Here is a 57,671-nt window from a genome sequence, read left to right as displayed (position 1 = left end):
GCAGATTACAGCGAAACTAATAGCAATCGCGACTAAACTCGTGTTAGATAGTGATAAATATGACATGCAGGTCCCTGCTAAATAATTCTTTGATAATCATTCTAGTACGGTTATTGGCAAGTTAAAAGAGAGTATTTAATGAGTAATTTACACGCGCTTCCAGAGTCACTTCATCAGTTAGGCCAAACCCGCTTCGCGAGCTTGTATGAGGGGCAAACTGAACAACAGAAAATTATTAACTTGTTGTCCTTAAGCGACTTTGCGTGGAACTGTTTACAATCTCAGCCAAACTTAAAAGACTGGTTACTTGATGATAAGGAGCTTGCTAATCGTGCAGTTGAAGCTCCGTTAAGTAGTACAGAAATCAATGAGCTTGACGACAATGCTGCAATGGCAAAACTGCGTTTGTATCGAGAAAAGTACTGGTTGAAAGTGGCTTTTCTTGACTTGTGCTGTGCAAACCAAATCGCTGATAGCATCGCTTATATCTCTGCGCTTGCAAATCAGCTTATCGATAGTGCCAATCAGTGGGCGTTTGCGCAAGTAGCTAAAGTGAGTGGTATGCCGCTTGATGATGACGGTAATGCAATGCACATGTTAGTTTTAGGCATGGGTAAACTAGGCGGAGGAGAGCTTAATTACTCCTCTGACATTGATTTAATTTTTTCTTACCCTCGTGATGTTGCAACGCAAGGTGGGCGTCGCTCTATTGAAGCGCAGGTGTTTTATACCAAAGTGGCGCAAAAGCTGATTATGGCGCTTAATCAAACTACGGTAAATGGCCAAGTCTTTCGGGTTGATATGCGCCTGCGCCCATTTGGTGAGAGTGGGCCTTTGGTGATGAGCTTTCATGCTATGGAAGATTATTATCAAGAGCAAGGACGTGAATGGGAACGCTACGCCATGCTAAAAGGGCGATTAATCGGCACAGAAAACCGTTATTGGAATGAGTTTTATGAATTGCTACGGCCATTTGTTTATCGCCGCTATATTGATTTCTCGGTGATTGAATCGCTGCGTAAAATGAAGCAAATGATAGCTCAAGAAGTACGCCGAAAACGCCTTACAAACAATATTAAATTAGGCGCAGGGGGCATTCGAGAAGTGGAATTTGTGGTACAAGCGCTGCAGATGGTGCGAGGTGGTCGCGAAGCTAACCTGCAAACTCAGTCATTATTAGTTGCTTTAAAAGAACTGGTTAACAATCAGGTTATGTCCAACAAAGAGGCTGATTTACTTACACAAAACTATTTAGACTTACGTCAAATTGAGCAGTACTTACAGATATTTGCTGATAAGCAAACGCAAACTCTACCTGATGACGAATTAAACCAACAACGTTTATGTTATTTGCTCAATAAAGACGATTTTAATCAGTGTTTGTCAAGTATCGAGCAGATCATGTCTCAAGTCCATGGTGAATTCGAACAGGTGATTGGTTTTGAAAGTGAAACCAGCGACCCGTGTGAAAATGAGTACATCAGCGCATGGGAAATGACGGATGTTAGCCTGATGTGTGAGCCGAACCTTGATTGGCAAGCAGCATTGGAAGATTTTAAGGCGCGTTTAACTAAGGCGAAGGTTGGTAGTCGAGGTCGTGACATTTTAGATAAATTAATGCCGCTTTTACTTAAACAATTAACGATAGCAAAAGCGAGCAGTGACGCCTTTATGATGATCTGCCAAGTATTGAATAAGATCATTTCACGAACCGCTTATCTAGAGCTGTTGTATGAAAACCCTGGAGCCTTAAATCAACTGGTTGCACTATGCTGTCATAGTAAATGGATTGGCGAACATATCTCTCGTTACCCAATTTTACTTGATGAGCTGATCGATCCTCAGGTGCTTTATAAACCGACACCTTTATCTGCTTACAAAGATGAAATTAGACAATACTTCTTGCGCATTGAGCATGGTGATCTAGAGCTGCAAATGGAAGCTCTTCGTCAGTTTAAGCAAACGCATCAGCTACGCATTGCAGCGGCTGATGCAACAGGTGTACTCAGCGTGATGAAGGTAAGCGACCACCTTACAGCGCTTGCTGAGGCAATTGTAGAGCAAGCGGTCAATATTGCATGGCATGCGTGTGTTGAACGCTTTGGTCAGCCCGTTAATACGTCAGAGCAAGAAAAAGGCTTTGCGGTAATCGCCTACGGTAAAACAGGTGGTTTCGAAGTTGGCTACGATTCAGACTTAGACCTTGTGTTTGTGCATAACCACGATGGCAGCAGTTATACCGATGGTGATAAGTCGATTGATTCGCGTCAGTTTTATTTAAAACTTGCACAGCGCTTAATGCATTTATTCAATACTCGCACGGCGTCTGGTATTTTGTACGAGCTTGATACTCGTTTACGTCCTGAAGGGGCGTCAGGCTTACTGGCTATTAATTTAGAAAGTTACTACCACTATCAGCAAACTCAAGCATGGACTTGGGAACATCAAGCTCTCGTTCGCTCACGCATGATTTACGGTCAAGCATCATTAAAAGATCGTTTCGCGCGAATTCGTATAGATGTGTTATGCCAAACCCGTGATAACGAAAAATTAAAAACGGATGTTGTTGAGATGCGCGAAAAAATGCGCGCTCACCTTGCTAAGGGTAACGATGAGCTGTTTGATTTGAAGCAAGATAGGGGCGGTATTACAGATATTGAATTTATTACTCAGTATCTGGTGCTAAATAATGCTAAGCAACATCCAGAGCTAACGAGCTGGTCTGATAATGTGCGTATACTAGCCGATGCGGCGCGTTTAGGCTGTATTAGTGAGCAAATGCAGCAAGAGTTAGTGGCTGCGTATATAGCCTATCGTTCACGTTATCATGTAATGAGTTTGAATCAGCAGGGGCGTTGTGCGCCACGTGCTGAGTTAACTCAGCATATCGACTTAGTTAGTCAGGCGTGGCTACAGGTGTTTTAGCTTTTTAAACGGCGGCAATTTTCACGTACATAAGCAGAGGGCAGCTCAGTGATCACAGCCGCTCTTTGCTTAAAACAAAAATAAGTGTAAACCTCATTTTCGAAATCATCGTTGATTGCTCGACCTACTTGATACAATGCAGAAACGAAGTTGCTATCAACTCGAAAGTGATCTTTTACTACGTAGTCTTTACTAAGATACCAATACAACACAATATCTTCATTTTTAGCATAATCAGATAATACATCTTTTAAAGTCGTGCCATTTTCAAAGCGACGAGGTTGTATATCTCCGGTCCAGTTTGGCGATGAAGGCTCAACAACTTTTTCACGCTCAAATAGTGCGACATCTAGACTAGTTTCAGGTGTCGGTAATTTAAGAACATATTTATCTCGCTCGTTATCTTTGTCATTGACCTGATTTCGAAGGGCTGAATAAAAGCGTGATAGACCTTGGGCCGCTGCATTTTGAGTATTTTTGATATCTAATACGGGACCGCTGCCAAATAAAAAATAAATAGCAGCAGCAATCAAAATGACAGCTAATGATAAATGCTTAACCCAAAACCACATTTCTAATACTCTTGTTGTTAATTAGCTTAATAAAACCATACATACAGCAAAATGTCACTCTACTTGTAATAAGAAGGTGCATTCTTATCTGGACGAGTTTTAAAGCGGCGATGTAGCCACATGTACTGCTCAGGAGCCACGTTTATTGCTTGTTCCATACGCTGGTTAACGCGTGTTACATCAGCAAGGTTATTGCCACTAGGGAAATTTTCTAAAATAGGAAGCACTTCTAGATGATAGCATCCATTCTCATCACGACGACTCGTTAAACTTACGGTTTCGCAGTTCTTACTATTGGCAAACAGCAGTGCACCTGTAGTTGTTGCTGTATCTTTTACCGCATAAAACGGTGCAAACTCGCAACGATTACGGCCATAGTCTTGATCTGGCAGGTAGTAACAAACCTTCTTGTTTTTGAGGGCTTGCAGTAGGCCTTTGACATCTTTTTTACCGATTAGATATTCATTAGAGCGTAAGCGACCATTGGTAGTAAAATACTCCATTAGAGGATTATTATGTGGGCGATAAAAACCAATACCTTGGTGCTTTAAGCCCATTACCCTACTTGCCATTTCAAGGTGTAAAATGTGTGGAACAAGAAGTAAAACGCCTTTGCCTGATTGCTGAATTTGCTGAAAATATTCTAACCCTTTTATCGAGCCATACACTTTTTTAACTCGCCACTCGGGCCACCACCAAGCCATGCCGGTTTCCATCATCGCAATACCGGTATTTTCCATATTTTTACGAACTAGTTCACGTTGTTCATGCTCTGGCATTTCAGGAAAGCACAAACGAATATTCACCTCAGCAATATGGCGACGACGTTTCATAAAACGGTGTACTAGGCGGCCGAGCAGTTTTCCAAGCGCTAGTTGCAATTTATGTGGCAACCAAGAGATAAGATATAAAAAGAAAATGCCAACCCAAGTTAACCAGTAGCGAGGGCCCAAAAAAGACGCTTTAAACGGTGATGAACTAACCACAAAAAAATCTCTAAAAATAAAAAAGCTAGTTTAACTGTAAGTGTTTAAAAATACAAAAAGCCAGCGCTAGGCTGGCTTTGTTGGTATAAGTTTGGAAGAAATACTTAGATTTCTTTTAAACCTTGGTTAATAGCAATAAGGTCTTCACTAGTTAGTGTACCAGCAGCTTGTTTCAAGCGAAGTGTTGAAACAACATAGCGGTAACGAACATTTGCTAAGTTACTTTTTGCGTTATATAAGTTTTGCGTGCTGATCAATACGTCAACGATAGTACGTGTACCAACTTCAAAGCCTGCTTCAGTTGCTTTAAGTGCACTTTCTGCAGAAACAACAGCTTGTTGTAAGGCTTTATACGTGGCAATGTCAGACACTACTTGGTTATATGATGTAATAACCGAGCGAGTTACTGCACGTAAACTTGCTTCTAAATCTTCACTTGCGGCAACATAAAAAGCGCGAGCTTGATCTGTTGCTGCAGTTGTAGCACCACCTGAGTAAATCGGTAGGCTAAAGTTAACGCCAATTTTAGCGCTATCTTCACGAGGTTGATGTGAGTTGCTATTTAGATCGGTTAGGCTGTCACCGTAAGAAGCACTTAATGTTAGCTTCGGATAGTGCCCCGCTTTTGCTAAATCAATTTGATCTTTTGCAATATCAACCGTTACTTTAGAAACTTGCAGATTTAAGTTGTTGTCTTCAGCAATTTTGATGTACTCAGACGATTGTTTATTTGGCGCAACAGTTGAAAATGTATCTGTATTCAACATGTCTAGTTTTGCGTGGTATTTACCAGTAATTTCGCGAAGTTGCTCACGCGCTGTTTCAACACTGTTCTTAGCAACAATTTCTTGTGCAACAGAGTTATCATATTGAGCTTGTGCTTCGTGTACGTCAGTGATTGCTGTTAAACCTACCGCATAACGCTCTTTAGTTTGTTGCAATTGGCGCTCGATGGCACGCTTTTCTGCTTGAACAAACTCAAGGTTATCGATTGCACTTAGTACGTTGAAGTAACCCTCAGCTACACGAACGATTAGATCTTGGCGTGCAAAATCATACTGAGCGTCTGCTTGTAATGCTTGCTTATCAGCAATACCTAGCGAGTTCCAAGCGCCTAAATCAAATAGTGTTTGGTTTAGGCTAATACCACGGCTGAAAACATCAGGATCGTAATCATAACCAGCATAACCTGTAGTATCATTACCCTCATAAAGATCAGACTTGGTTGTTTCATAACCAAGGCTTAAGCCAATTTGTGGTAATAGTGCACTTAACGCGCGATCACTTTCATAAGCTTGCGCATCTGCTTGGGCTTTTGCTTTAAGTACGGTAGGATCGTTTGCTGTAGCAATCTCGTAAACTTGTAGTAAGTCTTCAGCATAACTAGCTGTTGCAGTCAGTGCGCTTGAAAACCCGATCAGCGCAGCGAGTAGAGTTTTTTTCATTGTTCGTTCAGTCCTTAGACAATTTTGTACTATCACCATGGTACTCTTTTTTAATGAATAACCAAAAAAAAATTACGTAAATCTGCATGTCCAAGTGTAACAGAATATAATTGGTCGTAATTTTTGCTTGCAGTGTAAAGGAAATAAAGGATGAAAATATCAGCAATCTCACAATTTAACCATGATGACATAGAGTTAAAGCCAATTGAGCGTGTTTATAATGGTTTCTTTAAAATTAATATCTATCGCTTTCATCATGCCTTGTTTGCGGGTGGTAAATCAGTAGAAGTTAAACGTGAAATTTTAGAGCGCGGCCATGCTGTTGCTGTACTTCCTTATGATCCTGCGACTGATCAAGTTTTATTAATTGAACAAATTAGAATCGGGGCACTCGCATCAAAGCAGTCACCTTGGTTACTTGAGTGTATTGCAGGCATGGCCGATGGCAGTACTGATTACGAAGATGTAGCGAAGCGCGAAGCTTTTGAAGAAGCGGGAATTGAGCTTAACGAGCTGGAATTTATGATGTCGTATCTTTCAAGCCCCGGCGGCACCACTGAACGTTTGTATTTATATTTAGCGCGCACTGACTTAGCAGGGTATCAAGGCGGTATTTTTGGCCTTGATAATGAAGATGAAGATATCAAAACTCATGTAATGTCATATGATGAAGCTATGCTGCGCCTAGAACAGGGTGAAATAGATAATGCAGCGACAGTTATCTCATTACAGTGGTTAGCACTGAATAAGCAACGTATACTGTCTGATTGGAAAAACTCATAGGGGATTATTTTGTCGTACGTCAGTGCCCAGCAGCGTTATATTCAAAGCTTACCTAAGTACTTAACTTTGTGTGAGCATAATTACGTGCGTGCGCTAAAACTATTACCTAATGAGCGACGTATAGGTCAGGAGCGTAAAGTGCAATTAGGGCACAGCACTTTTGCGGTTAAAGTTGACGATACAGCAAAATACACCACAGATATTTCTATCAGACAAGAAGCCGGTCATTTGCCTTCGGTTAAACCTTTGTATTTAACTGTGCGCATGTATCATGATGCGAAAGTAGCCGAAATCGTGCATCATGATTTTCATCAGCGCATCAAGCCTTCCTATGCTTACCCTAATCCGAATATGCACCAAAAAGATGAAAAATATCAGCTTAACGCCTTTTTGTATGACTGGCTGGTGGCCTGTGTTGAAAACGGCCGAGCAGTTTTAAATTGGGATGTAAATAATGGCTTGGTTTAGTGACGCCTTCCATTTTGATAAAACAGCACTGAAAGTTGCCCACATCACTGATTGCCACTTATCAAAAGACATCCATGGTGAATACTTTAGCGTGAATACGGCAGCGTATTTTTCACGCTGTTTAGAAGCGATTGCTGAATTAGATGTGGATTGTGTGGTATTTGGTGGAGATTTAACACAAGATCACAGCAACGATTCTTATCAGCTTTTTGCTAAATTAATAGCAGACTCAGCGCTGAGTTGTCCGGTGTTTTGGCTGCCGGGTAATCATGATGAACTTGCTGAATATGAAAAGCTTATAAGCCCGCAAATTTTAAACAATAAACGCATTACCTTTTTAGGTGGGCAGTTGCTGTTAGCTAACTCAAAAGGCCCCACGCCGGCCGGCTGGGTAACACAAACGCATTTAGATGAGTTGAGCCAAGTGGTAGGGCAGGTTCAAAGTGTGGTGTTTTGTCATCATAACCCGTTGCCTATTCAAGCCTACCTAGATAAACATATGTTAGAAAATGGCCCGCAATTTTTAAATACCTGCGTTAATACTGAGCAGTGTGTAGGGGTATTTCATGGTCATGTGCATCATGAGTACACACAAACCTACCGTAATCTTAGTGTGTATGCGACACCTGCCAGTTCAATACAATTTAGCAAACACACGATGGCGTGGCAGCAAGAGGATTTAGGCCCCGCATTTCGAATCATCGACTTAATAATTGATGAGCAACAAAACTTACTGTTAAGCACGGATGTAGTATGGCTAAACGAGTAATTTATATTCATGGCTTTAATAGCTCTGAGCAATCTTACAAAGCTGTTCGTTTTGGTGAGCACATGGCGCAATTTGATGTCGATTATCAGGTGCCGCGATTAACTCATGAGCCATTACATGCAATTTTACAATTAGAACTACTGCTAAATGATGATACTGTATTACTAGGTAGTTCATTAGGTGGTTTTTATGCGACCTATTTGTCGCAACGTTATTCAATACCCGCGGTAGTCATTAACCCTGCGGTTCGCCCATTTGAGTTACTCAGTAACTATTTAGGGGAAAATTATAACCCGTATCAAGATAGTCATTATGAACTTGGTACTCGTCACATGGATGCATTGCGCAGTTTATATTTGCCGCAATTAGACACCCCTTCATTGATTTATTTGCTACAGCAAACGGGCGATGAAGTACTGCCGTTTCAGCAGGCGGTTAAATATTATTCTCAGTGTAAGCAACACGTTGAATTTGGAGGCGATCATAGTTTTATCGGCTTCGAACAAACCTTTGCAAGTATTGTAGATTTTCTTAAAATCACGTAAAACATAGCTAAGCGCATAAAAGATATAAAAACTATGAGTCAGCAAAATTATAACGCCGAAGCAATTGAAGTCTTAAACGGGTTAGAGCCCGTAAAACGCCGCCCAGGTATGTATACCGACACGGTTCGACCTAATCATTTAGGTCAAGAAGTTATCGATAACAGTGTCGATGAAGCAATGGCAGGCCATGCCACTAAAATAGATGTCATCCTTCATGAAGATAACTCTCTTGAGGTTATCGATGATGGCCGTGGTATGCCGATTGATATTCACCCTGAAGAAGGTATCCCGGGTGTGGAACTTATTTTTACCAAGCTGCACGCCGGTGGTAAGTTCTCTAATAAAAACTATCAGTTCTCAGGTGGTTTACACGGGGTAGGTATTTCGGTTGTAAATGCGCTATCGACTCGTGTTGAAGTGACTGTGCGCCGTGATGCGCAGCAATTTCGTATGGCTTTTGAAAACGGTGACAAGGTTGAAGATCTAAACGTCATTGGTACTGTGGGTAAACGTAACACAGGGACAACTGTACGTTTTTGGCCTGATGCGAGCTATTTTGACTCAGCTAACTTTTCAATTACTAAGCTTAATCACTTATTAAAAGCCAAAGCGGTATTGTGCCCAGGCTTGCGCATTAAGTTTACTAACAAGCAAACTAAAGAAAGCCAAGAGTGGTATTACGAAACAGGCTTAAAAGATTACCTAGTTGAAGCAGTTAAAGGTTTTGAAGTATTACCAAAAGAGCCGTTTATTGGTGATTTTTCAAGTTCAACCGAAGGCGCTGACTGGGCGGTTGTTTGGCTACCTGAAGGCGGTGAATCAATCGCTGAAAGTTATGTAAACTTAATTCCTACTGCACAAGGCGGTACACACGTTAATGGTTTACGCCAAGGCTTGCTTGAAGCAATGCGTGAATTTTGTGAATTTAGAAACCTATTACCACGTGGTGTAAAGCTAACACCAGATGATATTTGGGAGCGTTGTAGCTACGTATTGTCGGTTAAAATGCAAGACCCACAGTTTGCTGGCCAAACAAAAGAAAAGCTGTCTTCTCGCTCATGCGCTGCGTTTGTATCAGGTGTGGTAAAAGACTCATTTAGTTTATGGTTAAACGAGCATACAGAAACGGCAGAATTATTAGCTGAGTTATGTATCTCAAATGCGCAGCGCCGTTTACGTGCTGCAAAAAAAGTCGTGCGTAAGCGTGTTACCTCAGGCCCTGCGTTACCGGGTAAATTAACGGATTGCAGTGCCCAAGATAATGACCGTACTGAACTGTTTTTAGTAGAGGGTGACTCAGCGGGTGGCTCAGCAAAACAAGCGCGCGACCGTGAATTCCAAGCAATCATGCCGCTGCGCGGTAAAATCTTAAATACCTGGGAAGTTGAATCTGGACAGATTTTAGCATCGCAAGAGGTGCATGATATTTCTGTCGCTTTGGGTATTGACCCTGATTCAAGTGATTTATCTGGTCTGCGTTATAACAAGATTTGTATCTTGGCCGATGCTGACTCGGATGGATTACACATTGCTACCTTGCTTTGTGCGCTGTTTGTTCGTCACTTTCCATCGCTTATCAAACAAGGCCATGTGTATGTAGCTATGCCGCCGCTATTTCGTATCGACATTGGTAAAGAGGTTTACTACGCCCTTGATGAAGACGAAAAGAACGGTATTTTAGCGCGCATTGAAGCTGAGAAAAAACGCGGTAAGGTTAATGTTCAACGCTTCAAAGGGTTAGGTGAAATGAACCCGTTACAATTACGCGAAACCACGATGGATCCTAATACGCGTCGTTTAGTGCAATTAACCTTAGATGAAGAAGAGCAAACCATGGAAATGATGGATATGCTTCTTGCAAAGAAACGTTCGTCAGACCGTCGTCAGTGGTTAGAAGATCACGGTAACCGCGCAGAAGTTTAGTTAAAGGTGTAGCAACCTAGTTGCTAGCAACGAATTAAAGGGCAAGAAAAAATGAAAAAACTACTGACCTCATTATTGTCGCTGAGCTTGTTATCAGCGCCTGCAATGGCAAAAGATATTCTTGATAAGTTAACAGTTGCTGATGGGTTTTCTATTAGCCTGTTTGCTGATGATGTAGAAAATGCACGTCAAATTGCGGTATCAAAAAGAGGTATTGTTTACGCAGGCTCACGTAAAGCAGGCAATGTTTATGCGTTGATTGACCATAACAGTGATGGTGTGGCTGACAGAAAAATGGTTATTGCCACAGGTCTTGAAATGCCATCAGGTTTAGCGATTAAAGATGGTGATTTATATGTGGCTGAAGTGTCACGTATCATCCGTTTTAAAGACGTTGATAAAAATTTAAAAGATCCTAAATACGACGTGGTATACGATAAGTTTCCAACTGATCGTCACCATGGCTGGAAATTCATTAGTTTTGCGCCAACTGGTGAGTTAATTGTGCCAGTGTGTGTACCATGTAACATTTGTGCTGAAGACGAAAAATATGGTCGTATCTTCTCGTTAGATGTTGACACAAAAGAAATTAAAACAATTGCCAAAGGCGTTCGTAATTCAGTTGGTTTTGATTATCACCCTACAACGAATGCATTTTGGTTTAGTGATAACGGCCGTGACATGATGGGCGATGACATGCCACCTTGTGAAATTAACCGTGTTGGTGAAGGTGAAGAGGGTGCGCATTATGGTTTCCCTTATGTTCACGCTGGGGCGATTTTAGATCCTGAGTTTGGTAAAGGTAAAAGTATTGCTGACTACAAATCGCCAGCCCTTGCACTTGGTGCTCATGTTGCTCCTCTAGGTATCCATTTTTATAACGGTAAGCAGTTTCCTGCTAAATATAAAGAGCAGCTTTTTGTTGCTGAGCATGGTTCGTGGAACCGCAGTAAAAAGTCAGGCTACAAAGTGATGCTAGCGAATGTTGAACAAGGTCGTATTACTAAGTACACCCCGTTCATCACTGGCTTTATGCAAAACGAAGAAACATTTGGTCGCCCAGTTGCATTTGCAGAGCTTGCAGATGGCAGCTTATTAATCTCAGACGACTTTGCTAATGTGATCTATCGCGTTAGTGCTAAGAAAAAATAGGTAAGCGTTAATGAGTGATACAGATACCTTGCTGATGCAAGGCATAGAACAACAAACAATGGGGCGCTTTACTGAAGACGCCTACTTAAACTACTCAATGTACGTCATTATGGACCGTGCCTTACCTCATGTAGGTGACGGTCTAAAGCCTGTACAGCGTCGTATCATCTATGCAATGAGCGAACTGGGGTTATCGGCGCAAGCAAAATATAAAAAATCAGCCCGTACCGTGGGTGATGTACTGGGTAAATATCACCCTCATGGTGATAGTGCTTGTTACGAAGCCATGGTGTTAATGGCGCAGCCGTTTTCTTACCGCTACCCGCTGGTGGACGGTCAAGGTAACTGGGGTGCTGCCGATGATCCTAAGTCATTTGCTGCAATGCGTTACACCGAAGCGCGTTTATCTAAGTTCTCAGAAGTTTTACTAAAAGAGCTGGGTCAAGGCACTGTCGATTGGACCGCAAACTTTGACGGCACACTTGATGAGCCAATGGTGTTACCTGCGCGTTTACCGCACATCTTACTCAATGGTGTAACGGGTATTGCTGTAGGTATGGCAACCGATATTCCACCACATAATGTGCGTGAAGTTGCCAGTGCCTGTTGTTTATTACTTGATAAGCCAAAAACTGAAATCGAAGAGTTGCTTGAGTTAGTGCATGCGCCTGACTACCCAACAGAAGCTGAGATTATCACACCGAAAGACGATATTCGTAAGATTTATCAAACTGGACGTGGTTCTATCAAGATGCGTGCAATTTACACTGAAGAGCAAGGTGACATCGTGATCACCGCGCTGCCTCATCAGTGTTCAGGTGCAAAAGTACTTGAGCAAATTGCAGCGCAGATGAATGCTAAAAAGTTGCCGATGGTTGCTGATTTACGTGACGAATCTGATCACGAAAACCCAACCCGCATCGTGATTGTACCGCGTTCAAACCGCATCAAGGCTGAGCCATTAATGGCGCACCTATTTGCAACCACAGATTTAGAAAAGAACTACCGCGTAAACTTAAACATGCTTGGTCTTGATGGTCGTCCGCAAGTGAAAGATTTACGTAGTATCTTAACTGAGTGGTTAACGTTCCGCCGTGAAACGGTTCGCCGTCGCTTACAGCACCGTTTAGATAAGGTATTAGCACGCTTACATATTTTAGAAGGTTTATTAACGGCCTTTTTAAACATTGATGAAGTTATCGAAATTATCCGTACTGAAGATAAACCAAAGCCTGTTTTAATGGAGCGTTTTGGTTTAACAGATATTCAAGCGGAAGCGATTTTAGAGTTAAAACTACGTCATTTAGCAAAACTTGAAGAGTTCAAGATTAAAGGTGAGCAAGATGAGCTTGCCCTTGAGCGTGACAAGTTAGAGCAAACGCTTGGTTCAGAGCGTCGTATGTCGACCTTGATGAAAAAAGAAATTCAAGAAGCGGCTGAAATGTATGGTGATGATCGTCGCTCACCAGTTGTTGAACGTTTAGAAGCAAAAGCACTAAGCGAAAAAGACCTTATCCCTTCAGAATCAGTAACTGTTGTGTTATCTGAAAAAGGCTGGGCACGAGTTGGTAAAGGCCATGATTTAGATGTTGAAGGGCTGAGTTATAAGTCAGGCGACAGCTATAAAGCCTCAGCAAGAGGTAAGAGTAACCAGCCTGCAGTGTTCTTAGACTCAAGTGGTCGTGCTTTTGCTACTGATGCACATAGTTTACCTTCAGCTCGAAGCCAAGGCGAACCAATGACAGGGCGCTTTAACTTAAGCTCTGGCGCCAACTTTGAGCATGTGGTGATGGCAGAAGACAACCAAGTGTTGTTAATGGCCTCAGATGCAGGCTATGGCTTTATAAGTGACTTTAAAGATCTGGTGAGTAAGAACAAAAACGGTAAAGCGCTGGTCAGTGTTCCTAAAGGCGGTGAATTACTCGCGCCAATTAGAGTAACTGACGTAGCAACAGATTACTGTATGGCAATTTCTAACGAAGGCCGCATGTTGTTATTCCCACTGCGCGATTTACCTAAGCTTAGTAAAGGTAAAGGAAATAAGATTATTTCTATCCCAAGTGCGAAAGTGCAAGCCCGTGAAGAGTTTGTAAAAGTGCTGGCTGTGGTGCCTGCGGGCAGTAGCGTAACCCTGCATGCAGGTAAACGAAAACTGACACTCAAACCGGCTGATCTTGAGCATTATCATGGTGAACGTGGTAGACGAGGTAATAAGTTACCCCGAGGCTTACAGCGTGTTGATGAAGCTGTAGTCGAAGTGACTCAAACTGATGACAGTGATGAGTCGCCAAGTGAAGTAACAGAGTAAACCAGAGGCCTGCAATTGCAGGCCTTTTTATTGTTAAAACGTTATGAAATTTTAAGCGTACACATGTGCGCTTAAAGCTATGGAAATGCTATTTTTCACGTTATAATGCGCGCTGATTAGTACGAGGAGAATTCGTTTGTTAGCTATTTTTCGCATAATTTTCATGGCGTTATTTATTGTTTTAAGCTGTGTTTTTGGGCTGCTTTTATGCATTGTGAAGCCATTTCATACCAATAACGTGCATATTATTGCGGGTTGGTTTTGCAAGGTAGCTAAAATTTTAGGTGTCAAACTAGAGCTTAAATATCACGAGACTCCAAAAAATATTGGTCCTGCTGTCTATGTAGCAAATCATCAAAATAACTATGACCTATTCACTTTACCTGCCATGGTGCCAGAGAACTGCGTAAGCCTTGGTAAAAAAAGCCTCAAATGGATCCCGTTTTTTGGTCAGCTATATTGGTTATCGGGCAATATCTTAATTGACCGTGCTAACCGCTCAAAAGCGGCGGGCACAATTTCTAAATCAGCTGAGAAAATAAAACAAAAAGGCTTGTCGGTGTGGATGTTTCCTGAGGGCACGCGAAGCTATGGTCGCGGTTTATTACCCTTTAAAACCGGGGCATTTCACACAGCAATGAGTGCTGATGTGCCAGTTGTACCAGTTTGTATGAGTACAACGCACAAAACTATTAAGCTAAATCGCTGGGATAATGGTACAATTTACCTTGAAATGTTAGCGCCGATTTATCTTGATAAAGACGTATCTGCTCGTGACCATGCTTCACATGTTCATCAGATTATGGCCGCTAAAATAACTGAATTAGATGCTCAAGTGAGAAACAAATAATGGAAAATTGGCGCGAAATTACTGAAGACATCGTTACTTCATTGCTTGAAGATGGCTCAGATCCTGAAGTACTTTATGAAGTGGAACATCACTTTGTTAGCGAAAATTTTGAAAAATTAGAGCAAGCAGCTTTAGCCGCTTTTAAACTAGGTTACGATGTTGAAGAACCAGCTGAACTTGAGCTAGAAGACGGCGAGAAAGTATGGAGCTTTGACGTGGTTGTTGAGTGTGAACTTGATGTAGAAGCCATTATGGAAGACGTAGACAAGTTAGAAGCGCTTGCTCAGCAAACAGACGTTGAATACGACGGCTGGGGCACTTACTTTCAGGAATAAACAGCTAGAGAGCTGTCAGCTATCTGCCGTCAGCTCTTAGACTGAACTACCACAATCTAGCGAGTTGCTTGACTCGTTAGTTTACCCTTCTGACTAATACCTATTTCGTATTCGTTATTCAATCTATAGACATTTGTAATCAATTAGCGATAATAAAAAACTCGATGTTTATATGCGCTAAGCTTACCTATGCTTATTACTTTACCCATTGCCGAACTTGTTCCAGGGATGTTTGTTGACAGTGTCAGTAAGCAACAAGAGCATGTAAATAGTATTAAGATCAAAACACGTGGTTTAGTGCGTGATAAAACAATTATTCAGCGCCTGATCTCTGAGGGGGTTGAAGAGCTACTCATCGACTTTACACAAAGCGATGTTGCACTCCCTAAAAAATACCAACCAAAGCCTGAACCGGCTAAACCGAAGGTTGAACAAAAACCTTCTGCTAATGAAGAGCCGCAAGGGATCACGGTTCAACAAGAGTTTCTAAAAGCTAGTGTTCACTATGAGCAGCATAGTCGTAAGCTACAAAGTTTATATTCCGATATTACAGCTGGACTAAAAATGAATATGGCAGTGCTTGACGACATTGCTGTTGATATAGTCGGCTCCGTTTTTCGAAATCACAATGCATTAACTATTTTAACTCGTCTCAAAGATAAACATATTTATAACTGGCGTCACATGATCAACACTGCGATTTTGGTGAGTGTGTTTGCTAAGTATTTAGGCTATAAAGAAAAGACGATCAAAGAACTGGCGATGGGAGCTTTGCTGCATGATATTGGCCAAGCTAAAATGCCGCAAGGTGTTTTATCTAAGCCAAGCGCATTGAATGATAACGAAATGCAAGTCGTTAAAAAACATGTGGCGCAGAGTTTAGGTTTAGTGAAAGGCGAGAAGGGCATTACTCCACTAATGCTTGATATGATAGTAAATCATCATGAACGTTTAGATGGTACAGGTTATCCACGCGGTATTACTGCTGAAAAGCTTAGCCGCCCCGCAAGAATGATGGCAATTGTTGATGTTTATGATGCTATGACGGCAGATAGGCCTCATCAAATGGGAGAAGAACCTATTTCGGCTTTGCGTTATTTACTTGCGAACAAACAAATGTTTGATTCTGAATTAGTGCAGCGCTTTATTAAATGTCTAGGTGTACACCCTGTCGGTACTATTGTTAAGTTAAATAATGATCGTTTAGCGTTAGTAATGGAAGGGAATCACGAGAATCCAATCAAACCAAAAGTGAAAGTATTTTATAATGCTAAACATAAGCACCACGTGACGGCGAAAGATGTCGATTTGAACGTGGAAAAAGAACTAAAAATTATTGCCAGTATTAAACCCTTAGATTATCAGCTTAATTTGGCTCGTTTGTTAAAAGAGCATCTGCTTGTTTAGACTTAACACAGCGTTTTTTGGCGCTGCGTTTAGCTGAAATAAATGCCCCACTAAAACAACTTATCATTAAAACTAACCACAATAGCGTCCCTTTTTCGACATGTAAGGCTACGCAACACAATAAAAGAGACAAAACTGAGCTAAACATAGCGCCTAACCAATAGTGATTGACTGGGTTGTCGCAATCACCTGCTTTAGTACATGCACAATAATTTGCTTTACAAAAATAATGAACGCTCACACCGCATAACATTAGTGCCACAATAATAAAGGCGATTTCCATACTCAAACTCAACTGAGAAACTTTTATTTTTAGTCTAAAGCTACAAAGGCGATAAGTCAATGCAAATGATAATTAATATCGTTTGTTTGGTTTGTAATCAGAGATCTGATGAGTTTTAATGAGTTGTTATCTTGTTGTTAAAATGCGGGTTTTTTACCTATTTCTAACGAAAAATTACAGTTTTTTGATCTTAATTAAGGTAATGTTCGAAAGTTTATAATCATTAGAATAAAACATCTAATGCCAACATACAGCGCTAATCTTTTATGCTTAACTAATAGGTTGCCCTCATTGTTGGATTAGTTTTCGCACAAGTTTGCAAGAGGACACTGATTTATGAAGTTCACAAAAACACTAATTGCAGCATCACTTGCTGTTGTTTCTGCTGACAGCTTTGCTGCAGCTTTCCAATTAGCAGAGCAAAACGTTTCAGGTTTAGGCCGTGCATACGCTGGTGAAGCAGCCGTTGCTGACGATGCCTCAGTTGTTGCTCGTAACCCTGCACTTATGTCTTTATTTAAAGATAAGCAAATCTCAGTGGCAGGTATTGCTGTAATTCCAGATGTTAGCTTAGAAGGTGAAAGTGCTGCATACGGCTTAGATGAAAGCTCTATCGATGACGATAGCATCGCGCCATCAGCATTTATTCCTGCTGGTTACTTCACTATGCCATTAAACGACAAAGTATCTTTAGGCTTTGGTGCTTTTTCAAACTTTGGTCTTTCAACTGAATTTAAAGACGATTACGCAGCAGGCTCTATCGCAGGCGAAACTGAAATCGTGACTGTTAACATGAATGCAAGTGCTTCATACAAAATCAACGAACAGTTCAGCCTAGGCCTTGGTTTAAACTATGTTTATGCTGATGCGAAAGTGGTGCGTAATGCAGGTGCAAACCCATTAGGTTTACCAGCGAGCACGCAAATCGCTCACCTTGAAGGTGACGACTACGGCTTTGGTTGGAACATTGGTGCTATGTATCAGTTAGACGAAAACAACCGTTTTGGTTTTAACTACCGTAGTGAAACTGATATTGATTTTGAAGGTGAGTACTCAAACCAACTACCAGCTGCTGTTGGCGGTTTAGCGGGTACTAAAGTTCCGGGTGAGTTAAAATTAACCTTACCAGCCATTGCTGAGTTCTCTGGTTCACACCAAATCGATAAGAAGCTTGGCGTGCACTACAGCATTTTATGGACTGGCTGGGATAGCTTCCAAAAATTAGAAGCTTATACGCCTAGTCAAGAAGCACCTGTATTCTCTAAAGAAGAGAACTTCTCTGATTCAATGCGTTACTCTATCGGTACTGACTACCAGTACAGCGACGCTCTTTTACTTCGTGCAGGTATTGCATACGATGAGTCGCCAGCAGACCAATCTCACCTTTCAATCTCTATCCCTGATACAGATCGTTTCTGGTTCTCATTTGGTGGTAACTACGCATTCAGCGAAAACTCAAATATTGACCTAGGTGTAAGTATTCTTCGTGGTAAAACACAAAACTTCTCTGAAAAAGACAGCCTAGCTGCATCAGTTGGCCAAGATGTTTCATGGGACTATGAATCAAAAGGTCACGCAGTTCTAGTAGGTGCTCAGTACAACTACAAATTTTAATTGTAACGCGACGTAAAGTCGCTGCTACAGAGCATTAAAAAGCCGCGCTATAACATTGTTATAGCGCGGCTTTTTTGTAAGCGCGAATAAATCGCGCTTGATATATGCTGTTATAGACTTTCGATTTTCGCTTTTTGCGCTAATAGTTTGTCTTTCGCATCGGTAAACTCAGCCAGCTTAGCATGCTCTTTAGCAAGTACAGCCTCTGGCGCATTATTTACGAACTTCTCGTTAGCTAACTTGTTTTGAACCTGTGCTAAGCCTTTTTCTGCTTTTTCAAGCTGCTTCGCAATACGAGCTAATTCAGCTTCAACATCGATTAGGCCAGCCATTGGGATCATGATCTCAAGGTTACCAACATACGATGTTGCACACGCTGGTGCATCGTCTTTGTTATCAAGAAGCGTGAACTCTTCAAGCTTAGCAAGCGACGCTAAGAATGCTTCGTTATCCGTTAAGCGGCGCTTGTCTTCGTCAGACGCATTCGCAAGCAATACCGATAATGGTTTGCTTGGGCTGATATCCATTTCACCACGGATGTTACGAATAGCAAGAATGAATTGTTTAACCCACTCAAGGTCGTCCATCGCTTGGCTATCAACATTTGCTTCATTATATACAGGGAACCCTTGAACCATGATGCTAGTGCCCGCAGTTTCGATACCTGCAAGTGGTGCAACACGTTGCCAAATCGTTTCTGTGATGTATGGCATTAACGGGTGCATTAAGCGAAGTAGGCTTTCTAATACCGTGATTAGGGTATGACGAGTACCACGTTGTTGTGCTTCGTTACCTTTAAACAGTACAGGTTTAGTCAGTTCTAGGTACCAGTCACAGAATTGGTTCCAAGTGAACTCATAAATGGTGTTTGCTGCTAGGTCAAAACGATAGTTTTCTAGATGCTCAGTATAGGTTTTAACCGTTGCTTCAAATTGACCTAAAATCCAACGATCAGCAAGTGAGTACTGTTTCTCAGCATCTGTAGCGAAACCACAGTCTTGCTCTTCAGTGTTCATTAATACGTAACGGCTCGCGTTCCATAGCTTGTTACAGAAGTTACGGTAACCTTCAAGGCGGTTCATATCCCAGTTGATGTCACGGCCCGTTGAAGCCATTGCCGCAAGGGTAAAACGCAGTGCGTCTGTACCGTGTGCTTCGATACCGTTTTCGAATGTTTTACGAGTGTTTTTCTCAATCTTCTTCGCTAGTTGTGGCTGCATCATGTTACCAGTGCGCTTTTCAACTAGGCTTTCAAGGTCGATACCGTCAATCATGTCGATAGGATCAAGTACGTTACCTTTCGACTTAGACATCTTATCGCCGTTTTCATCACGGATAAGGCCTGTTACGTAAACGGTTTTAAATGGTACTTGTGGCTTGCCGTCTTCATCTTTGATGAAGTGCATGGTCATCATGATCATACGCGCAACCCAGAAGAAGATGATGTCGAAACCTGTTACCAATACGTCAGACGGGTGGAACGTTTTTAAATCATCAGTGTTTGCCGGCCAGCCTTGCGTTGAGAAAGTCCAAAGCGCAGATGAGAACCAGGTATCTAAAACGTCTTCGTCTTGCTTAAGTGCAACATCATCAGCAAGGTTGTTGTCGCGGCGTACTTCAGCTTCGTCACGACCAACGTATACGTTGCCTTCGTTGTCGTACCAAGCTGGGATGCGGTGACCCCACCAAAGCTGACGTGAAATACACCAATCTTGTACGTCGTTCATCCACGAGAAGTACATGTTCTCGTATTGTTGAGGTACGAACTTAATATCGCCATTTTTAACTGCTTCTTTTGCAGGCTCTGCTAGAGGTGCTACGCGCACGTACCACTGATCAGTAAGAAGAGGCTCAATCACTACGCCAGAACGGTCACCGTAAGGTACAGTTAAGCTGTGATCTTCGATTTTTTCTAATAGACCAAGTTCTTCAAATTCGCTCACAATCGCTTTACGTGCATCAAAGCGGTCAAGGCCATGTAGGCGCTCAGGAATTGGCGCATCTAATTCAAGCTCTTTACCGTCGAATGTGTAGCTTTCGCCTTCGCTTAATACCGCTGCATCTTTATTGAAGATGTTGATCATTGGTAGTTGGTGACGTTTACCTACTTCGTTATCGTTAAAGTCGTGGGCAGGCGTGATTTTCACACAACCTGTGCCTTTTTCCATGTCTGCATGTTCATCGGCAACAATTGGAATACGGCGGTTTACGATAGGCAGTAAAATGTCTTTACCGATCAGATCTTGGTAGCGCTCATCATCAGGGTTAACAGCAACACCTGTATCACCTAGCATTGTTTCAGGACGTGTTGTCGCAACAATGATGTAGTCTTTACCATCTTTGGTTTTTACGCCATCAGCAAGAGGGTAACGTAGGTTCCACATGTGACCTTGTTTGTCTTTGTTTTCAACTTCAAGATCAGAAATAGCCGTGTGTAGTTTTGGATCCCAGTTAACTAGGCGCTTACCACGGTAAATTAAGTCTTCTTTGTGAAGACGTACAAATACTTCTTTAACCGCTTCAGAAAGGCCTTCGTCCATAGTGAAACGCTCACGGTCCCAATCTACAGACGCGCCTAAACGACGTAATTGTTTAGTGATCGTGCCGCCAGAGTGGTTTTTCCACTCCCAGATTTTATCGATAAATGCTTCACGGCCTAGGTCGTGACGTGTTTTACCTTCTTCAGCAGCAAGCTTACGCTCAACAAGCATTTGTGTTGCGATACCCGCGTGGTCAGTACCTACTTGCCATAATGTGTTGTTGCCTTGCATACGCTTTAAACGCGTTAGCGTATCCATGATGGTATCTTGGAACGCGTGGCCCATGTGTAAGCTACCCGTGACGTTTGGTGGCGGGATCATAATTGAGTATGCGTCACCTTGGCCAGACGGTTTAAAGTAGCCATTTTCTTCCCAGTCTTGGTATAAAGACTGTTCAATATCTTGCGGATTATAGGTTTTATCCATTACACAGAACCTTAAATAAATGCTTAAATGTCAATTTCTTGCGTTGCAATATGGGCGCCCAGTTGGCGAAGCTTTTTAAACCGCTCACGGGCGGCTTGCTTAGCATTTGGCTCAACGGGTACGAAATCATAAACCTGCTGAAAACGGCGAATAAAATCCGGTAGGTGCTCAGCTAGGTTGATTAATATTTTTCTGTTGCCGACAGGTGGAGTCATACCAATTTCAACCGGAGCGCCACCTTTAGGGCCTTCACCTTGTAAGTTGTGTGGTACAAAACTATCTGGTTCAAATGACCAAATGATGTCGTCGATTGTGTGGGCCGTGTCGGTGTTATCAGCGTAAATAAATACGCGATGACCTAGACGATACTGATCCGCAGCAATTTTAGCTGCCAGATCGAAAACAGCGCCAGCCGTTTGGTGGGCACTATCATCTTGTTTTAGAACGTAAAATTGTGCGTTCATATTCATAGTGACTTTCGTCCCCACAGATACACAGATCAAAGCAGGGATTTTGACATAGAACGCGAATTGCTTCAATTAATAAGGCGCCATTTGGCGCCTTATTTAGGGTTAGTTTTAAGCTTGCGGTAAGGCTTAATCGTGACTTGCTTCGCTCACGCCTGCGCGGTTTAGCAAATACTGAGTCAACATAGGCACCGGACGACCAGTTGCGCCTTTGTTTTTACCGCCGCTGCGCCATGCTGTACCTGCGATATCTAAATGCGCCCAGTTATATTTTTTGGTGAATTTAGATAAGAAGCATGCCGCTGTAATCGTACCTGCGGCACGGCCACCTAAGTTGGTGAAATCAGCGAATGGGCTTTCAAGTTGCTCTTGATAGTCATCCCATAAAGGTAACTGCCATGCGCGGTCGCCACTTTGCTCAGATGCTTTTAGTAAGTCATGGGCCAGTGGGTTGTGGTTTGATAGTAAACCTGTGGCATGCGAACCTAGCGCGATAATACACGCACCTGTCAGTGTTGCTACATCGACAACGGTATCAGGTTCAAAACGCTCAACATAAGTGAGTGCATCACACAGTACTAAACGGCCTTCAGCATCTGTGTTTAACACTTCAACTGTTTGACCCGACATGGTTGTTAAGATATCACCTGGGCGATAAGCGTTTGAGCCAGGCATGTTTTCACAACCCGCTAAAACACCGACAACGTTAATTGGTAATTGCATTTGCACAAGTGCGCGCATAGTACCAATAACACCCGCTGCACCACCCATGTCGTATTTCATTTCATCCATGGCTTCGCCTGGCTTGATTGAAATACCGCCAGAGTCGAAAGTTAAGCCTTTACCGACTAACACGATTGGCGCTTGGTCTTTGTCGCCACCTTGATAGTTGATCACTGACATAACCGATTCATTAGCACTACCACGGCCAACCGCTAGGTATGAATTCATGCCCAGCTCTGCCATTTTTTGTTCGCCAATAATATCAACAGTCACATTATCGAAGTTATCAGCGATTTCTTGCGCTTGCTCACCTAAATACGCAGGATTACAGATATTTGGCGGCATATTGGCAACGTCTTTACATAACTTGCTACCTGCAGCGATGGCTAAGCCATGCTCAATTGCACTTTCGCCAATGGTTAACTCACGACGCGTTGGTACGTTGAAAACAATTTTACGTAAAGGACGACGAGGGTCGCTTTTTTTGCTCTTCAGTTGATTGAAGGTGTATAAGCAGTCCTGAGTTGTTTCAACTGCTTGGCGTACTTTCCAATAAGTGTCACGACTCTTAACATGTTGCTCAGTTAAAAAGCATACCGCTTCCATTGAACCTGTTTCGTTAAGTGTGTTTATCGTTTTTGAGATAATTTGTTTGTATTGTTTGTCATCAAGCTCGCGCTCTTTGCCGCAACCTACCAATAATACTCGTTCGCTTAGTACATTAGGTACATGATGTAATAGTAATACTTGGCCAGGCTTACCTTCAAGATCGCCGCGGCGCAATAAGTTTGAGATATAACCGTCACTGATTTTATCTAATTGTTCACCAATGGGGGATAAACGACGTGGCTCATAAACGCCTACTACAATACATGCGCTACGTTGCTTTTCTGGACTACCACTTTTTACGCTAAATTCCATTGTTGCTCCTGATATTGAGTCGTATAACCTTAATTTATAAGGGTAAGAATTTCTTTTTCGAGTCTTTTCTTACATTTTTTAGTTTAGTAGCACTAATCTTAGTACATAAACCATGACTCTATTTATGTGTTTTTGAACTTTATCTTAATGTGAATATCAATATCACATAATAGATGTCATCTGTACCATTAATGCAAGATTATATGCGCTTGCTAGGTATGATATTTGACACTGATGACATATAATAAAGTGAGTAAAATAACTAGTTTACTCAAAAATCCTTACTATTCCAGTGAAACTCGATGTTTAACAGGGGCGAGCATTGCTAATTTTTCGTTATTTGACCACTGAAGTCTTCAAGTCGCAGGTCGCCGTATTTTTAACTTTGATGACTATTTTTGTGTCTCAAAAGTTTGTTGTTATTTTAGGAGACGCCTCTGAAGGGGGTCTTCCAGCTAAACTTGTGCTTTCGATGATTGCGCTAAAACTTCCTCAACTTGCTTCACTTATCCTGCCTTTGAGTATCTTCTTGGGTATTATTTTGGCGTACAGTCGCATTTATGCTGACAGCGAAATGACAGTTTTCAGAGCCTGCGGTGTCAGTGAGTGGTACGTAGTTCGGGTAACGCTTATCTCAAGTACTGCCATGGCTATTTTAGCTGGTGCCCTAACTCTTTATGTCGCACCATGGGCCAGTGAGCAAGAATATCAATTAAAAGAACAAGCAAAAGCCGATGCTGGCTTATCGGCATTACGTGCTGGGCGTTTCCAGCAAACAGGTAACGAAAAAGCGGTCGTTTTTATTCACAACATTGAAAACAGTGGTAAAGAGCTACACAAGGTATTTGTTGCGCAGTTACCTGATCGTGAAAAAGGTGACTTAGCCCGTTTAGTGTATGCAGAGCGTGGTGTGGTGATTGAACAAGATAACGGTGAACAGCAACTTGTTCTTAATGATGGTAAGCGCTACGAAACAGACGGCGAGTCTGCTGCTTTGAACTTAACTGAGTTCGATGGTTACAGTGTGCAAATTCAAGATCAAGAAATCGAGCACCAGCGCCGTAAGTTAGAAGCAATTCCAACCCTTGATTTATTGAAAATGAAAACCTCTGAAGCCATTGCACAGTGGCAGTGGCGTTTAGCTATTCCACTTTCAATTCCATTATTAACTTTACTCGCGGTGCCTCTGAGTGTGGTGAACCCGCGCCAAGGGAAATTCGCTAAATTAGTGCCCGCAATTAGCTTGTATTTAGGGTATTTCATTTTGTTGAATGCCGCTAAGTTTGCTGTTGAAGATGGAAAAATACCGCCTTCAATTGGCTTATGGTGGATCCATTTATCAGCCTTGTTTATTGGTGGTTTCTTGATTATTAAAGGTCGTCCGCTCGGCGCATGGTTAAAGGCAGTTGTGACTAAGCGGGAGTTAAGCGCATGATGAAAACACTCGACTGGTATTTAGGTCGCAGCATAATTCAAACAACCGGTTTTGCGTTAATGGTGCTGGTAGGTATCAGTACCCTCATTAAGTTTATTGAGCAGTTAAAATCAGTTGGCCGTGGTAGCTACGATATTGCAACAGCGTTGATTTACACCCTGTATAGCATGCCAGGTGACTTAGTTATCTTCTTCCCAATGGCTGCATTGATTGGTGGCTTAACAGGTCTAGGCGCATTGGCATCAAATAGTGAGTTGGTTGTTATGCAAGCGGCGGGTATGTCACGTTTGCAAATTATTGTATCAGTCATGAAAACTGCGATGTTTATGGCTATTTGTATGATGGCGCTAGGTGAATGGGGCGCCCCAGAAGCACAGCTCAAAGCAAAAGAAATACGTAACCAAGCGATTTATGGTGGTGATGTATTTAATGCTAAGCAAGGTGTGTGGGCGAAAGATGGTAGTAACTTTATTAATATTGAAGATGTCGATCAGCAAGGTACTTTACGTGGCGTGCATATGTATCACTTTGATAAATCGTTGCAACTTACGCAAATTACCAAGGCAGAAGAAGCATTAAATCGTAAAGATGGCTGGTTACTTCGTGATGTAAATAAAGTCATGATCACGCCAGAGCAGATCACGACTGAGCAATACAAAGAAGAGTTCTACGACTCGCAGCTGACTGCTGAAAAATTAGGCGTTGTATCAGTTAAGCCCGAATCGTTGTCGTTTACTGGGCTTTGGTCTTATTTAGGTTATTTACAGCAAAATGAACAAGATACTAGCACCTATGAGTTGGCGCTATGGCGCAAAATCATGCAGCCAGTATCTATCGCCGTTATGTTGTTAGTTGCTCTGTCGTTTATATTCGGACCACTTCGCACAGTAACCATGGGCGCACGTATCATCATGGGTGTCATAACTGGTATTACTTTCCACTTAACCAATGAGATATTTGGTCCTGTGGTAATGGTTTACCAAATACCTGCAGTGGTTGGTGCTGTGTTACCAAGTCTGTTGTTTATTGGGTTTGCAACATACCTGTTGAATAAACGGGTGTAAAATTCGTTTTAAATCATAAAAAAGCGTGGTTTGAACCACGCTTTTTTTTATGCTTGATTTGCCTTTAATCAAGTGAGCGATAAATACGTTTGTTTTCTTCTTTAGTTAAAGTGATCACTTCAGTTTTTGCAATGTAATCTTGCAATGCGCGTTTATTTTTAAAATCGATCAACACCACTAAATTACCTAAACCTAATAACGCAGTAATTGCTCTGATTGCACCTTGGTGCCAGCTAATTAAATGGCCATCGAGGGTTTGCACCTTCAAACGCCACGCGCGCATACCAATTGTTTGACCGCTTTTAGTCCAAAAGTAACTAAAGAAACTGATACTCACTATTACTAATAATGCGCTACGGATACCGTATAGTAAGGGTGAATTTTGAATGAAAGCAGAGACATCTTCGGCGTCACCAATGCTAAGTAACTCTAAAGAAATAAGCCCTTGAATAGCTAATAAATAGAGTACTGTTGTCAGCATCGCAAAGGCAATGATAACCAAGGTATCGTAAATTAAAGAGGCAAAGCGGCGCCAGAAACCGGCACGTGGAAACTCAGCTGACATAAACAATCTCATCCAATTAAATTGCGCAGTAGTTTAGCAAAGTCCTTCGCAAACAAGAAATACTTAACGGCTGTTTAGTATGCTGGGAACTGAACTGGCTTTGCTAACCTTAAATACACAATCAAAATGAGTATGCGAACATCACTATTTATTAAAGCAAAACCCACCATACCTTTAATCATCCAAGCTTTAAAATTTCAATACCTATAAAACTAGTAGGGTAGTGGGCACTGACAAACTCTAAAGTTAACAACTTGTTTAATTATTGTTCGGTTGATCAGTGACGCCGCACAAAACGCTTGCTGCCTTACCCATTCTTTGTATAATGCTTGGCATAGAGACAAAAGCAGTAAAAAAAGCTTTCGCTCTAAAGTGGTTTTTCTTTATCTTCTCGTGTTTAGAAGGTTAAAGAAAAATGAAGCCAGTATGATGGAATTGGTAGACATGACGGATTCAAAATCCGTTGCCTTCGGGCGTGGCGGTTCAAGTCCGCCTACTGGTACCACTTTTTAACCCTAGCCAATTGGTTAGGGTTTTTTTATGCCTGAAAAAAGTAGTTAGCGGACTTGAGCGCCACGCGAGGCGTGGCACTGAAGCAAGTAAAAGTCCGCCTACTGGTACCACTTTTTAACCCTAGCCAAATGGTTAGGGTTTTTTTATGTCTGAAAAAGTAGTCACCGGACTTGAGCGCCACGCGGGACGTGGCACTGAAGCAAGTAATAGTCCGCCTACTGGTACCACTTTTGAACCCTAGCCAAATGGTTAGGGTTTTTTTATGCCTGAAAAAAGTAGTTAGCGGACTTGATCGCCACGCGAGGCATGGCACTGAAGCAAGTAATAGTCCGCCTACTGGTACCACTTTTTAACCCTAGCCAATTGGTTAGGGTTTTTTTTATGTCTGAAAAAGCTACTAGCCATCAGCTGTCAGTTTTTAGCCGAGCGGTGCGGTTGTTGGGTTTTGAAACCACCCTCAGCCCCAAGGGGGTATTTTGCCTAGCACCCAGAGCCTAACACCTATAACTCAAATCTAAGTACTAATTCACCCCAGATTAAAATAACTTTTGTTCTATTTATAACCTGTAAACTTCAAACTATGCTTACTTTTGAAATAACCATGAAAAATGTATGCTTATTTGTTTGAAAGTTAATCGCTTTCGACTAGAGTACCATGGTGTTTAAGTGCTTAATATAATAGAATTTACCGTCTTTAGTTCAGGTTAAGTCAGACTCTTAGCGGAAAAAACGGTTGGGTGGCATAACATGGGTACATACGATTTAAAGCGTATTGTTGAAAGTATTTCAAATCTTAAAAGTGAGAACTTTTATAATGCAATATGCCTATCTTTATCAGAAGTGCTGGGTGCTTCGCATGTTTTTTTGGCTCAAGTCGATGAGTCAACTTTATATGCGACAACCATTGCTTTAGTTGCGCATGACGAAATAGTTGAAAACATCAGCTACGATATTCGCTGTACACCATGCAATGATGTCAGCTGTGGCAGTGTTTCAAGTTACAACTCAGGTGTTCAGCAGCTATTCCCTAATGATCAATTGCTTGTTGATATGGATATTGAAGCTTATGTGGGTGTGCCATTACAAAGCATTTCTGGCAAGACAAATACCATTCTGGTAGCGCTTTTTCAGCATGAAATAAGTGATGCGTTATCAATCGAATCTTTCTTTTCGTTATTTACAGGTTTAATCCAGCGTGAAATTGAAAAAGACCGTTTCATTGCTAAGCTAGATTTTTCTAATCAGTTAATAGAACAAAGCCACGAAGCTATTTTTATCTGCGACCACAATGTAGAAATTACCTATGCAAATACTGCCTTCACTAAAATGACGGGCTATTCGCTGGACGAAGTCTTAGGGGAAAACCCTAAAATTTTAAGTTCAAACCAGTATGATCCACATTTTTATAAAGCTATGTGGCACCAGATTAATACTGAGGGCAAATGGTCTGGTGAAATTACCAATAAAACTAAGCAAGGTAAGTTATATACGCAATTTTTATCAATAACCAAAATGCAAAATAATGCTGAGGATTGCTATGTGGCGTTTATTTTAGATATTACCGAGAAAAAAGAAGCTGAGCGAAAAATTTATTTTCACGCTAACCACGACCAACTTACAGGGTTAACTAATCGTTTTTACTTTAAAGAGTACTTGTGTACTTTAATTTCGTCTCTTGCATATCAAGATGAAGTAGATACAAACTTGGCAGTAATTTATTTTGATGTTGATAAATTTCAGAATATTAATACGGTATATGGCCTAACATTTGGTGACAAAGTCTTATGTAAACTAGCTGAGCGACTTGAAAGCTGTTTTAAAGAATCAGCCTTTTCACGAATAGATGGTGATAGCTTTGCTATTTTACAAACCTATCAACATATTAGTGAGCTAGAACATGTTTGTAAGCAAATTACAGCATTGTTGGTTGAGCCTTTTTCAATTGGTGGTATTAGCCAGCAAGTATATGTAACTCTTGGGATCAGCTGTTTTGAGCAACGTTATATTTCATCCTCTGAACATAAAATCGAAAAAATAGCACGCCGCTTGATAAGACAAGCTGAGCTTGCAACTCTCAATGCAAAGCAAGCTGGTACGGAGTATTTATTTTTCTGCACTGAAATGGATAACAAAATAAAAACACAAAACTTGCTTATAGATCAGCTAACTTTGGCAGTGAAAAACGACGAAATTGAAGTTTATTTTCAACCTATTATCGATATAGAAAATAACACGGTTGCTAAATTCGAGAGTTTAGTGCGTTGGAATAATCAAGGGCAATGGGTATCACCTGCGGAGTTTATTCCGTTAGCAGAAGAGTCTCGAGTGATTATTCCACTTGGTGAGCTGGTGTTGGTTAAAACTTGTCAGCAAATAAAAGCGTTAGAGCTGCAAGGTTATAACGATGTTGTTTTTAACGTAAATCGGTCTTTATTTGAGTTTACTGAGTTTAATCCTGAGCGTAATGCATGGCTTGAAATTATTAACAACCAAGGGGTTAAGCCGTCACAAATCTCTTTTGAATTAACTGAAAGTGTTTTAGCTCCTGAAAATACTAACCATCTCGATGTGCTTACTCAATTAAAAGAGGCGGGTTGCTTAATTTCATTGGATGATTTTGGTACCGGTTATTCATCTCTTAGCTATTTACGCCGTTTCCCTGTTGATGTACTCAAGCTTGATAAGTCTTTCATAGATGAAGTTCATGTTGATTTAGGTGACGAAGCACTGGTTAAATCGATTATCCAAATGAGTCGAGTATTGGGTATTAAGGTCGTTGCTGAAGGGGTTGAAGAGCGCGAGCAATTGGCGGTGCTTACCGAAGCAGGCTGCGATTATATCCAAGGCTATTACTTTTCTAAGCCATTACCAGCAAATGATGTAATACCATTTTTAACGCAATTTTCTCGAGAGCAGTAGATAATTACGGTATGATTTTGGTATCAAGCAGTTAGCAAAAGCTTACTATGTCAAAATTAACCGCAAAGCAAAACATCAAGGCGATTGCTACAGCCATTAAGGCCGAAGAGCAGTCGTTAAGAGCGCGTTACCCTATACTTAACCAACAAAATAAAATTGCGATGGTAATTCTGCTGGTGTCGTTGTGTTCACTATTCGGTGTTGCGACACTTTATTACTTAGCGGTTATTCCCTCGTGGCTTTGCATCATTCTGGCTGCCTTTATTACTTCAATATCGCATGAGCTTGAGCATGACCTTATCCATAAGCAGTATTTTAGTAATCGTCCTTTTATACATAACTTTATGATGTTAACCGTGTGGCTTATGCGGCCTAATACGGTGAACCCTTGGTATCGCAGAAAGATTCATTTACATCACCATAAAGTATCCGGCACCTCACAAGATTTAGAAGAGCGTTTAGTAGGCAATGGTATTAAGTCGCCCTTGTTGAGAGCTTTGGTCATTACTGATGGCTTGCTAGGTTTGTTAATCAATACCAAGCGATTTAAAAAAGAAATTAGTGGTTTTAAGTTCTTCCGTGTATTTAATGCGGGCTTTCCGATTGCTACTGCGTATTTTGCGATTCTTTACGGGGTAATTGCTTATTATGCAGTGCAGTTCGTACAGCCATTTACATTGCCGCCGTGGGGAGCTGAGTTATTGGCGATGGCAGAGTTTTTAATGGTGGTACTTATCGTGCCTAATATTATTCGTTCGAGTTCTCTTAACTTAGTGACATCTTCAATGCATTATTATGGCGGTGTAAATAATTTACTTGAGCAAACGCATGTGATCACCAGCCGTTGGTTTTTACCGTTTCAGCTATTCTGTTTTGATTTTGGCCGCACCCACACAATCCATCATTTTGTGCCGAATCAGCCCTTTTACATTAGGCAATTGATCAGCAAAAAAATACATCCTATTATGGCCCAGCATGGGGTACGGTTTAATGATTTACAAAGCTTGAAACACGCTAATCATTACCCTGTAAAAGAGCAGTCATCTCAACAAGGAGTTTAATATGAAGGTTACCGGTCGTTGTCATTGTGGTGAGGTAACTTACCATGCAAACGTTGATGAAAATAAAGTGATAAACTGTCACTGCACTGATTGCCAAATTATCTCAGGTGCGCCTTTTCGTACGGTTGTGGTGTCTGTGCCAGATGGAGTTACCTTTACAGGTGCTAAGCCAAAAGAATATATAAAAATAGCTGAAAGTGGCAACCAGCGTGCGCAAGGGTTTTGTGGTAATTGTGGTACAGCTTTGTACGCGACTTCTGTCGGTGCAGGTGAACGTATTTATGGCTTACGTATTGGCGCCGTAGAGCAAGCTGATGAGCTCATCCCTAAAGCGCATATTTGGTATCGCTCACATAAACCTTGGCTCGATAACCTTAGTAATATGAGTGCCTTTGAAACCGCCCCTAAATAGCTGTGGTTTCATATTTATTGCTGGCCGATGGTGATATTTCGGCCACTTAAGTAACCAAATAAAGCACACAATAGGCTAGATGCCATACACAGCCAAAGTGCTCCCGCCCAGTTGTTGAAATAACTATGTAAGGCGCCCGCAATAATAGGGCCTGTGGCAGCCAATAAATACCCGATACATTGCGCCATACCCGATAACGCAGCGGCTTGCATTGAGTCATGAGTACGTAGGCTTACAAATGATAAGCCCAAGATAAAACAGGCACCTGAGCAAAAACCTAAGGTGACTGACCAAAGCATCGCAAAACTAGGCGCAACTAATAATCCAGCAGAACAAAGCGCGCCAAGTAACGCTAAGCTTAGCGTTAAGATGCGTTGATCTTTTAATTTGGCAAGCAGAGGAATAAGCACAATACCTGGTAGCGCAGAGGCAACTTGAAAGGCGCCTTGCAAAGCGCCCGCGTGCTGCGCACTATGGCCACCTTCTATTAAAATGCTGGGTAGCCAACCAAGCATGATATAAGTGAAAAAGGAGTTAAAGCCGAGCAATAAGGTGATTTGCCAAGCCAGTGCAGAGTGCCAAATTTTGTTTTGTGTATTGTTTGACACATATGCCTGTTTTGGCATGGTATGTTGCTTAAGTTGTGGTAACCACACCATAATAGCCAGCACAACCAGTAAAGCATAACTGGCAAGCGCCAATTGCCAGCCAATTTCTTTGTATTCAGCGAGCGGAATGATGAGTGCTGAATAGCTGCCACCAAATATGCCCATCGCCAAAACATAACTCGACGTCATTACTGCCACTTTGTGTGGAAAGTCACGCTTTATTAGGCTTGGTAATAACACATTACCAATCGCGATACCGACACCAATTACAGCGGTGCCAATAAATAGCACGGTGGCAGAATCAATAACCCGAGAGACAACCCCTATACCTATGAGTACAAGGGCAATAAACAGTGATATTTCAAGGCCACACTTTTTAGCAAGACTTGCCGCCATAGGTGAGGCAATGGCAAACGCGATTAAAGGTAAAGTCGTCAACATGCCGGCTTGCGATGCATTTAACTGAAACTGTTCAATGATCTGTTCAAGTACCGGTGCAATGCCAGTGATCGGGGCTCGTAAGCTGGCTGCAATAAGAAAAATGCCCAGCACTAAAAGAAGGTTACGAATTAGATTTTGAGAAGATGTCACGCTGTTTAGAAGTAATAGCAAGAGGTACATTTATCATACCAAAACACGAAACAGCGTGGGTGAACTATGAGGTAGCTCACCAAAAAATGCGGTTATTTAAAACTGATAACTTGCTGATAACATGGCATTGCGCGGTCTACCCGGAAAGTATCGGTCGCCACTAAATGTAGTGTAGTCAGCACGCTCTGCGTAACGCTCGTCGGTTAAATTGTTTATTCGTGCCGTCACACTAAGGTTAGCTGTTAGCTGCCACGCCGCTCGTAAATTTACTAATGAGTGGCCTTGGTAACTATGCTGGTTTTCAGGATCAGTAAAGTAGCTGCTGGTGGTATGTAGCTCAAGACCAACACGTGTCATGTCGTTTGCTTGCCAAAGTAGCTGTAAGTTTGCGATGTTACGTGGAGCAGTATCAATAAGATTACCATTGATGTTAATCCCGCTGAGTACTTGGTCATAACTGTATGTATGTTTGGCGTGGCTTGCGGCTAACTGCATCGATAGACTTGGCGTAATGGCATAAGCTAACTCAAGCTCAACACCACGATGCTGAGTTTGGCCATCATTGACGTAATAAAAATCACTGTCGCGGAAAATGGTATTCTTTTTATTCATTGCATAAATGCTAACTACATAATGCAGCTGTGCTTGTTGACCTTTTAAACCAAGCTCTAGGTTTTTAGCTGTTTCAGATTTAAGATCTGCGACATTTTGTTCGCGTTGCAACTGATAAAGCTCTGCCGCTTGCGGTGCTCGATAACCTTCTGAAGCATTGGCGTAGATAAACTGGTTTTCAGCATATTGATAGCTTAAACCAAGCTTAGGTGAAAAGTTAGTAAAGCGATTTTCGCCGCTTTCTGGTCGAGAATAGCGACACCCACCCATGGCGCATGCTGTACCATCTTCTTTTGTGCGGCCAGCCAACATATGGTTGTCGTAGTCATAACGCATACGCTCGTATCGACCACCCAGGCTGATAAGTAACTCATCAAGTTGCCAATCAAGGTTCACAAACGGTGCTAATAGGGTGCTTGTTACTTGATAATCATAATGTTTGCCTTGAGGCACGGTGGCGACTAAAAATGCTGAGCCTTGAGTGGGACTGTCTTGATATTGTAAAAAGTCAGCATCTGTAAGCTCACCATCAAAACCAACAGTTAACAGGCTAGAGCCGGTTAACTTGTGCTGCCAGCTTGATTGTAGGCCAACACCTTGCTGAGCATTTTCTTCAAGGGGAGTACCCGGTAAAAAATGCTTAAAGAAGGTCATGTCTTGGTCGCGGATATAAGGCGTTAGGGTAAAGCTGTTAGCCTCATCTTGTGTCCAATTTAGCTTTGACCAAACACGCAAAGAGCGGGCTTTACGAAATGCATCAGGATCAAAATTAGACTGAGCTATTTGCTTATCCTTGTAGCTTTCAAAGCCCTCTATGTAGCCAGCTGTTTGTTGATCTAAATGGGTGTAAGTCAGGCCTGTACTTACACTTAGTTTTTCGCCATCAAAACGGTGACGTAGCGAGAGCTTTTCTTGGTCAACACTTTCGTCATCACGATAACCCGTATCTCGAGTAATAGTGGCATTAATACCTAAACCTTGTTGGCCAAAATCACGACCCGCACCTAGTTTGTAGCGGGTGTAGCCAAACGAGCCGTAATCAAAACCAAGTTGGTTGTGGTTATAGGTTGTATCTGGGGTGATCACGTTGACTACACCATGTACAGCGTTTGAACCATAAAGTGCAGAACCCGGGCCTTTCAGTACTTCGATGCGTTCAGCCATTTCAGTGTGGGCTTCGAATAATTCATTGATGTTGCAAAAACCAGCTGCGCGAAGTGGAATACCGTCTTCGGCAGTAAGTAAGCCACCGCATGCACCTGCGCCAGAAAGTACAGGCGAACGTAAAGCGGGTAAATACTCTTGGCCGTTACCGTGTTGAAGATTAGCACCAGCAACCTGTTTAAGGGCTTGTTCAATGTGAGTTGGAGCGATAAGCGCCAGTTGCTTCTGTGAAATACTGCTGACCACTACAGGCAATGGATCTGCCAATACTTCGCTGCGTGATGCGGTCGTTGTAATATGTTCTAGTTCATTATTTGCAATGGCTTGTTGGTTAAATAATGAGGTGCCCACAAGCACTGAAAGTATCGACAACTTCATGAAAACCCTTTGGTTAGGTACAACAAAAACCAAAGGGTATCTGCTTTTTAGGATGGGTAAAAGCTTTCTCGATTAATAACTTTGTCTGTTATGCACTACGGCGATGTACGGCAAAACCTGCCAGTACTGCCACTAACCAGAATAAGCTACTGCCGCCACTGCCATTTCTGTGTGTGACATTGGCTACTTTTTCTTCTTTTACGCGGGTTTTAAATTTCGCTAATTCAGCATCGAGATTCGTGATCATGTCATCAACAGCGCTATTAAAGCTTGCCAGCGACTGCTCTTTAGCGACTTCATCGATGCCAATTGCTGTACTGCGTTGCTCTGCTTTATGAATACCTGGCGCGCGAAACAGCATTTTTCGGCTTTTCACGTCAAATACGGCAGTATCTACAAAGGTTTGTACTGAGTTCTCATTGCCCGGAATCACATATAAACCAACAATCGTTAGATATAAAAATGCAGCGTTATTTTCTAAGCTTTGCGACACTTGGTCGTATGAAACAAGCGCCATAATATCCACATCATATAATCGAGATACTTGTTCTAATGCGGTAAATCCCTCGCTGCCTTTTAAATAAGTACTTGGGATCACTTCAATACGGTCTATGTAGTCATATTGCATAAACTGCTTTTTAACTTTATTTAGCAGTGCGATTTCATCACCATGATGCAAGCCATCATTGTACTTGTTAGGAATAAAGGCAATCCCTACCGTGGCTGGTAAGTTCAAAGTTGGAATCGTTGCTTGGTGTGCAGCTCTATCTTGTTGGTCTGGGTAAAGGTACTCAACCAATGAACTTGATTGCGTTTTTTGATTGCCATATTGGCTCATCATGGCACTACAGCCCGTTAGTGCAGTAATACTAATGACCAAACACCATTTTAGAACATTCATAAATTATCCTTATTATGTTGTGAGGAAGCCTTTGTTTATGTTGCAAATATAACGACAAACGCCTCAAACGAAACTGTAACTCAGACTCGATTTTTCGTAAATAGTGCCAAAGTAGTTTAAAGAAATGTAAAGAACGCCTTTCTAATACATTGATGTGTAAACAGTTACGTTTTTAAATTGTAACCCTTCATCTATGATTCAGGCTAAAACGTTAGGCTTTTTATCAAGAGCAAACGTTGAGGGTCTCTTTTATGAATAAATTAATTACTATCTCAGTTGCTGTTTTAGGTTTGAGTTTGATACCTATGGAAGCAAACGCGAAACATGATCGTGACCACGATAGATACGAACATAAGCACGAACGTAAAAAGCATAAAAAACATAAAAAACACCACAAACATCACCATCATCATGACAGACATGATCGTTACGATAGATACGACCATTACAGCTACCGTGACTTACCACCCGGTTTATACAAAAAAGTAGGGTATGGTGGTGGCTTACCACCTGGTTGGTATAAGCGTTATCACCATGGTGATATTCTTGACCGTGATATATATCGTCATGGGCGAGTGATTAAACGTCGCGACCGAAATGGCATTATTGCCATCGAAATCGATGACCGCCTTATTCATCTAGTACACGATACGCGAGAGATTTTATCAATCGTTACTCGCCATCGTTAATCCTGTCAAAAGCCGCTTAGCGGCTTTTTTATTAATTTTAATATATTGTTCAGACGTAAATGCTAGACTTGTAAGATAATAATAAATTTAACGAGGGAAGTTAATGATAATTACTTTAGGGGCAGTTGTATTCGCTTTACTGATAATTACCTTATTGCCATTTTCATATTCCCAACATTATTTAATTCGCAGTTGTGACTTTGTACGCTTGCAAGTGGTTTACCTTGCTTGTGCGAGTTTAATTGCTGCAAGCTATTTAATCAGTCGCACGGGCTCCGCGCCTTATATTGGTTGTGCTCTGGCGAGTATCGTCGTGTTGCTTTTACAAGTTGGCTGGATTTACCCTTACACAAGGCTCGCTAATAAAGAAGTTGCTTCAAGCAATAAAACCGATAAGCACAGTATTCGCATTATGTCGGCAAATGTACTGATGTCGAACAGCGAATATGACAAACTCATTGCTTTAGTTAACACGCACCAACCAGACTTACTCATTACGTTAGAGTCTGATCAAACTTGGCAGAATGAACTGAGCAGTTTAGAGCAAGAATACCCGTATCGAGTGTACTGCCCAAAAGATAATCGTTATGGTATGCACTTGTACAGCAAGTTTAAAATTAAACAACAGCAAGTTTGTGAGCTTATAGAAAGCGATATCCCCTCAATCCATATTTTGTTTGAAGATGCAGATGGCGTAGAAGTTCAAGGGCATTTTATTCATCCTGCACCTCCGAGCCCCACGGAAGAAGACAGCTCACGGCCGCGTGATACTGAACTAATTATCTTAGCAAAAGCACTTAAAAACAGACTGCGACCTTGTATTGTTGCAGGAGATCTAAATGATGTTGCTTGGTCGCGAAGTACCCGTTTGTTTATGCGTATTAGTGGCTTGTTAGACCCACGTAAAGGCCGCGGCTTTTTTAATACCTTTCATGCCAGTTATTTCTTTATGCGCTGGCCACTTGATCACCTTTTTCATAGTAATGAGTTTAGTGCTAAGCGTATTGAGCGTTTGGCAAAGTATGGCTCAGACCATTTTGCACTTCTTACAGAGCTTGTTTATAACCCCGATTCTGACAACCAAAAACAACAAGAGCAGATTGATAAAGAAAAAGCAGTGGATGAGTTAAAAATGCCAGCAGCCTCGAAGCAACAAGTGCCAATGTTTGAAAAACGATAACCTTATTCAGGGCGGACAATCAGATATAAAAAAGGGCTCTAATGAGCCCTTAATAGTGATTAGTCGTTGACCATAATGGTTTTGATATTAACAAATTCTCGTAGTCCAAAACCGCCATGTTCACGGCCATAGCCACTGTCTTTTACACCGCCAAATGGTAAGTTCGGTTGCGCAAGACTATAACCATTGATATTTACCATACCGGTGTCAAAGTGAAGCTTTGCAAGCTCAATGGCTGCTTGTTCATCTTTTGAGAAAATACCGCCGCCAAGACCATAGCGTGAATCATTAGCAATTTGCATTGCCTCAGCGTTATCTTTGGCTCGAATAAGTGATGCCACAGGGCCAAATAATTCATCGTCATAAGCGGGCATGCCCGGTTTGATATTTTCAAGCAAGGTCGGGGTGTAATAAAAGCCGGTGTGTTCAGCAACTTTACCGCCCGTGATAATAGTAGCACCTGCATTTACAGAGTCAGTGACTTGCTGATGAAGCTGATCGCGCAGATCTTTACGAGCCATTGGGCCAAGCGTGGTTTTTTCATCGTTCGGATCGCCAAGAACAACTTGCTCAAATTGCTCTTTGATTAGAGCTTTAAAATCATCATATAAAGCATCAACCACAATAAAGCGTTTTGCCGCAACACAGGTTTGTCCGTTGTTTATCAAACGACCTTGCGTACATGCGGTAATCGCCGTATTTAAATCAGCGTCATCAAGTACGATGTATGCATCGTTACTGCCTAATTCGAGCACGGTTTTCTTAACCTGTTTAGCTGCTCGCTCTGCGACTTTTTTGCCTGTGCCATCGCTGCCAGTAAAGGTTACACCACGAATCGCTGAGTGATCTATTAGTTCGCTTGCGGTTTTACCGTCAATAAGTAAGTTCTTAAAGCAATAATCGTCAAAACCAGCCAGTTTAAATAACTGTTCAATCTTTTCGGCCATGCCAAATACATTACCAGCATGTTTTAGCACTGTGGTGTTACCTGCCATAACATTCGCGCAAGCATAGCGAATGACTTGATATAGCGGGAAGTTCCATGGTTGAATACCAAGTATTACACCAATTGGTTGGTAACTAATAATTGCATGTCCGTCTTGCATATCTCGCTTTTCATCGCCAAGCACTTTTGGTCCCTGCTCAGCGGTATAACGACAAATTGCTGCACAAAGCTCAACCTCCTGAAGGCCCTGTTGGTAAATCTTACCCATTTCATCGGTCATTAGTTGTGCTAATTTTTGTTGATTAGAATCAATTACTTGTGCAAGTTTATTAAGTAATTTTGCGCGGTGCTCATGGGATGTAGTGCGCCATTTTAAAAATGCTTGATGACATCGGTCAACTTCACTCTGTGCTTGTTGCAGTGACAATAAGTTATAAGTCTTGATCGTTTGTTCATTAGTTGGATTGATTGTAGTAACAGTATCAGTCATCATTATCTCCTTACAAAGTTGTAGGAGCTAGTCTGCAAAGCTAATACCTATTTTTTGCCTTTTATAGCTTATTGTTTTAGAAGACTTTTATTTTTCAGTTAGCCTTTGAGAAGCTTAAACTTTGTAAAAACTGCATTAGGTTGAAAAACTTACAAGGAATATGTAATGACAAATTCTGTGTTAAAAACTGAACTTGCGATTATTCAAGCGCCGATGGCGGGTGTGCAAAATGCCAAACTGGCAGTCGCTGTGTGTGAAGCTGGAGGGCTTGGCTCTTTACCTTGCGCTATGCTCTCAGCAGAGCTGCTAAAATCAGAACTTGATTATCTTAGCCAGCATACTGATAAGCCTTACAATCTTAACTTTTTTTGTCATCAAACACCCGACTATACCCTGGCTCAGCAAACGGCTTGGCATAATCTGCTTACACCTTATTTTGATGAGTTTGCTGTCGATGTCTCACAATTTACCCGTAATGCTTCGCGCCAGCCAATTAATCAACAAATAATAGATATTATCGCACCTTACGCGCCTGCCGTTGTAAGCTTTCATTTTGGTCTACCAAGTAGAGAGATTGTTTCTCAAATAAAAGCGTGGGGCGGAACGGTTCTTTCATCAGCAACAACGTTAGATGAAGCGCGTTGGTTACAAACAAATGGAGCCGATGCGGTTATTGCACAAGGGATTGAAGCTGGCGGCCACCGCGGCCATTTTTTATCAATGGATTTATCGCTGCAACCAACCACTGCGCAATTAGTGCGAGAATGTGTAGAGCTTGATATACCTGTTATTGCAGCAGGTGGAATTTGCACGGCAGAAGATGTCGCCCAATACCAAGCATTAGGTGTCGCAGCAGTGCAGGTGGGGAGCGCTTACTTACTTTGTGAAGAAGCGACAACAAGTGCTTTACATCGTGAAGTATTAAAAACAGTTGCGCCAGACTCAACTGAATTGACGACCTTATTCTCTGGTCGTCCAGCACGAGGTATTAGCAATCGAGTCATGCAAGAGTTAGGAGCTATGCCAGAGCAAGCGCCGCCTTTTCCGTATGCGTCGATTGCGATGACCGCATTACGTGCAAAAGCTGAAGTCAAAGGCGATAGTGGTTTTTCACCACTTTGGTGTGGTGAACGCTTTATTGTTAGAGAAGGGATTAACGCCCAGCAAATAACTAGATTATTGATGCAAGGTTGGCAATCTTGAACGATGCTCAGTTACTTCCTCTTGGTGATAGCTACCATCAGTTAGCTTGTAAATTTCGTAATAAACTTGCTGGGCAATGCACAATTAAGCGATACGCCAAGGGAGATATTTTATTACAGCAAGGCGATGAGCAAGATGCGGGTTACTTAATTATATCAGGGGTGCTTGGTGCATTACATGCATCATCGCAAGGCACACAAAAGTGTAAAGAGTTTTACTTTCAAGATGAGTTTGCACTGCTTTATGGGAACTGGTTGACTAAAACCCCTGCGCTCTATCAACTCAAAGTAATACGTGATGCTGAGCTTATTAAGGTGCCTTTGGTTTTATTTGATAGTACTGACTGGCAAGCAATTAAATATCAATTAATTAGTCAGCAATTATTGTTTAAAGAAGCAAAAGAAGCGTTTTTATTACTCAATACGCCAGAGCAACGTTATCAATATTTATTAGATCAAAAACCGCACTGGCTTGAGCAATTAAGCTTAAACGATGTTGCTATGTATTTAGGGATTTCAGCGATTTCTTTATCGCGAATTAGACGGCGTCTTAACTTAAGTTAAGGCGCAGCAAAACAGTGAACATTACACTGCTGATTTTTCAGGAGTCGTTATGTTTATTTTATCTCAGTGCTTAGTTGCCATTGCCACATTACTCGATTTGGCTTCTTTTCAGTTTAAACAAAGACAAGCTATTTTAGCTTGTTTGTTTAGCTCAGTATTACTGACATCAGTGCATTTTATGCTGCTTGATAATTTCAGTGCTGCAAGCTTAATGTTGATTGCAGCACTACGTTATGGCTATTGTATTTTTGCGCGCAAAACTTGGGTGATGATAGCGTTTATGCTTTTGAGTATTAGCGCAGTACTATTAACATTGCATAGCTGGGTTAGCTTTATCGCACTGGCAGCAACGTTAATGCAAACCTATGCTTCATTCCAAGGCAAAGATTTTACCTTACGCCTGTTGATGATTGTCGGCACTGTGTGCTGGATAGTTCACAATTTATTAGCGTTTTCACCACTAGCAGTGGTAATGGAAACAGTGTTTTTAATAAGTAATTTAGTGGGCTTATGGCGCTTTTATGCTAACCCTAAGCCCGCTTAAATTTTATTTAAGACTTACCTAGCATGCGGCTCAGCATGCCATCTTTGTCAACAAACTGGTGTTTAAGTGCAGCAGCAACGTGTAAGGCTAAAATCACCACGATAATGAGCACAGAACTGTGGTGCACAAAGCTGCCTGCATCTGCAAGCCAAGGTGTTTTTTCTGGTGCGCTCAATAGCTCAAACTCAAAGAAGCTAATTGCACGACCGCCCGCATAGCTCATGATAAATCCAGATAACGGCATAGCTAGGGTCGCAAGTAATTATAAGCCATGAGTGAGGTGAGCAATTACGGTTTGCCATTTAGGCATGTCAGATGTTGCAGGTAATGCGCCTTCTTTTATGCGCCAAATAAGCCTTGCGATGGCAAAAACTAATACTACTAAGCCCATTGATTTATGCCATCCCATATAAGTAAATTTAGCGGGTGGCTCGGCAAAATCAGCAACATAAATGCCCATCGCAAATACGCCGATAAACAAAATGGCAACGGTCCAATGTAACAGGATGGTTGGCTTAGAAAGGGCAGCTACTTTACTCATGGTTGACTCTCATAATTGGCTTTAATTATAAGTATAGACTGCCCCAATGGCTGAGGGTTGCGTAAAGTAATGTAAAAAACTTAAAGAGTGTCAGCAATCAGCTTTAATAAAAAGGTCTCGCGCTGAATCGATAAGCCCTGTTTTTCACTCATTGCCATGGTGGTTTCGTTGTGTGCGATGGCATCAAATATATTCACCCACTTAGGTTGCATGCCATTTTGCACTTCGTAGTGCTCCATTTTTGGGTCAGCAAATTCATCGCTTATTTCACAAAAGTAGCAATAAGATTTGATATGAACACAGTCAAAGTCGTCTTTGTACCAAGGTCTGATTTCTTCGTATAAGCCTAGTGACTGCTTTATTTGAATTTGTTGTGCACCTGTTTCTTCATGAAGTTCTCGCAGGAGCCCTTGCTCAATACTTTCGCCTTTATCAACCCCGCCACCCGGTAAACTGTAGTCATCATAACGAGCGGTGTACAAAAGCAGTACTTGCTCGCCTTTTAATACGACGGCGCGAGCAGTGTTACGAATAAATACAGAGCCGTAGTCGCTTCCTAAACTTGGGTGAATAACTTTTCTTAATAACTTCATATGATTACAACTTAATAACTTAATATAAGTACAGCTCAGCTTAATATTGAGTAGGCAATAATAACCCGTTTCTAGTATTTTTCTCACTTTTTACCCTAAAGTGGAACTAAATGCAGTAATATGGTCGTAATATGAATTCAATTAGTATCTAACGCGCTTTATTTTATTTTTATTGGAACTAAGCGTAGAATGATTAAAAAAGCTTATGGAATAAATATGTTAAACGTACTTTTAGTTGATGATGACAGTGAGTTTAGTGATGTAGTTTGTCACATTGTTGAGTTCCTCGGGCACAATATAAATACCGCAGCGAACCTTGCTGAAGCTGAGCAATGGTTTGAAAACAACACGTTTGACCATGTTTTTTTAGATTTTATGTTGCCAGATGGCAGCGGTCTACATTTGCTTGAGCACTTAAAAGCAATCGGTCAATCGCCTCGTGTTACGTTAATTTCAGGGCACCCTTCAGTAAAGGGTAAGTTGGCTGAAATGTGTGAGCCTAATGTTGGTCACCTAGTCAAACCACTACAACGAGAAGATATAGAACGGGTACTCAACCCGAAAAAAGCAAGTCCTAAGAAAAAAGCAACGCCAGCTATAAAGCGCCACTTTGGCACCTTAATTGGTGAATCTGAGGTGATGCAAAAGCTTTACACTATGATTGAGCGTGTTGCAGCAACTTCTGCCAATGTAATGTTGATGGGTGAAAGTGGTGCTGGTAAAGAAGTGGTTGCTCAGGCAATTCACAACGCCACTGAGTGTGATGGCCCTTTAGTAGCAACTAACTGTGGTGCATTTTCTAAAGAGCTGATTGGTAGCGAACTTTTCGGCCATGAAAAGGGCGCATTTACAGGCGCTATTGCACGTAAAGAGGGGGTGTTTGAGCAAGCTGCTGGTGGTACTTTGTTTTTAGATGAAGTGACAGAAATGCCCATTGATATGCAGCCAAACTTACTACGTGTACTCGAAAGTAAAAAAGTAACTCGAGTGGGTGGAACCAAAGAGCAAGCGGTAAATTGCCGCGTTATTTCTGCAACCAACCGCACCTTGACCGACCTTGCGCAAAATAATGTTATTCGTGAAGACATTTACTTTCGTTTAGCGGTATTCCCTATTGATATTCCACCGCTTCGTGAGCGCAAAGAAGATATTCCATTGCTTGCCAATGCTTTTTTAGAGCAGCTTAATGATGAAAACGGCACCGACTTTAAATGGCAAGCAGCGCAAATCAAAGAACTTGAGGCACATGATTGGCCTGGTAACGTGCGTGAACTTCGCCATGCTATACACCGTGCCTTTATCATGAGTGACCCTAAAGGCTCCGTTATTACTTTACCTGATTCGTTAGAATCACCGTTTTCTAAAGTGAATAAAGAGAGCCAAGCAAACCAAGTTGTTGCAGGGCAAACCATTGAAGAAGTTGAAAAAGAATTGATCCACGCGACTTTAGATAAAGTACAAGGTAATAAGACGATTGCAGCACAAATGCTGGGGATCAGTACGAAAACACTTTATAACCGTTTAAATGCTTATGGAGGCATTGGCGAATACAAATAACAAAGGATAGCTATGAATAATAACGAGTCTTTACGAAAAATGGTGCACGATGCCCGTGCGCCACTGAACCGTATTTCGATGAATGCAGAGTTAGTTAAGCTCGTATTAGAAAATGATATGCCTAAGCAAAAAGCACTTGAGGCATTGAATAAAATTATCGCTAATTGTCAGCAGTGCAGTGAGCACTTACAGGAAATAAGCGACACTCACGCAGTTGATTAAGCACTTAAAAACTGGGAAGCAAATGCAAAAACAAAAAGGAAAAATAGCAGTCAGTTGGGCTGGCTTTATTGCTGTGGTGCTTTGTATTGTGGTGGCTAATGCGTTTTTAGCCCTTAATAGCATTCGCTCACTCACCGAAACACAAAGTAGTCTTGATAACACCAACTCGCTTAACACCGCGATTGAGCGTTTGCATTTATCTGTGGTGCAAGCTGAGTCAGGTCAGCGTGGTTATTTACTTACTGACCGAGAAGATTATTTACTGCCTTACAATGATGCTATCGCTTCAATGCAAGCTCAGATCATGCTTGTGAAAAGTCTGCATTCTGAAATTGAAGGTCAAGCAGACCGCATTGCTCGTTTAATTCATTTAGTAAACGATAAAGTCGCGGTGATGACTAAAACCACCGATCTGGCCCTTGCAAATAAAGACGTTAAAGCTCGTCGCTTGTTATTAACAGACCAAGGTCGTGATTTATATAAAGATATTCGCACTGCAGTTGATGAAATTCAAATGCGTGAACTGAACTTTAAAATAGAGCAGTTTGCAAAGCTCTCACAAATTAGAAACGAAGCGAAGTTAACATTTGCGATTACGGCTGTGACCAGTACCTTATTGATAATAGGTATGTTTGTATTAACTCGTATCAACTTACGCAATCAAGCTAAGTACCGAGCTGACCTTGAAAAACAAAACGAAAACTTGGCGGCAAAGGTTGCAGAACGCACCCAAGAGTTAACCATCTATTCAGATGAGTTAAGTCGCTCAAATAGAGAGCTTGAAGACTTTGCCTTTGTTGCAAGTCATGATTTACAAGAACCACTGCGTAAGATTCAAGCCTTCAGTGACCGCCTTGAAAAGATGTTTAAAGATGAGCTCGGCGAAAAAGGGGTTGATTACATTAATCGTATGAAAAATGCCGCTCAGCGTATGTCTAATTTAATCAATGACCTACTTGAATTCTCACGCGTAACCACTCGTGGTAAGGACTTTGTTGATACAGATTTGAATGAAGTCGTTGCAGAGGTACTTGATGATCTTGAAATCGCAATAAAAGAATCTGAGACCACGGTTAACCTCGATACCTTACCGCATATTCAAGCAGACCCGAGTCAAATGCTACAGCTGTTCTTAAACATTCTGTCGAATGCAGTAAAGTTTAGACGTGAGAATGTTGCGCCTGTGATTGATATTGCATATCAGCGAATTTCAGAATTTAGCGAAGTTCATCACACTGATGTAGAGTGGGAAGTTATTACAATTTCAGATAACGGAATTGGCTTTTCAGAAGAATATCTAGAAAAAATATTTGTTCCGTTCCAGCGGTTACATGGCCGTTCGCAATACAAAGGCACAGGCATAGGACTATCGGTTTGTCGCCGTATTGTGGAGCGTCATGGCGGAGAAATAACAGCAAGTAGTCGCGTTGGTGAGGGTGCAAGCTTCACTCTTAAATTACCCGTGGAAACATCGCTTTTCACACTACAAGGAGAGGCGTAATGCCACTTAATAAAGTTAAACCAATAACCATTTTAATGGCTGATGACGACGAAGATGATCGTTTATTAACCCAAGATGCATTAGCCGAAAGCCGTGTATTAAACGAGTTGTTTTTTGTTGAAGACGGTGTAGAACTGCTTGAATACCTTGAGCGTAAAGGCAAATTTAGTGAAAAAGAAAGCTCACCGCGCCCGGGCTTGATTTTACTCGATTTGAATATGCCGCGTATGGACGGCCGTGAAGCTTTACAAGCAATCAAAGCTAACCCTAACTTGAAGGGTATTCCGGTGGTGATTTTAACTACATCAAAACAAGAAGAAGATATGGTTAAAGGCTACGACTTAGGGGCTGCATCATACATTACTAAGCCAGTTACTTTTGAAGGTTTAGTCGAGTTAATGCAAACATTAGGGAAATACTGGGTAGAGTTTGTAGAGCTGCCAACACCACAGAACGATTAATTCCAATTTGCGATAATATTTTATTAAGCAAATTGCTATAAGGAATAAGAATGTTAGATAAGGTAACCCGATTACTCTTAGTAGAAGACGACGAAGACGATTATATTCTTACTTGCGACTACCTAGAGCAATTAGGTTCCCATACATTCGATGTTGAGTGGTTAAGTTGCCCTGAACAGGCCATCAGTGTGCTGAGCGAAAACAAGCATGATATTTGTTTGTTAGATTATCGTTTAGGTGCCTCTGATGGTTTAGAAGTGCTAAAACGGGCCGTTGATAATGGTTTTCGCGGTCCGATTATCATGCTTACCGGGCAATCAGATGAAGCTCTCGATTCTGCAGCGCTTGATGCCGGTGCGGTTGATTACCTTGTTAAAAACGAGATGAACTCTAGCCGTTTTGCCCGCGCTATTCGTTATGCGTTAGCACGACGAGATGTTGAAGATGAGCGTGTTGAACGCTTAAAAGCTGAAGCAGAAAACCGTTCTAAAGACCGTTTTTTGGCGCATTTAAGCCATGAGTTACGTACGCCCCTGTCATCCATCTTGGGTTATACCGAGTTACTAATGCAAAGTGGTAAGAACCAGCATGCCCAAAACGAGCTGGGTGTGATTTACCGAAATGGTAAGCATCTTCTGAGCTTACTTAATGATGTGCTCGACCTATCAAAAATTGCTGCTGATAAACTTGAGCTCAATTGCAGTGATGTCAATTTAGATAGCCTAATGGCGGACGTTTATACCTTAATGCGCGTCTCAGCGGTTGATAAAGGCTTAACACTTAAATTTGAATCTCAGCAAGCCTTACCTTTAGTTGTCAACACAGACGCGACGCGGTTACGCCAAATCCTGATTAACATCATCAACAATGCAATTAAGTTTACTAACCAAGGCGAGATCACAGTGCGTGCTTGGACTGCTTGGGTTAATGAGCGCGAAATGCTGTTTTTTAGTATTAAAGACACAGGTCTTGGAATCCCAGCCGAAAAACAAGCTTTGATCTTTAAACCATTTGAACAAATTGCTGATGTAGAATCCCGAGATGTCGGTGGAGCAGGGCTTGGCCTTGCCATTTGTTCTGAGCTACTTAATCGAATGCAAGGCTCAATTGAGCTTGAGTCTACGCAAGGTGTGGGCTCAGAATTTACCCTTTCTATCTACCCGGGCAACATTCGTGATGTTGAGCGCCAAGTACTGCGTTTTGATTCAAACCCAGATTGCCAACAAAAATTAGCCACCCTTGAAACCAGTGGTCGGGTATTAGTGGTCGACGACTTAAAAGATTTACGTAACCTAGTAGGTCATATGATCACTATGACCGGTGCTGAAGTGGAATACGCAGAACACGGTAAACAAGCTATTGAGAAAGTCGCTAATGCAGAACAAGCGGGTGAGCCTTTTGATATTGTTTTTATTGATTTGCATATGCCGGTTATGGGCGGTAAAGAAGCCACTATTGAACTTCGTAAAATGGGTTATCAAGGGCCAATTATCGCGCTTACTGCGGCCACTATGAAAGGGGTGAAAACTGAGTTAAGCGCACTGGGTTTTAACGATATGATTGCCAAGCCGGTTGATTCTGGGTTGCTTTACCAAGTGCTTAATCATTATATTTGCGAAGGCAATACTGCACCTGTGATTGAGCAAGACGACAGCCCTGAAATGACCAACCAGAGCACGCGTTATTTATTGGTTGAAGACGACAGTGATGCGGCACAGATTACCCAATTATTGCTTGAAAGCTTAGGTGTTGAAACTGTCATAGCGCCAAGTTGTGCTGCGTGTCTTGAGACACTGAGTGACGACCAAAATTTTGCTAAAGTATTACTCGATATGCATTTGCCTGATGGTGGAGGGCTAGATTTAGCAAAAGAAATTAAACAGCGCCACCCCGACTTAAAATTAGTCATTGTAAGTGGCGCCGAACCAGAGCCAGAAAGAATTAAACAACTTGATATAGAACAAGTGCTGTTAAAACCGATTAATCTTGGCTTGTTATCCGAGCTTATTGCTGACTAATTGAATGCCTGACTACTAGTTCAGGTTCAAATAGCGTTTGTAACGGCGGTGTTTGTTTTTGATAAACTTGGTTTAACACCCAGTCAGCAGCCATGCGGCCCATTTCATTTATGGGGTAATTAATGGTGGTTAATTGTGGGTAAACGTGACGGGTGAAAAACACGTTATCGTAGCCCATAATCGACAATTGCTTAGGTAACGTTAGCCCTAAATCACGTGCGCTTGCCATGGCACCCACTGCCATTTCATCATTAGCACAGATAAGCGCCGTGAATGGATGCGTTTGTTGATGAAGTGCTTTTAACCCCTCATAACCGCTCGCTTCCATGAAATCACCTTGAAATAAGAGGTTTTCATCAAACTCAAGGTTAAACTCAGCAAGCGCTTGTTTGTGGCCTTCTAGGCGGTCTTTGGCATCTTGCTTCCAAGCTGGTCCACTGATGTAGGCAATGTCTTTATGACCTTGTTCTAGAACATGTTTAGTCGCTAGATATCCGCCTTTTATATTATTAAGCAAAATGCAGCGGTCACTGAGTTCGCTGATATAGCGGTTGATTAGTACAAACGGAGTACGGCCTTTGCTAAGTTTAATTAGGTAGTCGTCGCTGACTGCTTCAACATGCAAAATAAGCGCATCGCAGTTACGGCTAATTAAAAATTCAATCCCTTGTTTTTCTCGTTCTTCATCACTGTGACCTGCAGCAATAATCAGGTGTTTGCCTTGATTACGAAAGGTATTTTCAATGCCGCTCATCATAGGCCCGTAAAATGGGCCTTGTAATTCAGAGACCAGTAGACCAACACTGTTCGAGCAATTTGATGCCAGTGACTGAGCAATTGAGTTAGGTCTATAGCCAAGCTCATCCATTGCGGCAGTGACCTTTTTACGTGTTGCATCACTGACATTTGCATTGTTGTTCATTACTCGCGAAACGGTTGCAAGAGAAACGCCTGCAAGTTTCGACACCTCGTAAATGGTGGCCATGTTATTCCTTTTTAAACAAAGTTATGGATGCTTTTTTAACGATAAATCGGCACTGATCCGCTCAACCGTTTGATTATCAAGAATATACCTTTTCATGATAAATGCGACAAGCATACTACCTATTGCTGGGTAAAGGGTAAATGAAATTAAGATACCCGAGAGCGTGTGTTCACTGAGTTCGGTATTGGCTTCATAGCCATAAAATGCCAATAACCAACCTGCAATGGCACCGCCAAGAGCAAGGCCAAGCTTAATAAAAAAGACCACGCTTGCGTAGACTAGGCCTGTTAGCCTTTCACCGGTTTTCCATTGCCCATAATCTATGGTGTCGGCCATTTTTGCCCACAGTAACGGAGTTGCCATTTGCGTGAAAAAACACCACAAAAAGTACACCGCAAAGGCAAGTGCAAGTTGTTCGCCTGGCAACCAAAATGCCACGCAACTAATTGCCGCAGAGATGTATTGCAAACGAATATAGGCGGTTTTCTTATCAACGCGTTTACTAAGAGGGTTTGCACAGGCACAGCCCAGAATATTACCTATCATGCCGATGGTAACAAAGTAGGTGACCAGCTCGGCTTCACCAAGTACATATTTTACATAGTAAATGGCAAGGGTGGTGCGCAGTACCATACTGGTTAACAGCATAAATGCAGCAAAGCACAATACTTTAAATGGGCCATTTTGCCATAGCGTGTTCATGCGGGTTTTCCAGCTCAACGATGAGCTGTTATGCGCCGCTACGCGCTCTTTGGTAAAGCGAAAACAAATTAAGAATAAGATCACACCTAAGCCGCTCATCAGGGCCATAGTGAGTTGGTAGCCCGTGGCGTTATCACCTTTGCCAAGCCAGTTTACCAAAGGCAAAGTACAGGCACTGACAATTAAGCCGCCCAGCATACCAAACACAAAGCGATAAGATTGAATGGATACTCGCTCTTTAGGGTCGCCACTTAATACCCCACCTAACGCTGAGTAAGGAATGTTAATCGCGGTGTACACCAGCATCAGCAAAGTGTAAGTGACAAAGGCGTAAATGACTTTGCCTGACTCAGGTAGATCTGGTGTGGTGAAGGTGATCATGCTGATCACCCCAAATGGTAAAGCGAGCCAGAGTAAGTAGGGGCGATAGCTTCCCCACCTAGTGCGAGTTGAATCGGTTAAGGCTCCCATTAATGGGTCGGTGATGGCATCAACGACTCTCACCACCAAAAACAAGGTGCCAACAATCACGGGTGAAATACCAAAGATATCAGTATAGAAAAAAGTTAAAAATAACATCACCGTTTGAAAGATGATATTACTTGCTGTGTCGCCTAATCCGTAGGCTATTTTTTCTCTTTTTGTCAGCATGTGTGTTCTCGATTGTTGTTATTTTTATCGCTGTTTGAGTAGCGCGCGATATTGTTTTGCGCTTTCTTTTAAAATGCGTTGTTGGCTTTGGTAGTCAATATAAACTAACCCAAAGCGCTTTTCGTAGCCATAGGCCCACTCAAAGTTGTCCATTAAGCTCCACGCAAAGTAGCCTTGAATATCGACGCCTTGGCGAATTGCATCACACACTGCATTTAAATGAGTGTGATAATAATCTACGCGTTCTATGTCGTTCACTTCACCATTTTCTAATGTATCGGCCATGGCTGCGCCATTTTCGGTAATGTACATTTTTGGTAAATCATATTGCTGATGCAATGATACTAAAAGCTCAGTTAAGCCTTGAGGATAAACTTCCCAGCCCATATCGGTAACACGAACATCCGCAAGGTTTGCTTCTTCAAACCAGCCATCAGCGGTATTTTTGTAGTGTATGCGGGTATAATAGTTAACGCCAATAAAGTCGACGGCTTGACGAATAATTGCCATATCGCCAGCAATAATAATTGGTTTAACTTCATCTGCTAAATCATCCATTAAAGAGGGGTAAGCACCTTCTAAAACCGCTTTGATATACCATTGATTGTGGTATTGATCAGCAAGCTCTGCGGCTTTTTTATCATCTTCGGTTAAAGGATACGTTGGGCTGAAGTTTAATACGATACCTGCTTCTGTGTTTGGGCAGTTTTTACGTAATACTTGCATAGCAAGGCCGTGGGCGAGTAGTAAGTGGTGCGCTGCTTGTCGGCCAGCTTGTTGTGATTTTATGCCAGGTGCATGTACACCCACTTCATAGCCTAAATAAGCGCTACAAAATGGTTCGTTCAAGGTGGCGAATGAATCAACCAAATGGCCTAAATGTTGAGTAACAAGTTCGGCATAGTCTTTAAATTTATAGGCTGTTTCGCGATTTAACCAGCCGCCATTATCTTCAAGGTATTGAGGTAAATCCCAGTGATATAAGGTGACATAGGTTTTAATGTTACGCGCTTTTAAAGCCGTTAATAACTGAACATAAAACGCCATACCTTGCTCGTTAACCGAGCCATCTTGCTGCATGACCCTTGGCCACGAAATAGATAAGCGGTAAGCATCGACAGCCAAATCTGCAATCATCTCGACATCTTGCTGCCAACGTGCAACATGGTCACAAGCTACATCGCCATGGCTTTGGTCAGCAATAGCGCCAGGCTTTTCGCAAAATGTATCCCAGATACAATCAAGGCGCTTATCGCGTGCCCCTTCAATCTGGAATGAAGCTGTTGCCACACCGAACGTGAACTCGGGCTTGAGTAAAGATGAATCTGGTAACAGTGAAATTGATTTATACACAGTAGATACTCGTCCTTCGGGTTAAGTGTAAGGCTTAGTAAATTAGAGCTTAGACTCAGTTGTAAGCGCTTACAATTTTTCTGCAAATAAATTGCTAAATATGATTTATATGTTATAAATGTAAGCGCTTACATTTAATGTTGCAACATATTTCGCTATTTGCTGTTAGTGATTAAGTATTAAACCTTGCTGTAACAAACTGATAAATATAATTAACTAGAGAAGAAAATTATGGCTCATGTTTCAACCCCTGTGTCGGCTGCTGCAAGCCAAGCAGATATGCCTAAGCAGCACTTTGCGCTGGCATCATTGACCACATTATTTTTTATGTGGGGATTCATAACCTGTCTGAATGACATTTTAATCCCTTATTTAAAAGGTATGTTTTCACTTAACTATACGCAGGCTATGCTCATTCAATTTTGCTTCTTTGGTGCGTATTTTGTGATGTCGATCCCTGCTGGAAAGTTGGTCAGTCGTATTGGCTACCAGTTTGGTATCGTGGTTGGTTTAGTGGTCGCAGCCGTGGGGTGTGCGCTGTTTTACCCAGCTGCGGTTGCCCATGTGTACGAATTATTTTTACTAGCCTTGTTTGTCCTTGCCTCGGGCATCACGATTTTACAAGTATCTGCCAATCCTTATGTAAGTGTACTTGGTCCGCAAAAAACAGCATCTTCGCGTTTGACTATGACACAAGCATTTAACTCTTTAGGAACCACGGTTGCACCAATTTTTGGTGGTTGGTTAATTCTATCTGAGGTTAGTCAAGCCACCGCAGAAGAAGTGAAACTCCCTTATTTAATGTTGTCGTTAAGCTTGTTGGTACTTGCGGTTATCTTTGCATTTTTAAAATTGCCAAAACTAGGTAAAGAAAGTGATAGCGAAGCGGCACATCAAGATTTAGAAGATTTTGTTGATTTAGGCAGTGTTTGGCGTTACCGCCACCTCATTTTAGGTGCTGTAGGTATTTTTGTGTATGTGGGCGCAGAAGTGGCGATTGGTAGCTTTTTGGTGGGCTTTTTGACCCTAGATAACATTGCTGGTTTACCAGAAAATGAAGCTGCGCATTATATTAGCTACTACTTTGCAGGAGCCATGGTTGGCCGTTTTATTGGTGCAGTTGTAATGCAGAAATTTAATGCAGGCAAGGTGTTGGCATGCCATGGCTTGTTGGCGGTATTGTTAGTATTGATTGCTATGACGGGTGAGGGCAGCCTTGCTATGTGGGCAATTTTGCTTGTGGGATTATGTAACTCGATTATGTTCCCAACCATTTTTAGCCTTGCTTTACACGGCCTTGGAAAATACACCTCAAAAGGATCAGGCATTTTATGTTTAGCGATTGTAGGGGGGGCGATTATTCCATTACTACAAGGCGTATTAGCAGATTCTATTGGCGTGCAAATGGCGTTATTCTTACCAATCGCCTGTTATTTATATATTACTTACTTTGCGCTGGTTGGCTCAAAAGTATCAACTCAGACTTCATAGGTGCAAAAAATGAAATTGAAAAAAACATTCACTCTCTGTTCGTTAATGATGGCAAGCGTCAGCATGCTAGGTTGTACTGGACAAGATAAGGTGACCAACGTGAGCACTGAGCAAGAAATTTGGCCAAATATCGAAACGGGCATTGCAGCAAATCCAGAAATGGAAGCACAAATTGCGAAAATGTTGGCAAATATGACCCTTGAGCAAAAAATTGCGCAAATGATCCAGCCAGAAATTCGCGATATAACCGTTGAAGATATGCGTAAATACGGCTTTGGTTCTTACCTCAATGGCGGTGGCGCATTCCCTAATAATGATAAACATGCCAGCGCTGCAGATTGGATTGATCTTGCTGAAAAAATGTATCAAGCCTCAATTGATGACTCGCTCGATGGCAGCTCAATTCCGACTATGTGGGGTACCGATGCCGTGCATGGTCACAATAACGTAATTGGTGCGACATTATTTCCACATAACATTGGTTTAGGTGCAACAAACAACCCTGAGTTAATCGAAAAAATTGCCGCCGCTACCGCGCAAGAAGTGATGGTAACTGGTATCGACTGGGTATTTGCACCAACTGTGGCTGTTGTTCGTGACGACCGTTGGGGCCGAACTTATGAAGGCTATTCTGAAGACCCTGAAATTGTAAAAGCGTATTCAGCAGCCATTGTTAAGGGGTTGCAAGGTGCGGTTGATGACGACTTTTTATCTGATAAACGTGTGATCAGTACGGTTAAACACTTTTTAGGTGATGGCGGCACAGAAGGCGGTGATGACCAAGGTAATAACACGGCATCTGAGCAAGAGTTATTTGATATTCATGCGCAAGGTTATGTAGGCGGCTTAGGTGCGGGGGCGCAAACCGTAATGGCGTCATTCAACAGCTGGAATGGTGAAAAAATTCATGGCAGTAAATACCTACTTACCGACGTGCTAAAAGATAAAATGGGTTTTGATGGTTTTGTTGTTGGTGACTGGAACGGCCACGGTCAAATTCCGGGTTGTACTAATGGCAACTGTGCGCAGGCTGCAAATGCGGGTCTTGATGTGTACATGGTACCGACAGATGCATGGAAACCACTTTACGAAAACCTTATTAAGCAAGTTAAAAGTGGCGAAATTGCACAAAGCCGTATCGATGATGCAGTAACACGTATCTTACGTGTAAAAATGCGCGCAGGTTTGTTTGATAAGCCAAGCCCTGCCAAGCGTCCGCTTTCAGGTAAAACAGAGATCATTGGTAGTGCAGAACATCGCGCAGTTGCAAAACAAGCAGTCCGTGAATCACTAGTACTACTGAAAAATAAACAACAGTTGTTACCGCTATCAGCAAATGCAAATGTATTAGTTGCCGGCCAGGGCGCAGATAACATTGGTATGCAGTCAGGTGGCTGGACAATCACATGGCAGGGTACAGGTAACGAAAATAGTGACTTCCCGGGTGGCTCTTCAATTTTTGATGGGATCAAAAATACAGTTGAGCAAGCAGGAGGTCAGGTTCAATACAATGTGAATGGCGAATTTGAATCTAAGCCAGATGTCGCGATTGTGGTGTTCGGTGAACAGCCGTATGCAGAAGGTAATGGTGATTTAGATAACCTTGAATACCAACGTGGTAATAAAACTGATTTAGCCCTGCTTAAAAAGCTAAAAAAAGCCGGTATTCCTGTGGTGTCGCTATTTATTAGTGGCCGCCCAATGTGGGTGAATGCAGAGTTGAATGCTAGTGATGCGTTTGTCGCAACTTGGTTACCAGGCAGTGAAGGTGATGCAATCAGCGATGTTATCTTTAAAAAGCAAGATGGTTCTATCAATCATGACTTTAAAGGTAAGTTATCGTTCTCGTGGCCAAATAACCCGGTAGGTAACCAAAACCGTGGTGATAAAGATTACGCGCCACTATTACCTTATGGCTTTGGTTTAACTTACCAAGATAAAAATACATTAGCAGATGACCTTAGCGAAAAATCACAAGTTGCCGCTAAATTAGAAGACTTAGTATTATTTGAACGTGCCGTAAAAGCACCGTGGTCACTGCAACTACAAAGTGGTTCTGAGCAACAAGCCATGACCAGTAGCCGTGCAGCCCTTAACGCTGTTAGCGTAAAAACCTTTGATAAAGACGTACAAGAAGATGCGCGCGCAATCAGCTTTAATGGTAAAGAAGCGGCTGCGGTTCGTTTAATGGCTGCGTTCCCATCGGATTTACGTTCATACGTTGAAAAAGCGGGTCAACTGCAAATGCAGATTAAGGTAGACCAAGCTGCTGATGCGCCGCTAATGCTAGGTATGCAATGCGGTGAAAACTGTGACGGCCAATTTGATATTAGCAAACAGCTTAAAGCAGTAAATGATTGGCAAACACTAACGGTAGATTTGAGCTGCTTTGCAGAGCAAGGTGTGCAGCTTGGGCAAGTATTCTCGCCTTGGCAATTAGCCACTGAAGGTGCATGGCAAGTATCAATTGCTAAACTATCAGTAACGAGCGTGCACACCGAGGACGCAACAGTCTCATGTCAGTAAAATCGTATGCTGTTATTTTGCTAACAGGTGCGCTTAGTGCCTGTCAGCAAACCCCTGCGCCTGTCAAAGCCAGCCTAGGAGAAGGCTGGCAGTTAGTTTGGCAAGACGAATTTTCGCAAAATGATCTCGACCTAACTAAGTGGCAACACGAAGTAAATTGTCGAGGTGGCGGTAATGATGAGCAGCAATGTTATACCGCGCGTAGCGAAAACAGTTTTGTTAAAGATGGCCTATTGCATATTGTTGCTCGCCAAGAGCAATACACTGGGCCATTGCATAATAGCGATGAAGTGAGTAGCGATGCTGAGCGAGAAAAACAAGCGACTCAGCCGTTCACTTCTGCACGTTTACGCACTAAAAACTTAGCTGATTGGCGATACGGGCGGTTTGAAATTCGCGCTAAATTGCCAGCAGGGCAAGGCGCGTGGCCAGCAATTTGGATGTTACCAACTGATTGGCGTTATGGTCGCTGGGCATCATCAGGCGAAATAGACATCATGGAAGCAGTTAATCTAAAGACTCTCACTGATGACAAAACAGCGCCAGCTGGCAGCCTTGAAACGCGCGTACACGGCACCTTGCATTACGGTGGTCCTGCACCCAAAAATGTTTACAGCGGTTCGCCGTACCGTTTTAGCGAAGCTAATAACCCGGCTGATAACTTTCATGTTTATGCCCTTGAATGGCAGCAAGATGAAATTCGTTGGTATGTTGATGATGTTCACTATGCGACATTTCGCCACGACCAGTGGTATTCAACATCACAACAACAAGACGGCTCGTTTATAGAAAATACCGGCTTTGCTCCGTTTGATCAGCGTTTTCATTTACTGCTTAACTTTGCAGTAGGCGGAAACTGGCCAGCAAATGTGAATGCTAAAGGCGTTGATTTTGCAGGTTATCCTAAGCAAATGCTGGTGGATTACGTACGTGTTTTTCAATGTAGTAAAAATAGTGAAACAGGTATCGGCTGTGCAACAAAGCAGCCATCAGCAGTACAAATAAAGGGTAAGACCAATCCGCAATAGTACTTAATTAAGCGGGTTGCTATAAGTGAATTATGAACCAAGAGCCTGCAGATGCTTCGCCGAACTCGTTGCATCCGCTGGCTTTTGGTTCATTCTATCGGTTGAGTTTTTGCAGTAATAGCTGCCTTACTCTTCTGGCCGTTAGTTCGTCGATATCCGCTAATATCCCTTGCGCAGGCTCAGCAACGTGGCTTGCTAAATCCACATCATCAGCAAACACATAATGATTAAAGAGTTGCTGCCATTTCTGTTTATGCTCGTTTGGCAAGTCTTTAATTGCCAGCATACTGTGCAGCATGGCATCAAATGGGTTTGCTAAATACTCTGGGGCTTGTCGCCACCAATAGTTCACCAACACATTAAACGGACTGGTTGCACTAACCTGATGCCACCAAAGCGCTGGAATATAAATAGCATCGCCAGGGCCAAGAGTTGCCGATTGCGCCTTTGCTACAGCTTCTTTAAAACGTGGAAAGCGGCTGAAATCAGGGTTATCAAAATCAACCAAGCTAATCGCTTGCCCAGCGGGTGTAAATTCGAGTGGACCAACGTAAAGGTTATTGACCTGATCAGTTGGCAATAGTGTAAACGTACGCTTACCCGCAGCAACACAAGCTAGGTTATCGGCATTGTCATAGTGAGCCGCAATCTGACTATGATTTCCCACCCAGAGGCTGGTTAGGCAGTTATAATCGGTTACTGTTAATGGGTTTTCAACACTAAAGCCCGGAGCGCAATACTCCACAGCAGTAGAGCCCATAT

48 protein-coding genes, 1 tRNA gene and 1 pseudogene (2 of these 50 cut by a window edge) are annotated in these 57,671 nt (G+C 42.0%); 31 read left to right on the top strand and 19 right to left on the bottom strand.

Going from position 1 to position 57,671, the window contains the following annotated elements; genetic code table 11:
• Nucleotides 1-66, bottom strand: the 5' portion of a protein-coding gene (locus L1266_RS07100) for a DUF350 domain-containing protein (protein ID WP_054552657.1). The gene continues 828 nt to the left of window position 1, outside the view; only the first 66 of its 894 coding nucleotides appear in the window; it begins with the start codon at nucleotides 64-66; the stop codon falls past the left edge of the window.
• Nucleotides 67-138: 72 nt separating this feature from the next.
• Between L1266_RS07100 and glnE the strand changes: the two genes are divergently transcribed.
• Nucleotides 139-2,925, top strand: coding sequence for a bifunctional [glutamate--ammonia ligase]-adenylyl-L-tyrosine phosphorylase/[glutamate--ammonia-ligase] adenylyltransferase (glnE, locus tag L1266_RS07095; RefSeq protein WP_235377171.1), 2,787 nt, complete (start codon nucleotides 139-141; stop codon nucleotides 2,923-2,925).
• Here the strand turns inward: glnE and L1266_RS07090 are convergent.
• The 3 genes from L1266_RS07090 to tolC form a co-directional block, all read right to left on the bottom strand.
• Entirely contained in the window at nucleotides 2,922-3,497 is a 576-nt protein-coding gene (locus L1266_RS07090) for a TcpQ domain-containing protein (RefSeq protein ID WP_054552655.1), read from the bottom strand. The genes glnE and L1266_RS07090 overlap by 4 nt on opposite strands.
• 59 nt (nucleotides 3,498-3,556) lie before the next feature.
• Nucleotides 3,557-4,483, bottom strand: coding sequence for an LpxL/LpxP family Kdo(2)-lipid IV(A) lauroyl/palmitoleoyl acyltransferase (gene lpxL / locus L1266_RS07085; RefSeq protein WP_235377170.1), 927 nt, complete (start codon nucleotides 4,481-4,483; stop codon nucleotides 3,557-3,559).
• A gap of 104 nt (nucleotides 4,484-4,587) precedes the next feature.
• Nucleotides 4,588-5,928: an outer membrane channel protein TolC gene (gene tolC / locus L1266_RS07080; protein WP_054552653.1), complete on the bottom strand. Its 1,341-nt coding sequence runs from the start codon at nucleotides 5,926-5,928 to the stop codon at nucleotides 4,588-4,590.
• Nucleotides 5,929-6,078: 150 nt separating this feature from the next.
• Here tolC and L1266_RS07075 point away from each other — a divergent pair, with 150 nt between their 5' ends.
• From L1266_RS07075 to L1266_RS07030, 10 genes are all read left to right on the top strand, one after another.
• Complete coding sequence (locus L1266_RS07075) at nucleotides 6,079-6,711, top strand: NUDIX domain-containing protein (RefSeq protein ID WP_235377169.1); 633 nt, start codon at nucleotides 6,079-6,081, stop codon at nucleotides 6,709-6,711.
• Nucleotides 6,712-6,720: 9 nt separating this feature from the next.
• Entirely contained in the window at nucleotides 6,721-7,179 is a 459-nt protein-coding gene (locus L1266_RS07070; RefSeq protein ID WP_138598894.1) for a DUF1249 domain-containing protein, read from the top strand.
• A complete protein-coding gene (locus tag L1266_RS07065; protein WP_235377168.1) occupies nucleotides 7,166-7,948 on the top strand; it encodes a metallophosphoesterase in 783 nt (260 codons plus the stop codon). The genes L1266_RS07070 and L1266_RS07065 overlap by 14 nt, the downstream gene beginning before the upstream one ends.
• Nucleotides 7,933-8,493 (top strand): YqiA/YcfP family alpha/beta fold hydrolase, encoded by a 561-nt coding sequence (locus L1266_RS07060; protein WP_166338860.1) that lies wholly within the window; start codon nucleotides 7,933-7,935, stop codon nucleotides 8,491-8,493. Before L1266_RS07065 ends, L1266_RS07060 begins: the two co-directional genes overlap by 16 nt.
• Before the next feature lie 33 nt (nucleotides 8,494-8,526).
• Entirely contained in the window at nucleotides 8,527-10,416 is a 1,890-nt protein-coding gene (gene parE, locus L1266_RS07055) for a DNA topoisomerase IV subunit B (RefSeq protein ID WP_054552648.1), read from the top strand.
• A gap of 51 nt (nucleotides 10,417-10,467) precedes the next feature.
• On the top strand, nucleotides 10,468-11,568 hold the full coding sequence (locus L1266_RS07050) for a PQQ-dependent sugar dehydrogenase (RefSeq protein ID WP_235377167.1): 1,101 nt from the start codon (nucleotides 10,468-10,470) through the stop codon (nucleotides 11,566-11,568).
• Between the two features lie 10 nt (nucleotides 11,569-11,578).
• Nucleotides 11,579-13,876, top strand: coding sequence for a DNA topoisomerase IV subunit A (parC, locus tag L1266_RS07045; protein WP_054552646.1), 2,298 nt, complete (start codon nucleotides 11,579-11,581; stop codon nucleotides 13,874-13,876).
• A 163-nt stretch (nucleotides 13,877-14,039) separates the two neighbouring features.
• A complete protein-coding gene (locus L1266_RS07040; protein WP_082389235.1) occupies nucleotides 14,040-14,726 on the top strand; it encodes a 1-acylglycerol-3-phosphate O-acyltransferase in 687 nt (228 codons plus the stop codon).
• Nucleotides 14,726-15,061 (top strand): ribonuclease E inhibitor RraB, encoded by a 336-nt coding sequence (gene rraB / locus L1266_RS07035; RefSeq protein ID WP_054552644.1) that lies wholly within the window; start codon nucleotides 14,726-14,728, stop codon nucleotides 15,059-15,061. Before L1266_RS07040 ends, rraB begins: the two co-directional genes overlap by 1 nt.
• Nucleotides 15,062-15,250: 189 nt before the next feature.
• The gene (locus tag L1266_RS07030; RefSeq protein WP_235377166.1) at nucleotides 15,251-16,468 is read left to right on the top strand and encodes an HD-GYP domain-containing protein; all 1,218 of its coding nucleotides are present in this window, start codon (nucleotides 15,251-15,253) and stop codon (nucleotides 16,466-16,468) included.
• On the opposite strand, the gene L1266_RS07025 is transcribed toward L1266_RS07030, so the two are convergent.
• Entirely contained in the window at nucleotides 16,428-16,751 is a 324-nt protein-coding gene (locus tag L1266_RS07025; protein WP_054552642.1) for a hypothetical protein, read from the bottom strand. The genes L1266_RS07030 and L1266_RS07025 overlap by 41 nt on opposite strands.
• A gap of 336 nt (nucleotides 16,752-17,087) precedes the next feature.
• Here L1266_RS07025 and L1266_RS07020 point away from each other — a divergent pair, with 336 nt between their 5' ends.
• The gene (locus L1266_RS07020) at nucleotides 17,088-18,365 is read left to right on the top strand and encodes an outer membrane protein transport protein (RefSeq protein WP_054552641.1); all 1,278 of its coding nucleotides are present in this window, start codon (nucleotides 17,088-17,090) and stop codon (nucleotides 18,363-18,365) included.
• 110 nt (nucleotides 18,366-18,475) lie between these two features.
• Here L1266_RS07020 and L1266_RS07015 read toward each other — a convergent pair whose 3' ends face one another.
• The 3 genes from L1266_RS07015 to pepA all read right to left on the bottom strand — a co-directional run bounded on the left by L1266_RS07015 (nucleotide 18,476) and on the right by pepA (nucleotide 23,442).
• Nucleotides 18,476-21,331 carry a valine--tRNA ligase gene (locus L1266_RS07015; RefSeq protein WP_235377165.1) on the bottom strand — a complete coding sequence of 952 codons (2,856 nt, stop codon included), beginning with the start codon at nucleotides 21,329-21,331 and terminating at the stop codon, nucleotides 18,476-18,478.
• Nucleotides 21,332-21,354: 23 nt separating this feature from the next.
• A complete protein-coding gene (locus tag L1266_RS07010) occupies nucleotides 21,355-21,801 on the bottom strand; it encodes a DNA polymerase III subunit chi (RefSeq protein ID WP_054562716.1) in 447 nt (148 codons plus the stop codon).
• Between the two features lie 126 nt (nucleotides 21,802-21,927).
• Nucleotides 21,928-23,442: a leucyl aminopeptidase gene (gene pepA, locus L1266_RS07005; RefSeq protein WP_194441901.1), complete on the bottom strand. Its 1,515-nt coding sequence runs from the start codon at nucleotides 23,440-23,442 to the stop codon at nucleotides 21,928-21,930.
• Nucleotides 23,443-23,764: 322 nt separating this feature from the next.
• Between pepA and lptF the strand changes: the two genes are divergently transcribed.
• Nucleotides 23,765-24,877 carry an LPS export ABC transporter permease LptF gene (lptF, locus tag L1266_RS07000; protein ID WP_054552637.1) on the top strand — a complete coding sequence of 371 codons (1,113 nt, stop codon included), beginning with the start codon at nucleotides 23,765-23,767 and terminating at the stop codon, nucleotides 24,875-24,877.
• Nucleotides 24,874-25,941: an LPS export ABC transporter permease LptG gene (gene lptG / locus L1266_RS06995; protein ID WP_054552636.1), complete on the top strand. Its 1,068-nt coding sequence runs from the start codon at nucleotides 24,874-24,876 to the stop codon at nucleotides 25,939-25,941. Before lptF ends, lptG begins: the two co-directional genes overlap by 4 nt.
• 64 nt (nucleotides 25,942-26,005) lie before the next feature.
• On the opposite strand, the gene L1266_RS06990 is transcribed toward lptG, so the two are convergent.
• Nucleotides 26,006-26,506 (bottom strand): RDD family protein, encoded by a 501-nt coding sequence (locus L1266_RS06990; protein WP_235377164.1) that lies wholly within the window; start codon nucleotides 26,504-26,506, stop codon nucleotides 26,006-26,008.
• Between the two features lie 420 nt (nucleotides 26,507-26,926).
• Here L1266_RS06990 and L1266_RS06985 point away from each other — a divergent pair.
• The 4 genes from L1266_RS06985 to L1266_RS06970 all read left to right on the top strand — a co-directional run bounded on the left by L1266_RS06985 (nucleotide 26,927) and on the right by L1266_RS06970 (nucleotide 31,411).
• A tRNA-Leu gene (locus tag L1266_RS06985) sits at nucleotides 26,927-27,011 on the top strand.
• A gap of 755 nt (nucleotides 27,012-27,766) precedes the next feature.
• Nucleotides 27,767-29,938, top strand: a complete 2,172-nt coding sequence (locus L1266_RS06980) for a putative bifunctional diguanylate cyclase/phosphodiesterase (protein ID WP_054552627.1) — start codon at nucleotides 27,767-27,769, stop codon at nucleotides 29,936-29,938.
• Nucleotides 29,939-29,985: 47 nt separating this feature from the next.
• The gene (locus L1266_RS06975) at nucleotides 29,986-30,999 is read left to right on the top strand and encodes a fatty acid desaturase (RefSeq protein ID WP_235377163.1); all 1,014 of its coding nucleotides are present in this window, start codon (nucleotides 29,986-29,988) and stop codon (nucleotides 30,997-30,999) included.
• 1 nt (nucleotide 31,000) lies between these two features.
• Nucleotides 31,001-31,411: a GFA family protein gene (locus L1266_RS06970; RefSeq protein WP_054552625.1), complete on the top strand. Its 411-nt coding sequence runs from the start codon at nucleotides 31,001-31,003 to the stop codon at nucleotides 31,409-31,411.
• Between the two features lie 14 nt (nucleotides 31,412-31,425).
• Here L1266_RS06970 and L1266_RS06965 read toward each other — a convergent pair whose 3' ends face one another.
• From L1266_RS06965 to rhlP, 3 genes are all read right to left on the bottom strand, one after another.
• A complete protein-coding gene (locus L1266_RS06965) occupies nucleotides 31,426-32,640 on the bottom strand; it encodes an MFS transporter (protein ID WP_235377162.1) in 1,215 nt (404 codons plus the stop codon).
• A gap of 66 nt (nucleotides 32,641-32,706) precedes the next feature.
• Nucleotides 32,707-34,764 (bottom strand): TonB-dependent receptor, encoded by a 2,058-nt coding sequence (locus tag L1266_RS06960; RefSeq protein WP_235377161.1) that lies wholly within the window; start codon nucleotides 34,762-34,764, stop codon nucleotides 32,707-32,709.
• Between the two features lie 88 nt (nucleotides 34,765-34,852).
• On the bottom strand, nucleotides 34,853-35,665 hold the full coding sequence (gene rhlP, locus L1266_RS06955) for a rhombotarget lipoprotein (RefSeq protein ID WP_235377160.1): 813 nt from the start codon (nucleotides 35,663-35,665) through the stop codon (nucleotides 34,853-34,855).
• A 251-nt stretch (nucleotides 35,666-35,916) separates the two neighbouring features.
• On the opposite strand from rhlP, the gene L1266_RS06950 reads away from it, so the two are divergent.
• Nucleotides 35,917-36,354: a hypothetical protein gene (locus L1266_RS06950; RefSeq protein WP_054552621.1), complete on the top strand. Its 438-nt coding sequence runs from the start codon at nucleotides 35,917-35,919 to the stop codon at nucleotides 36,352-36,354.
• A gap of 103 nt (nucleotides 36,355-36,457) precedes the next feature.
• Nucleotides 36,458-37,534 (top strand): endonuclease/exonuclease/phosphatase family protein, encoded by a 1,077-nt coding sequence (locus L1266_RS06945; protein WP_235377159.1) that lies wholly within the window; start codon nucleotides 36,458-36,460, stop codon nucleotides 37,532-37,534.
• Between the two features lie 59 nt (nucleotides 37,535-37,593).
• Here L1266_RS06945 and L1266_RS06940 read toward each other — a convergent pair whose 3' ends face one another.
• Entirely contained in the window at nucleotides 37,594-38,970 is a 1,377-nt protein-coding gene (locus tag L1266_RS06940; RefSeq protein WP_235377158.1) for an NAD-dependent succinate-semialdehyde dehydrogenase, read from the bottom strand.
• A 165-nt stretch (nucleotides 38,971-39,135) separates the two neighbouring features.
• On the opposite strand from L1266_RS06940, the gene L1266_RS06935 reads away from it, so the two are divergent.
• From L1266_RS06935 to L1266_RS06925, 3 genes are read left to right on the top strand one after another with little or no spacing between them, the layout of a single operon-like run.
• The gene (locus L1266_RS06935) at nucleotides 39,136-40,173 is read left to right on the top strand and encodes an NAD(P)H-dependent flavin oxidoreductase (RefSeq protein ID WP_054552617.1); all 1,038 of its coding nucleotides are present in this window, start codon (nucleotides 39,136-39,138) and stop codon (nucleotides 40,171-40,173) included.
• Nucleotides 40,170-40,736, top strand: coding sequence for a Crp/Fnr family transcriptional regulator (locus tag L1266_RS06930; protein WP_054552616.1), 567 nt, complete (start codon nucleotides 40,170-40,172; stop codon nucleotides 40,734-40,736). The genes L1266_RS06935 and L1266_RS06930 overlap by 4 nt, the downstream gene beginning before the upstream one ends.
• A gap of 49 nt (nucleotides 40,737-40,785) precedes the next feature.
• Entirely contained in the window at nucleotides 40,786-41,280 is a 495-nt protein-coding gene (locus L1266_RS06925) for a YgjV family protein (RefSeq protein WP_054552615.1), read from the top strand.
• Between the two features lie 7 nt (nucleotides 41,281-41,287).
• On the opposite strand, the pseudogene L1266_RS06920 reads toward L1266_RS06925, so the two are convergent.
• Nucleotides 41,288-41,821 (bottom strand): annotated as a pseudogene (locus L1266_RS06920) (cytochrome b).
• An 80-nt stretch (nucleotides 41,822-41,901) separates the two neighbouring features.
• On the bottom strand, nucleotides 41,902-42,414 hold the full coding sequence (locus L1266_RS06915; RefSeq protein WP_235377157.1) for an NUDIX hydrolase: 513 nt from the start codon (nucleotides 42,412-42,414) through the stop codon (nucleotides 41,902-41,904).
• 216 nt (nucleotides 42,415-42,630) lie between these two features.
• Between L1266_RS06915 and L1266_RS06910 the strand changes: the two genes are divergently transcribed.
• Genes L1266_RS06910 through L1266_RS06890 form a run of 5 tightly spaced genes read left to right on the top strand, consistent with a single transcriptional unit; the run spans nucleotide 42,631 to nucleotide 48,173 of the window.
• The gene (locus L1266_RS06910) at nucleotides 42,631-43,971 is read left to right on the top strand and encodes a sigma-54-dependent transcriptional regulator (RefSeq protein ID WP_054552612.1); all 1,341 of its coding nucleotides are present in this window, start codon (nucleotides 42,631-42,633) and stop codon (nucleotides 43,969-43,971) included.
• Nucleotides 43,972-43,983: 12 nt separating this feature from the next.
• Entirely contained in the window at nucleotides 43,984-44,193 is a 210-nt protein-coding gene (locus tag L1266_RS06905) for a histidine kinase (RefSeq protein WP_235377156.1), read from the top strand.
• 22 nt (nucleotides 44,194-44,215) lie between these two features.
• On the top strand, nucleotides 44,216-45,694 hold the full coding sequence (locus L1266_RS06900; protein ID WP_235377155.1) for a sensor histidine kinase: 1,479 nt from the start codon (nucleotides 44,216-44,218) through the stop codon (nucleotides 45,692-45,694).
• Entirely contained in the window at nucleotides 45,694-46,155 is a 462-nt protein-coding gene (locus tag L1266_RS06895; RefSeq protein WP_054552609.1) for a response regulator, read from the top strand. The genes L1266_RS06900 and L1266_RS06895 overlap by 1 nt, the downstream gene beginning before the upstream one ends.
• 50 nt (nucleotides 46,156-46,205) lie before the next feature.
• The gene (locus L1266_RS06890; protein WP_235377154.1) at nucleotides 46,206-48,173 is read left to right on the top strand and encodes a response regulator; all 1,968 of its coding nucleotides are present in this window, start codon (nucleotides 46,206-46,208) and stop codon (nucleotides 48,171-48,173) included.
• Here L1266_RS06890 and L1266_RS06885 read toward each other — a convergent pair.
• From L1266_RS06885 to L1266_RS06875, 3 genes are read right to left on the bottom strand one after another with little or no spacing between them, the layout of a single operon-like run.
• Nucleotides 48,160-49,158 (bottom strand): LacI family DNA-binding transcriptional regulator, encoded by a 999-nt coding sequence (locus tag L1266_RS06885; RefSeq protein WP_138600360.1) that lies wholly within the window; start codon nucleotides 49,156-49,158, stop codon nucleotides 48,160-48,162. The two genes, L1266_RS06890 and L1266_RS06885, sit on opposite strands and share 14 nt — an antisense overlap.
• Before the next feature lie 21 nt (nucleotides 49,159-49,179).
• Nucleotides 49,180-50,511: a glycoside-pentoside-hexuronide (GPH):cation symporter gene (locus tag L1266_RS06880; RefSeq protein ID WP_235377153.1), complete on the bottom strand. Its 1,332-nt coding sequence runs from the start codon at nucleotides 50,509-50,511 to the stop codon at nucleotides 49,180-49,182.
• 24 nt (nucleotides 50,512-50,535) lie between these two features.
• On the bottom strand, nucleotides 50,536-51,864 hold the full coding sequence (locus tag L1266_RS06875) for a GH1 family beta-glucosidase (protein WP_235377152.1): 1,329 nt from the start codon (nucleotides 51,862-51,864) through the stop codon (nucleotides 50,536-50,538).
• Nucleotides 51,865-52,095: 231 nt separating this feature from the next.
• Here L1266_RS06875 and L1266_RS06870 point away from each other — a divergent pair, with 231 nt between their 5' ends.
• The 3 genes from L1266_RS06870 (at nucleotide 52,096) to L1266_RS06860 (ending at nucleotide 56,909) form a co-directional block, all read left to right on the top strand.
• Nucleotides 52,096-53,355, top strand: coding sequence for a sugar MFS transporter (locus L1266_RS06870; protein WP_235377151.1), 1,260 nt, complete (start codon nucleotides 52,096-52,098; stop codon nucleotides 53,353-53,355).
• Nucleotides 53,356-53,418: 63 nt separating this feature from the next.
• Nucleotides 53,419-55,881 (top strand): glycoside hydrolase family 3 protein, encoded by a 2,463-nt coding sequence (locus tag L1266_RS06865; protein WP_442960596.1) that lies wholly within the window; start codon nucleotides 53,419-53,421, stop codon nucleotides 55,879-55,881.
• Nucleotides 55,872-56,909, top strand: coding sequence for a glycoside hydrolase family 16 protein (locus L1266_RS06860; RefSeq protein ID WP_235377149.1), 1,038 nt, complete (start codon nucleotides 55,872-55,874; stop codon nucleotides 56,907-56,909). The genes L1266_RS06865 and L1266_RS06860 overlap by 10 nt, the downstream gene beginning before the upstream one ends.
• 94 nt (nucleotides 56,910-57,003) lie before the next feature.
• Here L1266_RS06860 and L1266_RS06855 read toward each other — a convergent pair whose 3' ends face one another.
• Nucleotides 57,004-57,671, bottom strand: partial view of a cupin-like domain-containing protein gene (locus tag L1266_RS06855; protein ID WP_235377148.1) — the 3' portion only. The gene runs 343 nt beyond the window's last position; the window shows 668 of its 1,011 coding nt (coding positions 344-1,011); its start codon lies off the right edge, out of view — the gene reads right to left on this strand; it ends in the stop codon at nucleotides 57,004-57,006.

Source organism: Pseudoalteromonas sp. Cn5-37 (assembly GCF_021532495.1).
GTDB lineage: Bacteria > Pseudomonadota > Gammaproteobacteria > Enterobacterales > Alteromonadaceae > Pseudoalteromonas > Pseudoalteromonas simplex.
The sequence above is the reverse complement of the archived record's forward strand: the minus strand, read 5'-3'. Positions and strand labels throughout refer to the sequence as shown.

Coding starts and splice junctions, on each gene's coding strand:
- glnE (WP_235377171.1), top strand. CDS start 139: ATGAGTAATTTACACGCGCTTCCAGAGTCACTTCATCAGTTAGGCCAA.
- L1266_RS07090 (WP_054552655.1), bottom strand. CDS start 3,497: ATGTGGTTTTGGGTTAAGCATTTATCATTAGCTGTCATTTTGATTGCT.
- tolC (WP_054552653.1), bottom strand. CDS start 5,928: ATGAAAAAAACTCTACTCGCTGCGCTGATCGGGTTTTCAAGCGCACTG.
- L1266_RS07075 (WP_235377169.1), top strand. CDS start 6,079: ATGAAAATATCAGCAATCTCACAATTTAACCATGATGACATAGAGTTA.
- L1266_RS07065 (WP_235377168.1), top strand. CDS start 7,166: ATGGCTTGGTTTAGTGACGCCTTCCATTTTGATAAAACAGCACTGAAA.
- L1266_RS07060 (WP_166338860.1), top strand. CDS start 7,933: ATGGCTAAACGAGTAATTTATATTCATGGCTTTAATAGCTCTGAGCAA.
- parE (WP_054552648.1), top strand. CDS start 8,527: ATGAGTCAGCAAAATTATAACGCCGAAGCAATTGAAGTCTTAAACGGG.
- L1266_RS07050 (WP_235377167.1), top strand. CDS start 10,468: ATGAAAAAACTACTGACCTCATTATTGTCGCTGAGCTTGTTATCAGCG.
- parC (WP_054552646.1), top strand. CDS start 11,579: ATGAGTGATACAGATACCTTGCTGATGCAAGGCATAGAACAACAAACA.
- L1266_RS07040 (WP_082389235.1), top strand. CDS start 14,040: ATGGCGTTATTTATTGTTTTAAGCTGTGTTTTTGGGCTGCTTTTATGC.
- rraB (WP_054552644.1), top strand. CDS start 14,726: ATGGAAAATTGGCGCGAAATTACTGAAGACATCGTTACTTCATTGCTT.
- L1266_RS07030 (WP_235377166.1), top strand. CDS start 15,251: ATGCTTATTACTTTACCCATTGCCGAACTTGTTCCAGGGATGTTTGTT.
- L1266_RS07025 (WP_054552642.1), bottom strand. CDS start 16,751: ATGGAAATCGCCTTTATTATTGTGGCACTAATGTTATGCGGTGTGAGC.
- L1266_RS07020 (WP_054552641.1), top strand. CDS start 17,088: ATGAAGTTCACAAAAACACTAATTGCAGCATCACTTGCTGTTGTTTCT.
- L1266_RS07015 (WP_235377165.1), bottom strand. CDS start 21,331: ATGGATAAAACCTATAATCCGCAAGATATTGAACAGTCTTTATACCAA.
- L1266_RS07010 (WP_054562716.1), bottom strand. CDS start 21,801: ATGAATATGAACGCACAATTTTACGTTCTAAAACAAGATGATAGTGCC.
- pepA (WP_194441901.1), bottom strand. CDS start 23,442: ATGGAATTTAGCGTAAAAAGTGGTAGTCCAGAAAAGCAACGTAGCGCA.
- lptG (WP_054552636.1), top strand. CDS start 24,874: ATGATGAAAACACTCGACTGGTATTTAGGTCGCAGCATAATTCAAACA.
- L1266_RS06990 (WP_235377164.1), bottom strand. CDS start 26,506: ATGTCAGCTGAGTTTCCACGTGCCGGTTTCTGGCGCCGCTTTGCCTCT.
- L1266_RS06980 (WP_054552627.1), top strand. CDS start 27,767: ATGGGTACATACGATTTAAAGCGTATTGTTGAAAGTATTTCAAATCTT.
- L1266_RS06975 (WP_235377163.1), top strand. CDS start 29,986: ATGTCAAAATTAACCGCAAAGCAAAACATCAAGGCGATTGCTACAGCC.
- L1266_RS06970 (WP_054552625.1), top strand. CDS start 31,001: ATGAAGGTTACCGGTCGTTGTCATTGTGGTGAGGTAACTTACCATGCA.
- L1266_RS06965 (WP_235377162.1), bottom strand. CDS start 32,640: ATGTACCTCTTGCTATTACTTCTAAACAGCGTGACATCTTCTCAAAAT.
- L1266_RS06960 (WP_235377161.1), bottom strand. CDS start 34,764: ATGAAGTTGTCGATACTTTCAGTGCTTGTGGGCACCTCATTATTTAAC.
- rhlP (WP_235377160.1), bottom strand. CDS start 35,665: ATGAATGTTCTAAAATGGTGTTTGGTCATTAGTATTACTGCACTAACG.
- L1266_RS06950 (WP_054552621.1), top strand. CDS start 35,917: ATGAATAAATTAATTACTATCTCAGTTGCTGTTTTAGGTTTGAGTTTG.
- L1266_RS06945 (WP_235377159.1), top strand. CDS start 36,458: ATGATAATTACTTTAGGGGCAGTTGTATTCGCTTTACTGATAATTACC.
- L1266_RS06940 (WP_235377158.1), bottom strand. CDS start 38,970: ATGACTGATACTGTTACTACAATCAATCCAACTAATGAACAAACGATC.
- L1266_RS06935 (WP_054552617.1), top strand. CDS start 39,136: ATGACAAATTCTGTGTTAAAAACTGAACTTGCGATTATTCAAGCGCCG.
- L1266_RS06925 (WP_054552615.1), top strand. CDS start 40,786: ATGTTTATTTTATCTCAGTGCTTAGTTGCCATTGCCACATTACTCGAT.
- L1266_RS06915 (WP_235377157.1), bottom strand. CDS start 42,414: ATGAAGTTATTAAGAAAAGTTATTCACCCAAGTTTAGGAAGCGACTAC.
- L1266_RS06910 (WP_054552612.1), top strand. CDS start 42,631: ATGTTAAACGTACTTTTAGTTGATGATGACAGTGAGTTTAGTGATGTA.
- L1266_RS06905 (WP_235377156.1), top strand. CDS start 43,984: ATGAATAATAACGAGTCTTTACGAAAAATGGTGCACGATGCCCGTGCG.
- L1266_RS06900 (WP_235377155.1), top strand. CDS start 44,216: ATGCAAAAACAAAAAGGAAAAATAGCAGTCAGTTGGGCTGGCTTTATT.
- L1266_RS06895 (WP_054552609.1), top strand. CDS start 45,694: ATGCCACTTAATAAAGTTAAACCAATAACCATTTTAATGGCTGATGAC.
- L1266_RS06890 (WP_235377154.1), top strand. CDS start 46,206: ATGTTAGATAAGGTAACCCGATTACTCTTAGTAGAAGACGACGAAGAC.
- L1266_RS06885 (WP_138600360.1), bottom strand. CDS start 49,158: ATGGCCACCATTTACGAGGTGTCGAAACTTGCAGGCGTTTCTCTTGCA.
- L1266_RS06880 (WP_235377153.1), bottom strand. CDS start 50,511: ATGCTGACAAAAAGAGAAAAAATAGCCTACGGATTAGGCGACACAGCA.
- L1266_RS06870 (WP_235377151.1), top strand. CDS start 52,096: ATGGCTCATGTTTCAACCCCTGTGTCGGCTGCTGCAAGCCAAGCAGAT.
- L1266_RS06865 (WP_442960596.1), top strand. CDS start 53,419: ATGCTAGGTTGTACTGGACAAGATAAGGTGACCAACGTGAGCACTGAG.
- L1266_RS06860 (WP_235377149.1), top strand. CDS start 55,872: ATGTCAGTAAAATCGTATGCTGTTATTTTGCTAACAGGTGCGCTTAGT.